Origin of the sequence: Methylobacterium sp. 1030 (genome assembly GCF_040544715.1) — a bacterium.
Taxonomy (GTDB): Bacteria; Pseudomonadota; Alphaproteobacteria; order Rhizobiales; family Beijerinckiaceae; genus Methylobacterium.
Map to the genome: position 1 here is coordinate 1 of NZ_JBEPKM010000026.1, position 56581 is coordinate 56581.

A 56581-nucleotide genomic window follows, 5' to 3' on the forward strand; every position below is an offset into this window, starting at 1 on the left:
CTGCCGGACGCCTACCAGGACCACGACAGCCCGGAGAAGATGTACGCCGAGGCGGGCCTCGACGCCACGACCATCGTCAGGACCGCCCTCGACACCCTGCCGGCGGAGACCGGCAAGGCCGAGCCGGCGAGCAACGTGGTGAGCGTGCGCCGCCGCCCCCGCTGACGCCACGGAGAGCGCGGTCTCCCGCGCTCATTCCGTTCGCTGTCGATGTGTTCGGACCTCCGCCCGTGATGACGGCGAGGGCATCTCAACCACAGCCTTGAGACGGAAACGGAATCCCACCTCATCCTGATGGGCGGAGCGCAGCGTAGCCCTCGAAGGAGCCCTCCAGCGGTCTCACGATCCCTGGAGGGCTCCTTCGAGGCCCGCTGACGCGGGCACCCCTCAGGATGAGGGCGTGGAAGGGAGGCTCGGGGTGATTGCCCTACCCCAGCGCCTGCTCCACCGCCTTGCCGCAGGTCTGCGTGTCGGCATTCCCGCCGAGGTCGCGGGTGCGCAGCGTCCGCTCGGACAGCACCCGCTCGATCCCGCCGACGATCTCGGCCGCCGCCGCGTGCTCGCCGAGATGCTCCAGCATCATCGCCCCCGACCAGATCTGGCCGATCGGGTTGGCGATCCCCTGGCCGGCGATGTCCGGCGCCGAGCCGTGGACCGGCTCGAACACCGACGGGTGCACCCGTTCCGGGTTGATGTTGCCGGACGGCGCGATGCCGATCGTGCCCGTGCAGGCGGGCCCGAGATCCGACAGGATGTCGCCGAACAGGTTGGAGGCCACCACCACGTCGAACCGATCCGGGTTCAGGACGAAATGCGCGGTCAGGATGTCGATGTGGTACTGGTCCCACCGGACGTCCGGGTAGGCCTCGGCCACCGCCTTCACCCGCTCGTCCCAGTACGGCATGGTGATCGAGATGCCGTTCGACTTCGTGGCCGAGGTCAGGTGCTTCTTCGGGCGCTTCTGAGCCAGTTCGAACGCGAACCTGAGGATCCGGTCCGTCCCGTGCCGGGTCATGATCGTCTCCTGCAGGGCGAACTCCCGGTCGGTGCCGGCGAACATGCGGCCGCCCGCGTTCGAGTACTCGCCCTCGGTGTTCTCCCGGACCACCCAGAAGTCGATGTCGCCGGGCTTGCGGTCGGCGAGCGGGCACTTCACCCCCGGCATCAGCCGCACCGGGCGCAGGTTCGCGTACTGGTCGAATTCCCGCCGGAACAGGATCAACGAGCCCCAGAGCGAGATGTGGTCGGGCACGCGCTCGGGCATGCCGACGGCACCGAAATAGATCGCGTCGTGGGTCTCGATCCGCGCCTTCCAGTCCTCCGGCATCATCCGGCCGTGCTGCTCGTAATAGTCGCAGCTGGCGAAATCGAACCAGTCGAGCTGGAGGCCGAAGCCGTGCCGCTTGGCCGCCTGCTCCAGCACGCGCACGCCCTCGGGCACGACCTCCTTGCCGATGCCGTCGCCGGGGATCACCGCGATGCGGTAGCGACGCTGCTGGCTGTTTTCTGGGGCGGCCATGAATCCTCCACGCGTTCCGAAGTGCGGGCCTCCGCGGGGCCCGGGTCGTTGGCGTCAGGTGATTGGTCCGCGCCGGTGTCGGGTCAACACCCCGGCCTGACAATCAGTCGGTTTCGCCCGCCATCGCCCGGCGCTGGCGGTCGAGCGCCTCGCTGTAGCGCTTGAGGGTGTGGCTCTCGGTGAGCAGGCCCAGCACCTTCCGGCTCTCGGCGCTCTCGACGACCGCGAGCGCCTCGCTCTCGGTCCGGTCGAAGGCGGCCGCGGCGTCCTTGGCGTTCATGCCCGGCGTCAGGAAATCGTCCGCGTGCAGGAGCAGGTCGGCGAGGACCGGCTGCGCGTCGGCGCCGGAATCCCGGGCGGCCGCGTGCGTCTCGGGCACGTTCAGGATGCCGGCGTAGCGCCCCGCCCCGTCCACGGCGATCACCCGGGAGGGCGAGCCGAGGGGATGGGCGCGCAGGAAGGTGGGCAGCGGCGTGTCCAGGGCCACGGTGCCGGGATTGCGGCGCATCAGCCGGCCGACGGTGAGCGAGCGGATCCAGCCGACGTCGTGGGGGCTGCGGATGCTCTCGCCGCGCAGGTGGAAGCGCCACGTGGCGAAGGAGTAGCCGAAGGTCTTGCGCACGGTGAGGGAGGACGCAATCACCGCCGCCAGCACGACGCCGGTGATCGGCAGGCTGCCGGTGACCTCCAGGGCCAGGAACGTCATGGTGAGCGGGCCGCCGATGACCGCCACCGCCAGCGCGCTCATGCCGATCACCGCGTAGGCGAGCGGCGTCAGGCCGAAATCCGCCAGCGGCGGCACCAGCACGGGGGCGAGGGCGGCGAACAGCTTGCCGGCGATGGCCCCGAGGAACAGCGACGCGAAGAACAGGCCGCCGCGGAAGCCCGAGCCGATCGAGATCGCCGAGGCCGTGGCCTTAGCGGCGAACAGCCAGGCCAGGACCGCGATCCCGTGCCCCTGCCCCTCGGCGGCAAAGTGCATGTGCAGGGCGCCGTGGCCGCCCGAGAGCACCTGCGGCGTCGCGAGCAGCGCCAGCGCGCCGACGCACAGCCCCCCGAAGGCGGGCGCCGCCACCCGCGGCACGCCGGAGGCCTGGACGAGGCGCTCGACCAGCGTGACCCCGCGCATGATCAGGATCCCGAGGCCCGCGCAGAACAGCCCGAGGGCGAGGCTCGGCAGGATCTCGAGGCTGGTGACGTGCGAGGTCGTGACCGCCTGCATGTCGCCGAGATCGACGAGCGGCTGCGCCTCGATCAGGGCGCGCGAGATCAGGTTGCCGCACAGCGCCGCGACGACCACGGGCGTCAGCGTGGCGATCGAGTAGGTGCCGATGATCAACTCGAAGGCGTAGAACGCGCCGGCGAGCGGCGCCCCGAAGCCGGCCGCGATCGCCCCGGCCGCGCCGCAGCCGACCAGGGTGCGCAGGTCGCTGCGCCGCACTTCGAAGGCGATGCCCAGGCGCGAGGCGAGGCCTGAGGCGATCTGTGTGTAGCCGGCTTCCAGACCCACCGAGGCGCCGGACCCGTTCGAGATGACGTTCTGGAGCGCGAGGTAGAGGCTGTCGCGCAGGGACATGCGGCCGCCGTGCAGGGCGTTGGCCTCAATCGGGTCGATGGCCGGGCGCTTGCGCGGGCCGCGGACGTAGTTGGCGGCGACGATCAACAGGCCGAGGACGGCGCCCCCGAGGCACGGGCCCACGAGCAGGAGCGCCGGCGGCACGGCGTCGACGGCGCTGAGGCGCGCGCCCGCGGGCAGCTGGTAGAGATGCTCGCGCAGGGTCTGGGTGATCCAGGTCATGGCGGACACCGCCACGCCGGCGACGCAGCCCACCAGGGTCGCGAGGGCGACGAGGCCGCCCTCGCTCCGTCGGACGAGGCTGCGGAGCCGCCCGGGGGCCTGGACGAGCCCGATCCCGGTCCAGCGCCGACGGGGCCTCCGCGCCGGCCTGACGGGCCGCCGGGCCGGGACGTCGGCCGATCCGTCGCCGGGCGCCCTGCCCCCGCCGGCGGCGCCCGATGGCTGTCGCGCGCTCACGGTCCGCCCCCTCGCCTCCGGTCCGCCCGATCGGCGGGGCCGACGCGTCGGCCCCGCCGCCGCAGTTACAGCCGGGGCCGAGCCCGTTGCAAACGGGCGGTGCTGCGGGAGCGCGGCCGGCCCCGGCGCGGGGGGCTCGGACGGCGCTGTCCACGAAGTCCAAATCCCGTGCACGCATCGCCTTGAAAACTGCCGCGGCCCACGATACACCCCGCGCCAGTGCCGCCGTAGCTCAGTTGGTTAGAGCACCAGATTGTGGATCTGGGGGTCCCCCGTTCGAGCCGGGGCGGTGGTACCATCCATTCAGCTCGACAGCGCGAGGGGTTGGCGGATCGCCAGCCCCTTTTGCTTGTGCGCGGATGGCGCCGCGCCGGATCAGGGCCGCCCCGAACCCCCACCCGATCGGAGTCGACGGGACCGGTCCTCGCGCCGGAGCCGGCCTCTACACAGGCGGCAGCTCCAATGCTCACGCACGTTATAGAATCGCCAAATTTGGTCGCATAGCGTCCCGGCTGGGAGAAGACTATCTTCGTTAGCGTGAAGACTGCCATGAAGAGCACGACACAGCAGGATCAGCTCGAGATCGTGAGCGACCTCGCGGCCTCGCTCGCCGACCGGATGCTGATGGAGCGCCTGACACAAGGGAAGCTGCCCCTCGCGAACGCGAGTCGCCTCTGGACAGCCTCGCTGCTCCTGGAAGAGCACGCGCGGCCCATCCCGCGCATCGTGACGGACGTCCTCGAGCAGGTCCGGCACGTGGAGCCGGACGACGAGGATGCGGTCGACGGGGACGACGCCGACGGGATCGGTGCGGGGCCGGAACCGGACTTGGCCGCGGCGCGGCGTGCGGCCCGGCCGGCGCGCCGGCGCGGGCTCACCCGCTTGCTCCGACCGTTCCGGCAGGCGGCCGAAGGCTGACCCGCGTCGACGGCGCCGGACCATCTGGCGGATCCGGAGTTCCCCGCGCGCGCCCGGGACGCTAAGACCGTTCCCGAGCGTGGCGGCGGGCGCCGCCGCGCCAACGGGCTTCGGGACACGAGAGATGAGCATCCCTGAACGGCGCGTCCGCACCCTGTTCGACGAGGCGGCCATCGCCAAGCGCAACGACGAGCTCGCCCGCGAGATCCTCGCCGCGCGGCCCGAGAACCTCCTCGTCGTGGCGGTGCTCAAGGGCAGCTTCATGTTCGCGGCCGACCTGCTCCGGTCGCTGCACCGGGTGGGTCTCGCCCCGCAGGTCGAGTTCGTGCACCTGTCGAGCTACCGCACCGGGACGGTCTCCAGCGGACAGGTCGAGATCCTGCGCGACGTACAGAGCGAGGTGCGCGGGCGGGACGTGCTGCTCGTGGACGACATCCTGGAATCCGGCCGGACCGTCGTCTTCGCCAAGGACCTGCTGATGGCCCGCGGCGCCCGGCGCGTCCTCACCGCGGTGCTGCTGGAGAAGCCCGGCAAGCGCGCCGTGACGATCGACGCGGATTTCGTCGGCTTCACCTGCCCCGACGTGTTCGTCGTCGGCTACGGGATGGACGCCGCCCACGCCTTCCGCCAGTTGCCCTTCGTGGGCGTGGTCGATTACGGGGACGGCGCCCCGGATCTGTTCGACGCCTGACCGTGCCCGCGGCGCGGCATTTTCGCCGCGCGCCGCGACCCGCGGGACAATTCAGCCTGCGACGACTTGACAGACGGAGAATTCGTCTGCGTCTGTCGACATTTGAGCGTGCGCGGCGTCGCGACGCGGCGCGTGCGGATTTCGGGGACGGTTACGGGACCACATGGCGCGCATCCTCCTGGTGGATGACGAAGAGACCGTCCGGGGCTTCCTGAAGCGGGGGCTCGAGATCGACGGGCACGCGGTCGTCACGGCCAACGACGGCAGCGACGGGCTGGACCGCCTCAACGAGGCCGATGGCGGCTTCGATCTGATGCTCACCGACATCCGCATGCCGCTCATGGACGGCATCGCGCTGGCCCTCGCCGCCAAGCGCGACTTCCCCGACCTGACCATCCTGCTGATGACCGGCTTCGCCGATCAGCGCGAGCGCGCGCGCGGGCTCGACGCCATCGTCACCGACGTGCTGACCAAGCCCTTCTCCCTGGCAGATCTGCGCGCCACGGTGAGGCGGGCGCTCGCCGCCTGAGCCGGGCGAGACCGGTTCAGAAGAACTTAAACATTGCTCTTAGGTTGAGCTTCACGAAAGCGTGGCATCTTCGGTCCGACTGATCAGACCGAGCACGGAACGCCATGTATCGCCGGGACCGGGACATCGACGCGGCGGCGTACCAGGCGGACCGCTACGGCTGGGAGCCGGACGACAGGGACTGGGACGACGACCGCGACGCGCGGCGGCCGCGCAGAGGCGTCGTCGGCCGGCTTTTCTCGCCGACGAAGCTCGCCCTCCTCGCGGTGCCGGCCGGGCTGTTCCTGTACGGCAGCTTCGCGGATTGCAGCGCCCGCCCGGCGGCGGGCTGGCTCGGTCTTGTCGGGGCCGGGGCCTGCGCCCGTACCGAGATGCTCGGCAACGTCCTGTCGATCCAGGACAACCTCGCGCTCCTGAAGCGGCTCATCGACTGAGCGCCCGCTCAAGGCCCTTCCGCGCTCCGCCGATCCGCTCCGAACCGACCTCCGCGAGGCCGCCATGTCCACCCGCCCGCTCCTCCCGGCCTCGTCCGGCCGCGCCTCCGACGCCCTCGAGGAGGCCCAGTTCCGCGCTCGCATGGCGCGGGTCGGCCCGGACGGCGCGCACCGCACCCCGCGCCGGAACCGGGCGCCCGAGCGGCGGCGCGGCTTCCGGCTCGGCTGGAAGGGCTGGCTCGTCGTCGACTGCCTGGTCGTGCTGCTGGTCGTGGCAGGGGTGGTGGCGTGGCCGCCGGTCCAGTCCTGCCGCAACCAGGACCAGACGGTCGGGTTCTACGCCGGCGATTCCGTCGGCAAATGCATCCGGCGCGGCATCGCTGACCGCCTCGACACCGCCGACCAGCGCCTCAAGAGCCTGATCCGCCGCTCGGGCCATTGAGGGCCGGCCGCGCAGATCCTGGCGCGGCTCGGATTGAGCGGCGCTTGTACGCCGTTTCTGCGAACCGAGTATCTGTCTCGCGCGCCCCGCCACCTTCCGTTCTCAACGCCCCCCACGCGGTGGCGGCGGGTCTGAACCGGTACGCCTGTGCCGACCAACGAAACTATTGATAATATTTCACATCCAACGCTCGAAATGTTCCAGGGCGCCCATACATTGGTGCCGTATTACACCAATGGACGAGTGCTCATGCCCGGATATCGAAATCCGGGCCTAGCTTCCCTCTCGACGGCGACTACGTTGTCAAAACTGAGTTGAATCGAACGCCATATTCCTGGCTGCGCGAACGCATGGAGCGCAAGAGCCGGCACTTCAGAACGTTCGCCGACGACATGAAGCAATTCGCCGATTTCTCGGACGTCGCTGACCGCGACCTCGACGGCCGGACACCGCTCCTGCCGAACGGCTACTTCAGCTACGGCGACGCATTGGCCCTGACGACTGTCCTCGCCACACGCAGGCCAGCCCAGTATGTCGAGGTCGGAAGCGGCAACAGTACGAAATTCGCTCGCCGCGCAATCGGCAAGTACAAGCTCGACACCAAGATCGAGTGCATCAACCCAATCCGCGCTCAAGCGTCCGCGACATTGCGGATAAGTGGATTTCTAACGGCCTCCTCGATGTTGACCCGTCCTACTTTCAATCGCTGAAGGGTGGCGATGTGCTGATGCTGGATGGCAGCCATCTCCTGTTCCATGGCAGCGACACGACGCATTTCTTCCTGCGAATCTACCCGCTTCTCCGACCGAGCGTGATCGTGCATGTGCACGACATCCATCTGCCATATGAGTATCCTGAGATTGCGACAGGCTTTTTTTGGAACGAGCAATACATTCTCGCCATGATGTTTTACTATAAGCCTGCGTCCGACATTATCGCTCCGATCAAGTACAGGCATCGTGAGGGCATGTGCGACGAGGGTGCCGGCTTCTGGTTCGAGGTCTAGCGGGATCCGCACCGGAAATCGCCATCGCTTCTGACACATTGGCAACCGCTCGGCATACGCATGGCGGTGAACGGAATGACGGGCAGGGAATATGTGAGCGATACGGCATTTCGCGCGCATCCAACGGCGAACGGGCTTCGCGTTGATGCGATCATCGGAGGCCTTCTACGCTTCTATACGAACGAGCGGAGTACCGGACGATGCCTGGGCTGACCTAGCGGCCTGCCGGTCCGGGCGAGCCCTCCCTCGGAGGCCAGGCCACCCCGACCGGATCGGCGGCGGCCGCGCCGTGGCGCTGATCCACGGCAACAGCCCCTGTTGCTCGCGCGAGCGGCGCCCTCGACGAACTTCACCCTCGACAGGGATACGTTGGGTCGGACCAACCCTGCCCGCGCAGATAGGGATCGACCCGGTCGACGAGAGCTTCCCGACCTGTCGGACGCGGCACCGGGCTCAAGGGTCGAACTCGCGCGGGACCTGCGCGCCACGGTGCGGGCCTGGACAGAGGTCCCGACCTCCATCGGTCTCGGCCCGACCAAGCCCTGCTTAAGGGGTGCCGGTGCGCGGGGCGGGTCAGTCGGCACGACTGGAACACCAAGTTGTCGATTCGTACGCAGCGGGACACGACGCAGGTGAGCAATCTGCCGGTGACTGACGCGTGAGCGGTCGTATCACCGACCACGTGCCGCCGACTCCAGCTCAGGCGCGCATTGCCGATTGTTAGCCATAGGCCTCCGACCGAGCCAGCGCGTGCAGCGAGCGAGGCGCGCGCACGGCAGTGGATCCCGGCACGCTCTGCAATATCGAAGGCCGTCGACGAATCTGGGCATCAAGCCTTCTCGAAGCCCACACATGTTAGCCATTCGGATATGGTGATACGTTCAATAGCGTAATCTTCTTTATAATTTCAAAATTTCCCATTCAGAGGTACGATCCGGATTAAGATATTAATCCCGGCTTCCGGGAGGGACGGAAACGATGACTCTGAGTGAACGCCTCTTTCTGACGAAAGGGCGGCCATCCGGCTTCGATTATATGCGAATTGGTCTCGCCGCAATGATAGTTTTGTGGCACACTGTGATAGTTTCTTATGGCATAGAAGCTCAAAGATGGCTCATTTTGGGACCGTCGCGGCCAATATGGGCCATGATACTTCCCATGTTTTTCGCACTGAGCGGATTCCTCGTTTCCGGAAGTCTAGAACGCTCTCGAACGATCGTCGGGTTCTTGGGACTTCGACTAATTCGCATCTTCCCTGCGCTGGCAGTGGAATCGACAATAGCAATGATGATCATTGGAGCGCTGTTCACGTATTACCCGCTCCCAAAGTATTTTACGGATCCGGGCTTTTGGTCCTATACTTTGAACATGATAGGCGTCGTTCGGTATTATCTCCCCGGCGTCTTTACTGATAATCCAACTACGCAGGTGAACGCGCAATTATGGACACTTCCTTACGAATTGTATTGCTACATATTGATATCTGTATTTTATATAATCGGTTTCTACAGATCGGAAAAACTGATTTTGTTCGGCTGCCTGGTGATGCAAGTCTTAGTCATGATCGCCATTTATACGCGAACGCAGGTTGACGAAGGGACTGTTCGCGGCCCTGTGCTTGTCTTATCCTTTCTGTACGGCGCGTACCTCTATCGGGTCAGAGATCGAGTTCCATATAGCGCCCCGATTTTCTTCGCATGCGCCATTGCCATGGTTGGGTTTCTTTATCTTCCAATCTTCAATGCCCTCTCCGCACTTCCTGCCGCCTACGTGACTATCTATTTGGGGATGCGGAATCCGACACGGTCCGCAATTGTGTCAAGCGGAGATTATTCATATGGCATTTTCTTGTATGGATTTCCGATACAACAGGCAGTGTCTGCAGTTTTTCCGGATCTTCGGCAGTGGTGGATTAATTTTCTAATTTCGACCCCGATAATAATTTCGGTTGCCTATTTTTCATGGCATTGCATTGAGAAAAGAGCACTCTCCCTTCGGGGTCCGTTGATGAAATTCGAAAGCTGGTGCATGTCTTATTGCGGAAAACTATTTCATACATGTAAAAACAGTATCGCATACGACCTGAAGAGCAGATAGGTATCTCGTCAATTTAGATGTATGCTGCACACGGGAAGCAACAGGAATATCAAAAACTGAATTCAGTATCGACCGCACATTCTAGATATCTGGATCCTGTCCTCTCAGGACGATCCCTCCCAGCGAAGCCGCTACAAGTCGCGAGCGGTTTCGTCGTCGACCCCGCTACCCGGGTGCGATCAGGATGCACGTGCACGCCTTGCCAACAGGTCTCCGCCTGCGGCGATCGGTTGGGGAGGCGATCACCCATTCGATGATCTGGCAGGCGACCCTACCACTGACGCCGCTTCCCTGCGCGAAGCCGCTCAACCGCTCCATTACGCGTTCGACAGTCGCCGCTCGGGCGGCACCGGGATCTATCACGCTCACCCCTATATCGAGTGCCCCAGCAGGATCGCGGTCCGAACCATGTTGCGCTTTCGAGCCGGCTTGTGGGCGGCGCGCGCAACGGCCGCACGAGTGTTCTGTTGAATGGTCGCGTTGATGTCACGGCGCCGATCCTTCGGAAGCGGGTAGGTCCTGCCGGCGCGGTCGGCCAGCACCGCGACGACCACGGCGCGGATCGCCCGATCGGTAACCTCGCGGTCTCGCGCAGCTCGGCGAGTCGAGGGTTCCTTGGCCATTCACTCCCAAACCGTGGACTTTGCCATGAACTGTGCCGCCTCCCGCATCGCTCGGGCGCCGGCCTTCTTCGGCCCACTCCAAAGGGTCGCGCGCATGCACGATGAACGGAACGTGCCGAGATGTGTGCCTTGACGAAGCGCCCCCAAACGTAGTCAAAAGCGCCTCTGACGCACCGAAACCGCCAATTTTCTCAATGGTTTCAGAGCGCGAGCCGGTGTAGCACAGCGGTAGTGCAGCGGTTTTGTAAACCGAAGGTCGGGGGTTCGATCCCCTCCGCCGGCACCACGACATTCGATCGCCGAGGCCGGGCCTCGCGCCCGTGGGGCGTGACCGTCGTCCGGCACAGCGCGTCGGCTGAGGCCGCGCCACCGCGCCGATCCCGATGTCGCGACGGGCCGGTCTCGGGTGGGAGTTCCGGCCCGATTCCGTCGGCACCGCCGCCGCGACACATCCGGCGCCGGCCTGTCTCACCGCTCCCGGATCCGGTCGCGGACCGCTGCTTGACGCTGGGATGCCAGCATGCCCTCCTGGCCGAAAGACAGAAACTGCCGCGGAGGACGGTCTGCCATGGCGTCGATCCGGAGTTGCGTGCTCTCGGTCGCGATCGGCTTCGCCGCGCTCGCCGGGCCGGCCGTTGCCGAGCCGATCCGCGTCAAGGTCGGCGTCCTCAACGACATGTCGGGCGTCTACGCCGATACCGGCGGCAAGGGCTCCGTCGTCGCCGCGCAGATGGCGGTCGAGGATTTCGCCAAGACCGAGCCGGGCGTGCAGGTCGAGATCGTCTCGGCCGACCACCAGAACAAACCCGATATCGGCGCCGCCGTCGCCCGCCAGTGGTACGACCGCGACGGCGTGGACGCGATCCTCGACGTGCCGACCTCCTCGGTTGCGCTGGCGGTGAGTCAGGTCACCCGCGAGAAGAACAAGGTCTTCATCGACTCGGGGGCCGGCACCACGGAGCTGACCGGCAAGCAGTGCTCGCCGAACACGATCCAGTGGACCTACGACACCTACGCCCTGGCGCACGGCACGGCCGGCGCCATGCTCAAGCGCGGCGGCGACACGTGGTACTTCCTCACCGCCGACTACGCCTTCGGGCTCTCCCTTCAGAACGAGGCGAAGGCCGTGATCGATACGGGCGGCGGGCGGGTACTGGGCGCCGCGCGGGTCCCGTTCCCCGCCACGGACTTCTCCTCGTTCCTGCTGCAGGCGCAGGCCTCGGGCGCGAAGGTGGTGGGTCTGGCCAACGCGGGCGGCGACACGGTCAACGCGGTCAAGCAGGCGCACGAGTTCGGGCTGACCGACGGCGGCCAGAAGCTCGCCGCCCTGCTGATCTACGCCGTCGACGTCCACGCGATCGGCCTGCAGACCGCGCAGGGCCTCGTGCTGACCGAGTCGTTCTACTGGGATCTCAACCCGGAGACCCGGGCCTTCTCGGAGCGCTTCTACCCGCGCAACGGCAACAGCATGCCGACGATGAACCACGCGGGCGTCTATGCCGGGCTCCTGCACTACCTGAAGGCCGTGGCGGCGACGAAGTCGACGGACCCGCAGAAGACCATGGCCTGGATGAAGGCCAACCCGACCGACGACCCGCTGTTCGGCAAGGGTGTGGTCCGGGCGGACGGGCGCAAGATCCACCCGATGTACCTGTTCGAGGTGAAGGCGCCGTCCGAGTCGAAGGGCCCGTGGGACCTCTACAAGGTGCTGGAGACGATCCCCGCCGAGCAGGCCTTCCGCCCCCTCGCCGAGGGCGGCTGCCCGCTCGTCGCCAAGCCGTAGGGAGGGAGCCGAACGCCATGATGCGCGCGCTCGAAGGGCAGGCCGCCTGGGTGACGGGGGCCGGATCCGGGATCGGGCAGGCGGCCGCCGTGGCGCTGGCGCGGGCCGGCATGCGGGTCGCGCTCACCGGACGGGGTCAGGAGGCCCTCGCGCGCACCGCGGAGATGGTCCGCGCGGCGGGCGGCGAGGCGCTGGTCGCCCCGGCCGACATGGGCGTGGCCGACGACGTGCAGCGCGCCTGGGAGGCGGTTCACGCCGCGTGGCGGCGCTGCGACCTGCTGGTGAACTCGGCGGGCCTCAACGTGCCGCGGCGCGGCTGGAGCGAGATCACGCCGGCCGGCATCGACGCCGTGGTCGGCGTCAATCTCAACGGCCCCTTCTACGCGGCGCGGGCGGTGCTGCCGACCATGCGGGCGCAGCGGAGCGGCCTGATCATCCACGTCTCCTCCTGGGCCGGCCGCTACGTCTCCAAGCTGACGGGACCGGCCTATTCCGCCGCCAAGCACGGGCTCGTGGCGCTCTCGGAGAGCCTGAACCAAGAGGAGTGCGGGCACGGCATCCGGTCCTGCTGCATCTGCCCCGGCGAGGTCGCGACGCCCCTCCTCGACAAGCGGCCAGTCCCGGTCACCGCGGAGGATCGCGGGCGCATGCTCCAGCCGGAGGATCTCGCCGAGACGATCCTGTTCGTCGCCCGCCTGCCGGCCTCCGTCTGCGTCAACGAGATCCTGATCAGCCCGACCTGGAACCGCGGCTATCTCGAGGGCGTGAAGCTCTGAGCGGGGCCGTCGCGGCGCGCTTGGCCGGGGGCGCGGTGCGCTCATCCCGCGTTCAGGCACGGAGGACGAGTGTCGCCACGGCCAAGCTGAACACAAGTATTTCTGAATTGTATCTGAGACTTTATGGACTAAATTCGGCGCAAGCTGGGCTATTTCAAGATTAAAATTGGATGAATGCGGGGTTCAGAACCGATTAAATCCGTCGCGCCTACCAGCGCTGCCGGAAGGCGATGAGACGCGTCTTCGCCGAACCGATGGGGACAACGGTCCGGCGGACCGCCGGGCCCCTCGGGGCCCCATCGCGCACGACCGGGGGGCGCGACCATGTCAGGGACCGAGGACGATCCAGGGATTCCGGGCTCCGCCGGCGCGGCGGACCCGGCCGGACCGGGCGCCGCGGCCGCATCACGCCCGGTGCCGGTCGGCGGACCCGGCCGGCCGATCGACGACGGCGCGCGGGACCGGATCGGGCGCGGCCTGCGCCTGCACTACGCGGGCGTCCTGGCCCTGCCGATCCCGGACCGGCTCCGGACGCTGCTCGACGAGCTCGCCGCACACTCCGACACGGAGGCCTCGCGATGACCCTGATGCTGCAAGCCGCCCCCGCGGGGAGCGGATCCGGTCCGGCCCCCCGGGGCGCCGACGCGGAGATGCGCGACCTCCTGCTGGGGGCGATCCCGGCGCTGCGGGCCTTCGCGTTCTCGCTGACCTACGACCTCGACCGCTCGGACGACCTCGTGCAGGACACGCTCGTGCGCGCCTGGGTCAACGCCGCAAGCTTCCGCCGCGGGACCAACCTGACCGCGTGGCTGTTCACGATCCTGCGGAACCTGTTCTACTCGGAGCAGCGCAAGCGCAAGCGCGAGGTGGAGGACGCCGACGGCCTCCATGCCGGGCGCCTGACCGCCCTCCCCGAGCAGGAGATCCGGATGGAGATGGCGCAGTTCCAGAGCGCGCTGAACCGGCTGCCGCCGGCCCAGCGCGAGGCGCTGGTCCTGGTCGGCGCCCAGAGCTTCACCTACGAGGAGGCCGCGGCCATCTGCGGCGTCGCGGTGGGCACGATCAAGAGCCGGGTCAGCCGCGCCCGGACCCGCCTGATCGAGGTGCTGGGCATGACCGGCACCGACGACATCGGACCCGATCCGCAGACCCGCGCGGCCCTCGACGGCTCCTGAGGCGCGCGCCGCGGCGAGGACCGCCGCGGCGCCTACTTGATGAGCCTGACGACGTCGCGGAACCGCCTGTGCCGCGCCGTGCCGAGCCACTCGAACGCCACCATCTCGGTCGTTACGATCTCGGTGCCGTGGGCCGCCATCCGGGCGAGCGCCGCCTCCCGGTTCTCGATCCGCCGCGAGCCCACGGCGTCGGCCACCACGGCGACGCGGCGGCCGGACTCGCGCAGCCCGAGAACCGTCTGCAGCACGCAGACATGCGCCTCGCAGCCGCTGACCACGAGGTCGCGGTCCGCGGGCAGGCGCTCGAGGAAGCCGGGCGTCCGGGTCGCGCCGAAGCTCATCTTCGCGAAAGCCGTCCCGGGCTCGGGCGCCAGGGCCGGCACGGTCGGCCCGAGGCCGCCGGCATTCTGCTCGGTGACCAGGACCGGGACGTCGAGCAGCTGCGCGGCGGCGAGGAGGCGGCCCGCATTGGCGACGACCCCGTCCCCTTCCGCGATCGTCGGCATCAGCCGGGCCTGAACGTCGATGACGAGGAGGAGCGAGCGGGCGGGGTCGATCAGCGGCATCGATGTCTGGTCCCTGCGGACGGGTCGCGTCGGAGACGGAGGGGGCCCATCCTGGCCCCATCCGAGCCGTATCCTCGCCCCATCCGGTCCGGTGGGGACCGCGCCCGCAGGCATGACACGTGCGCGCCCCGACCGCGACCCCGCCCTAGAGCCGCTCCCGATCGTTTTGCGACGGTTGGGAAGGGCGGCGACTCCGGTCCCGGCAGCCGCGCCAGGCTCCCTCTCCCTCGCGGAAGAGGGCACCGGTGCCTCGTTCGGCACAACCCCGGCGGTCGCCTCCGTCCCGAACCGACAGGGAACGGCTCTAGCGGAGCGCGATGTCGCCGGGGATGTTCGCCGCCGCGGCGCCGCCGGCGGCCTTCTCGAACCACCGCCGGGCGGCTTCGAAATCCTGCTTCACCCCGCGACCGTTGACGTAGAGGAAACCGAGATTGTTCATCGCGTCCACGTTGCCGCCGGCGACCGCCCGCTCGAACCAGCGGCGGGCCGCGGCGGCGTCCCGCTTCACGCCCTGACCGTTGAGGTGCAGGCTGCCGAGGGCGTTCATCGCGTCAACGTTGCCGGCGGCGGCGGCCTTCCCGAACCAGGACGCGGCCGCGCCGTAATCCTGCCCGACGCCCTGACCGTTGGCGTAGAGTAGGCCGAGATTGTACAGGGCCGACGCGGCGCCGGCGGCCGCCGCCTTCTCGTACCAACTGCGCGCGGTGGCGTAGTCCTGCGTCACGCCCTGGCCGGCATCGTAGAGGCTGCCGAGGTTGTTCATGGCCTCGGCGTTGCCCGCCAGGGCGGCCTTCTCGAACCACGCCGCCGCGGCGGCGTAGTCCTGCTTCACGCCCTGGCCGTTGTAGTACAGGCTGCCGAGGTTGAGCATGGCGTCGACGTCACCGCCGGCGGCCGACTTCTCGAACCAGCGTCCGGCCGTACCGAAATCCTGCTTCACGCCCTGGCCGTTGATGTAGAGGATTCCGAGATTGTACATCGCGGCGGCGCTGCCGCTGACGGCCGTCGTCGTGGAGAGGCTCCCGGCGGTCTCCGCCTGTGCGCCCAGCCCGGACAGGACCGAGAGCGCCAGAGACATGGAGACGATGGATGTCGCGCGCATGGCCGTGAATCCCTGTGCGGGCACGCGAACGGTCATGCCCTGCGCGGAAGCCGATCCCGAGCATCTTCCGCAATGCTGAAGGCGTGTTCCCGAACCTTCTTCGTCCGCTGACAGTCTTACGGGCGAAAAACCCTTCGGCTGGACTGCACCGGACTGATCCTTGACCTATCCGGGCCCGGCAGGACTTTCTGGACCAAATCGCACATGCGGCCCGCATGGTCGGCCGACATCGCCGGCGCGCGCCACGGGCCGCGACAGGGTTCGCGCGCGGCGGGGACCGTGCGGGACCGGCCGGAAGGAGGCGTTGAGGGCTCGGCGGGGCGGGCGACCGGTCCCGGGACGCGTCGCTAGTAGGTCGCGAACAGCCGCGCCACCGCCTCGGGCTCCGCCGTGACGGTCAGCGCCAGGGCGAGCAGGATCCGGGCCTTCTGCGGGGTGAGGTTGTCGGCGCTGAGGATGCCGCGGCTGCGCAGCCGGGTGGTGAGCGGGACCACGCCGCTGCCGGCCCGGGTCGACATCACCACCACGATCCCGGCGGCGGCCGCCGCCTCCAGGGCCTCGGCCTCGGCGGGTGGGGTCATGCCCGGCGCGAGACCGGCCGCGACGAGGCCGCGCGCGCCCGCGGCCAGGAAGGCCCGGACCGCGGTGCCGTCGGCGTCGGCGTACCCGTAGGCGACGTCGACCCGCGGCAGCGCCGGCAGGGTCCGGATGTCGAAGGGCGTGCCCGGCGCGTGCGCCCGCTCGGAGCGGCGGTAGTAGCGGACGGACTCGCCGTCGACGTGGCCGAGCACGCCGAAATCCGGGGTCCGGAAGGTCTGGAGCCGGGCCACCGAGGTCTTGGTCACCTCGCGGGCCGCCTGGATCTCGTCGTTGAGCACCACCAGCACGCCGCGCCCGCGGGAGGCGGGCGCCGCGGCCGTGCGCACGGCCGCCACGAGGTTCAGCTTGGCGTCGGTGGAGAGGGCGCTCATCGGCCGCTGCGAGCCGACCAGCACCACCGGCAGATCCACCGTCAGGGTGAGGCTGAGGGCGTAGGCGGTCTCCTCCAGCGTGGCGGTCCCGTGCCCGATGACGATGCCGGCGAGGTCCGGGTGCTCGGACGCGAGGCGCTCGCACAGCCGGACGAGGTCGCGCCACTCCGCGAACCCGATCGCCGGGCTCGGGACCGCCCGGAACGGCACCGGCACCACCGCGGCGACTGTCGCGAGTTCCGGAACTGCGTCCAGGATCGCGCCGGCCTCGAGACGCCGGTCGGTGGCGGTGTAGTCGAGGATGTCGAGGGCATCGCGGCCGAGGGACGAGATCGTCCCGCCTGTGCCGATGAACGCGACCTTGGGCAATCCGGTCCCCGCTCCTGCCGCCATGCCGTCTCTCCCGTGCCTGTCCGGCGCTGTGATGCCGCGTCGCGCGGCCGGGGTCGACCCCGGCCGCGCGCAGGCGGGCGATGCACCGGGCGGGAGGCCCGCCGGGCGCGTCCCCGGCCTCAGCTGCGGAAGTCGAGGAGGAGCGCCGAGACGGCGCCGCTGTTGGCGGTGCCGCTCGCCCCGTAGCCGACGCGGCCCGACTGGCCGCTCTGGAGCTGCTGGATGAAGGTGGATAGCAGGTCGTTCGTCGTGCGCGCCGCGTCGGTGGTCGAGGTCGAAGTCGAGGTCGAGGTCGAGGCCGACGCGGAGACCGACGCCCCGCTCCCGGCGCTGCCCGCAGCGTCCGTCGGCGCCGGGCCGGGCGGGGGCCCCGGCGGCGGACCGTCCGGGCCGGCGACGTCGCCAGTCCCGTCGCCAGTGGCGTCCGCGCTCTGGGTGCTCCGGCCGTGGCTGGCGAACAGGTTCTTCAGCTCCGTGGCCTGGTCGGCGGTGAGGCTGCCGCTGCTGACCTGATCGGCGATCAGGCCGTCGATCCGGTCCTTCATCGAGGACGGGTCGAGCCCGGACCGGCTCGTCGCGCTGGTCGAGGCAGCGCTGGTCGACGACAGGCTCCTATCGATGCTGCTCAAGGCGCCCGCGAGGGCCGTCGCGTCGGTGCTGCTGATCGTGCCGGCCGACAGCGCGCTGCTGATCGTGTCGGACATCCGGGTCTGGGGCGACGCAGGCGGCGACCATCGCTGCGCGGCGAGCTGTGCTGTCGCGGTGGACGAGACGGTACTCATGGGGGGCTCGGGTCACGGATGAGCCGGATTCGCCCGGCGGCGGGTCCGTGTGCAAATTACCCACGCGGTTCTTAAGGCCGCGTTTCCGGGATCGCCCGGATTCCCGTCGCGCTGGCGGACTCGGGGACGGCCCGGAGCCGGGGCGCGACCGGGGATACCGGTCGCGCCGCTCAGAGGCTCGCGGCCATGCGCAGCGGCGGCGCCTCGGCCGGGCGCGCCGCGGCCTCGGCGTGGCCGTAGAGGCCGCGGTGCTTCGGGTTCGGCGAGAGCCGGTCGGTCAGGCCGATCACCGTCTCGGCGGCGCCGAGCAGCAGCGCGCCCTCCGGGGCGAGCTGCGCCGCGAGCCGCGCCAAGACGTCGGACTTGGTCGGCGCGTCGAAGTAGATCAGCACGTTGCGGCAGTAGATCACGTCGAACTGGCCCAGCGAGGCGAAGCTGTGCAGCAGGTTGAGCTGACGGTAATCCACCATGCTGCGCAGGCTCTGGGCGATCTGCCACTGCTCGCCGACCTGGGTGAAGTACTTGATCAGCCACTGCACCGGCAGGCCGCGCTGGACCTCGAAATGGCTGTACAGCCCGAGCTTGGCCTTCTCGATCACCTCGGTGGACAGGTCGGTGGCGACGATCTCCACCTGCCAGCCGGCGAGCCGCGGCGCCGCCTCCTGAAGGAGCATGGCCAGCGAGTACGGCTCCTGCCCGGTCGAGGCCGCCGCGCACCAGATCCGCAGCCGGCGGCGGCCGGCATTGCGCGCCAGCACGTCCGGCAGGAGCGTGTCGCGGAACAGGTCGAAGGGGATCCGGTCGCGGAAGAAGAAGGTCTCGTTCGTGGTCATGGCCTCGACCACGGCCCGCTCGATCGTGCTGTTCTGGGCGAGCTTGAGGGCGCCGATCAGGTCGCCGAGGCTGGCGAGGCCGAAGCGGCGGCAGACCGGGGTCAGCCGGCTCTCCACGAGGTAGCGTTTCTCCGGCGTCAGCGCGAGGCCGGAGCGCTGCTTCAGGAAGGTGCGCAGGAATTCGAACTCGAGCTCGGTCATGCCGGCTGCCCCGTGATCAGGGCGCGCAGCGCCGTCGCGAGTTCGGGCAACGGCAGCACGGCCTCGGCGAGCCCGGCCCGCGCGACGCTGCCCGGCATGCCCCAGACCGTGCTGGTGGCCTCGTCCTGAGCGAGGACCGGGCCGCCGGCCTCGGTGAGCGCCCGGGCGCCGTTGGTCCCGTCCGAGCCCATGCCGGTGAGGATCACGGTCGCGGTGGCGGCGCCGAACACCACCGCCGCGTCCTTGAACAGGACGTCGACCGCGGGGCGGCAGAAATTCACCGGGGGGCCGTCGGTGAGCTTGATGATCGGGCCGCCGGCCCCGCCGGCCAGCCCCATGTGGCGGCCGCCCGGGGCGACGTAGATGCGGCCCGGCTCGACCCGCTCCTCGGCCTTGCCCTCCGCCGCCGGGAGCCCGGTGCGGGTGGCCAGATGCTCGGCGAAGACCGCCGTGAAGATCGGCGGCATGTGCTGGACGATCAGGACCGGCAGGCGCCGCAGGGCGGCGGCGCCGATGCCCTCCAGCATCTCGCCCACGGCCCGCGGGCCGCCCGTGGAGGAGCCGATCAGCAGGGCGCGGGGCTGGGTCCGGTTGCGGACCTTGGGCCGGAGCGTGAAGGGAGTCGCGGGGCGCGCCGCGGCGGCCGGCGCCGGATGCGCCGCGGCCGGCACGGCCGCCGGCGCGGGCGCGGCGTGGTAGCCCGGCGCGTGGCCGGCGGGCGCGGCGGACGGGCGCCGGTTCCGCGCGCGGGCGGAGCCGAACACGCGGACGCGCTCGATCAGCTCGACCCGGAACGTGTCCGAGGTGGTGACGCCGCGGCTGCTCTCCGGCTTGGCGATGTAGTCCACCGCGCCGAGGGCGAGGCATTTCAGCGAGATATCGGCGTTGCGCGTCGTCAGGGTCGACATCATCACGACCTGCACGCTCGGGCTCATGGCGAGCATGCGCGGCAGCGCGGTCGTGCCGTCGAGTTCCGGCATCTCGATGTCGAGCAGGACCACGTCCGGGTCGTGCTTGGCCATCAGCTCCAGGGCGATCCGGCCGTTGGAAGCCGTGCCGACGAGCTCGAATCCGGCCTCGCCGATCCAGCGGGCCACGAGGCCGCGCACCACGGCCGAGTCGTCGGCCACGAGCACACGGATCGCCGTGGCCGATGAGGTCGTGCTCTGGGTTGGCGGCGTGCGCAGCGGGGCGACCGCGGGACTCAGGGCCATGATGATTGCCTCGGGTGCAGGGTCGCGGGGCTCGGGCCGCGGGTCAGGGAGCGGGCGATCAGGCCGCGTCGGCGACGAGACCGACCTGTTCGAGCTTGGCCGTCAGGATGTCGCGGTCGAAGGGCTTCATGATGTACTCGTCGGCCCCCGCCCGGAGGGCGCGGGCGATCGCCCCGACGTCGTTCTCGGTGGTGCAGAACAGGACCTTCGGCGCGCCCCCGCCCTCGCTCTGGCGCAGTGCCTGGAGGAACGCGTAGCCGTCCATGTTCGGCATGTTCCAGTCGAGCAGGATGGCGTCGGGCATGCTGGCCGCGCAGGCCTCGAGGGCGGCGCTGCCGTCCTCGGCCTCGCTGACATTCATGCCGAGATCCTCGATGATCCGCCGGGCGACCTTCCGGATCACCGCGGAATCGTCCACCACCAGGCAGGTGGTCTCGTGGGGCGCCTTCATCGACCTCTCCCTCAAGCCGCCTTGGCGCCGGCGGGCGTGAAGCCGAGGAGCGCGTCCACGTCGAGGATCACCAGGAGCCGGCCGTCGAGGCGGTGGACGCAGGTGGCGAGGTCGCGGAAGCGCGGATCCAGGTTGATCGGCACCGCCTCGCGGCTGTCGGCGCCGAGCTTGAGCACCTCGCCGACGCCGTCGACCACCAGCGCGAAGGTCTCGCCGGCCTGCTCCAGGCCGATCGCCATCTTCGGGCTGGCCTTGCTGCCGTCCGCCTCGGCCTCCGCGTCCGGCAGGCCCAGGCGCCGGCGCAGGCTCATGGCCGTCACGACCCGGCCGCGCAGGTTCAGCAGGCCGACGATCTCGGCCGGCGCCAGGGGAACCGGCGTCACGCCCGACGGGACGAAGACGTCGTGGACCCGCTCGATCGCCAGGCCGAACAGCGTCTCGCCGACGAAGACCGTGACGAAGTCGTCGGTGGCGCCGGTCTCGGCGCCGTTGGTGGTGGCGCCGCTGGTGTTGGCGTTGGCAGCCTGCATCGGAACTCTCCGGATTCGTTCGTCGCGATCGTCGCGATCGGCCTGGGTCGATCGGCTTGGGTCGATCGGCCTGGGTCGATCGGCTTGGAGCGATCGGCCGGGGTCGATCGCCCGGGGCGGGCGGCGCGGCGGCTCAGGCGGCTTTCGACACCGTGGCGGCGCCGATCTCGGCCAGCGCCGAGATCAGGCCGCTGCGGTCGAACTTCGCCACGAGGTCGCTGATCGCTAGCGCCCGCGCCTTCTCCACCGCGTCGGCGCCGATCGCGCCGGTGAGGCCGATCACCGGGAGCCCGGCGAGGCGCGGCTCGGCCCGCCGCATCGCGGCGACGAGGTCGAAGCCGCTGCGACCCGGCATCTCCAGGTCGGTGACCACCACCTCGATCTGCGGATCGGACTGGAGGGTCGACAGGGCCGTCTCGGCGCTCGACGCCGTGACCACCTGGTAGCCCGCGGCCTTCAGCACCGGGCTCAGCATGTCGCGGAAGAAGGCCGAGTCGTCGACCAGGAGGACCGTGGAGATCTGCTCGGGCCGCTTGAGACCGCGCGCCCAGTCGTCGTAGGCCAGCGGCAGGAAGTGGGCGATGTTGATGATGTCGGTCGCCCGGCCCCGCAGCACCGCCGAGCCGATCAGGTCCGACCGGTCCGCCGCGATCTCGATGTCGAGGCGCTCCTCGACGATGTCGACGATCTCGTCGACCACGAGACCCATGGCGCGCTCGCCGTCGGAGAACACCACCAGGGCCTGCGTCCCCTCCGACTTGATGGTGATCGCCGCGTCGGCCGGGACCAGGGGCATCAGGCGCCCGCGGTACTGGATCAGCGCGCGGCCGCCAAGCCACTCGACCTTGGCGCACTCGATCTCCTCGAGACGGGTGACCAGCGACAGCGGCACCGCCTTGAAGCTGCCCTGGCCGCCCTTGAACACCAGGAGCGTGGTCTTAGTGTCGGTCATCTCGACCGCCTCGTCGGCGTCGGCGTCGATGTGGCCGCCGCTGCCCTGGACGCCCTGCGCCACCTGACGGGCCACGCCGTTCGGATCGACGATCAGCACCACGGCGCCGTCGCCGAGGATCGTGTTGCCGGCAAACATCGGGATGTGCCGCAGCTTCACCGACATCGGCTTCACGACGATCTCCTCCGTGTGGAAGACCTCGTCGACGAGGATGCCGAAGCGCTCGCGCCCGACCTGGGCGACCACCACGAAGCCGGCCTGGTCCGTCTCCGCGCCCGGGCTCGTCTGGCCGAGCAGGCCGGTGAGCGAGACGATCGGCAGCAGCCGCTCGCGCAGGCGCAGCACCGGCGCGCCGTTGATGTGCTCGACCCGCTGCGCCCCGGCATCGACCCGGACCAGCTCCAGCACCGCCACCTGCGGCAGGGCGAAGCGGTGCTCGCCGGCCCGGACGATCAGGGCGGCCACGATCGCCAGCGTCAGCGGGATCTTGATGGTGAAGGTGGTGCCGCGACCCGCGGTGGTGGCGATGTCTATCAGGCCGCCGATGGTCTCGATGTTGGTCTTGACCACGTCCATGCCGACGCCGCGGCCCGAGACCGAGGTCACCGCCGCCGCCGTCGAGAAGCCGGCGTGGAAGATGAACTTGGCGACCTGGGCGTCGGTCATCCGCTCGATATCGGCCTGGGAGGCGAGGCCGCGCTCCGCCGCCTTCTTGCGGATGGCCGCGAGGTTCAGGCCCTTGCCATCGTCGGCGATCTCGATCGTGATCGTGCCGCCCTCGTGGTAGGCGGCGAGGCGGATCGTTCCGCGGGCGGGCTTGCCCGCCGCCACGCGCTCGGCGGTCGATTCGAGGCCGTGATCCGCCGAGTTGCGGACCATGTGGGTCAGCGGGTCCTTGATGACCTCGAGGACCTGGCGGTCGAGCTCGGTCTCGTTGCCGACCATCACGAGGTCGATCTGCTTGCCGAGTTCGGCCGAGAGGTCGCGCACCACGCGCGGCAGCTTCTGCCACGCGTTGCCGATCGGCTGCATGCGCGTCTTCATGACGCCTTCCTGCAGCTCGGCGGTGACGTGCGACAGGCGCTGCAGCGGAACCTTGTAGCTCGAATCCTCGTGCCGGCGGGCGATCTCGAGGAGCTGGTTGCGGGTCAGCACCAGCTCGGAGACCATCGTCATCAGGTGTTCGAGCGTGTCGACGTTCACCCGGATGGTCTGGTTCTTGGCGGCGGCGGTCGTCTCGCCCTCGGCGCCCTCGACCTTCTCGGCGCGCGCCGGCTCGGCCTTCTCGGTCTTCTCGGCCTCGACGGGCTCGGGCTTCTTCTCGGCCTTGGGCGCCGCGCTGACGGCGGGCGCGGGCGCCGGGGCGACGGCGGCCGCGGGGGCGGGCATCGCGGCCACGGGGGCCGGCGGCGGGAGGAAGTCCGATTCGTCCGGACCAGGAGCGGCCAGGAAGGCGGCCTCTAGGTCGTCCAGGGAGACCTCGCCGGGCTTCAGCTCGCGGACCACCGGATCGGGCAGGACCGGCTCGGGCGGCGGCGGCGGGGCGGCGGCCTCCGGCTCCGGCGAGCCCTCGGCCATGCGCTCCAGGGCGGAGATGAGGTCGTCGTCCGAGCCCGCGGGCTCCGTGCCGGTGGCCTCCAGATCGGCCAGGATCGCCTTCAGCCGGTCCAGCGTCAGCAGGATCAGGGTGACGGAATCCGACGTGGCGGGCAGCCCGTCACGGAAGCGACCCATCAAGGTCTCGGCGGCGTGCGCCAGAGCTTCCAGCCGCGGGAGTCCGAGGAACCCGCAGGTTCCCTTGATCGTGTGCACGAGTCGGAAAATGTTCCGCAGAATAGTCTCGTTGTTCGGATCCTGTTCGAATCGAACCAATTCTGCATCGACCGTGTCGAGATGCTCCCCGCTCTCGGTCAGAAACTCGCGAAGCAGGTCGTCCATAGGCGCTACTCGTTACGCGGAGAAGGTCTCGCGCAACCTACTTACTCGCGCGGGGTTAGGGAAGCGTTTCCATCCCGGCCCCGCGCGGCACCTTTTTCAGAGTTTCACGCCAGCGCCGTGTCCGAAGCTTCTCCATCGGAGTCTTCGGACGCGTCGATCACTGCGGGCGTGGCGGTGATAGTCACTTCATCGCCCTCGATGGCGAAGCGGACATCCATGGCGGCGGCCCGGGCCACGAGGCCCGCGTAGAACGGCAGGATGCCGTGGGCGTCGACGGTGCCGCTCTCGGGGCTGCCGGCCATCAGCTCCTCGACGTGGGGCGGGATGCGGGCATGCGAGCCCTTGGCCTTCAGCACCAGCGTGGGCGCCTCGCCGTCGCCGGAGACGACGACGTCGATCAGGCCGCCCCGGGGAATCGCCGAGGTGGCGACCATCACGAGATTGAGCAGGAGCTTGACCTTGTTCTTCGGGAACAGCGCCTGCGGGGCGCTCCAGGTCAGCTTGGTCTTCTCGTCGGAGAACATGCCCTTGGCCACGCTCTCGGCGTCGGCGAGGTCGATCGAGGCGCCGGCCGAGCCGGCGGCCCCGAAGGCGATGCGGGCGAATTTCAGCCGCGCCGAGGCCTGACGGGCGCTCTTCCCGATCAGCTCCAGGGCGAAGGTCCGCATCGATTCGTCCTGGTCGTCCTCCAGGACCTCGAGCCCGTTCACGATCGCGCCGACGGGGCTGATCACGTCGTGGCAGACGCGGGAGCAGAGCAAGGCGGCGAGGTCGAGGCCGTCGAGAGTCAGGGTGGGCGAGGTCGGGGAGGACATGGTGCGCTCCGGGCGGGCGGATCGGAAATGCGGACGTCTGCGGGCCGGGGCCCCGGTCGGGGCTGCCGGTTCCCGGCCGCCCGGTTCTCGGCCGCCCAGTCCTCGGCCGCCCCTGCGGCGATCGAGTCGCCCGAAGGGATCCCGCGCGGCCCGCGGGCCGGACCGGGGGCGACGACCGGTCCGCACGGATAGACGCCACGGTCGGCTTTGAAAAGCGTTACCGGATCGGACGGAAGGCCGGGACGGCCCCCGATTCCGGGCCCGCGCGGCCGCGAACGCGTCGCCGCTGCCCGGTCCTGGCCGCATCGTGAACGCGCGGCGGGCGCCGCAAGCCGTGCGCGCCGGACCGGACACGGGCGGCCCGGTCGGCTACGATGCCGGCCCCGTCGCGCCAGGGAGGATGCGGCATGAGAGATGAGACCGGTCTCCCGAACGGATCGGCAAAGAGAGCGGCCGCCGAGCCAGCCGAGACGCTGCGCGCGCGCCTGCGCCCCCGGCTCGGGCTCGCCGACCCGGACGCCGCGGGGGCCCGGCTCGCCGAGCTCGCGCCGGCGCTGCCGGCCGGCTTCCTGACACCGCCCTGCCGGGAGCTGCTCCTGGGCCTGGCGGATCATTCCCCCTTCCTGTGGCGGGCGGCCACCCGGTCGCCCGAGCGGCTCGTCGCCCTGCTGGATCAGCCGCCGGACGCGGCGAGCCGGGACATCATCGCGCGGCAGCGCGCCGTCAGCGCCGCCTGTGGGGCGAATCCCGACCTTGCCGAGGTCGGCCGGCAATTGCGCGCCAACCGGGAGGCCCACGCCCTCCTGGTCGCCCTGGCGGATCTCGGCGGCCGCTGGGACCTCGACGCGGTGACCGGCGCCCTGTCGGCCTTCGCCGACGCATCGGTGAGCGGGGCGGTCGAGGCGCTCCTCCGGCAGGGGATGGCGGCCGGGCGGTACCGGCCCAAAGATCCGGAGGCGCCGCAGGACGGGTCGGGCCTGATCGTCCTGGGCCTGGGCAAGCTCGGCGGCTGCGAGCTGAACTACTCCAGCGACATCGACCTCGTCGTCTTCTACGAGGCCGAGCCCGCCGCCGCGGCGACCGGCGGCGATCCGAAGCCCTTCCTCGTCAAGCTGGCGCAGGGGCTGGTGAAGCTCCTAGCCGACCGGACCGCCGACGGCTACGTCCACCGCATCGACTACCGGTTGCGGCCGGACCCGGGCTCGACCGCGGTGGCGCTCTCCACCGGCTTCGCCTTCGACTACTACCAGACGCTCGGCCAGAACTGGGAGCGCGCGGCCTTCATCAAGGCCCGGCCGATCGCCGGCGACATCCCGGCCGGCGAGGCCTTCCTGGCGGAACTCGCGCCGTTCATCTGGCGCCGGCACTTCGACTTCCCGGCCATCGCCGAGATCCACGCCCTGAAGCGGCAGATCCACATGGTCCGCGGCCACGAGACCATCGCGGTCGGCGGCCACGACATCAAGATCGGCCGCGGCGGCATCCGGGAGATCGAGTTCTTCGTCCAGACTCAGCAGCTCGTCTTCGGCGGCCGCAAGCCGGCCCTGCGGGGCCGCCGGACCGTGGCGATGCTCGGCGAGCTCGTCGCGGAGGGCTGGATCGACGGGCGGGCCCGGGACGAGCTCTCCGCGGCCTACGCGTTCCTGCGCACCCTCGAGCACCGGATCCAGATGATCCGGGACGAGCAGACCCAGCGCCTGCCCACCGGGACCGAGGCGCTGACCGCGCTCGCCCTGTTCGCGGGCTTCCCCGACCTGCCGGCCTTCGAGGCGGCCCTGCTCCACCATGCCGGCCGGGTCCAGGCGCACTACGCCCTGCTGTTCGAGGCGGAGCCGGAGGCCGGCGCCGACGGCACCGCCTTGGTCTTCGGCGAGAGCGAGCCGGATCCCGAGACCCTGGCGCGGCTCGGCGCCTTCGGGTTCCGGGATCCGCCCCTGGCCTGGGAGACCGTGCAGGGCTGGCATCTTGGGCGCCGCCCGGCCCTGCGGACCGGCCGGGCCCGGGAGATCCTCGCCGAGATGCTCCCGGCGCTGCTGCGCGCGCTCGGCGGCACCGCCGACCCCGACGCGGCGCTCCTCGCCCTCGACCGGGCCTTCGCGCGGATGCCCGCGGTGGCCGAACTCCTCGCCATCCTGCGCTCGCACGAGCGCCTGCGCCTGCTGTTCGCCGACATCCTGGGGACGGCGCCGCGCCTCGCCGACACGGTCGGCCTGAGCCCGCACGTCCTCGACACCGTGCTCGACGCCGATTTCGTGACGCCGACCACGGATCCCGACGAGGTCCGCGCGCAGTACCGGTCGCTCCTGGGCCAGCCGGCGAGCCACGAGGAGAGCCTCGACCGCTGCCGGGACGCCACCCGGCAGATGGCCTTCGTTACGGGCGCCCGCCTGCTGTCGGGCATCCTCACCCCGCGCCAGGCCGGGGAGGCCTACGCGGCGATCGCCGAGGCCACGGTGGCGCTGAGCCTGGAGGCGGAGGAGCGCCGGTTCGCCCTGGACCACGGCGCGGTGCCGGCGGGCCGCTGCTGCATCCTGGCGCTCGGCCGCCTCGGATCCCGCCAGCTCAGCGCGGAGTCCGACCTCGACCTCCTGTTCCTGTACGATTTCGACCCGGAGAACCGCACCAGCGACGGCAGGCGCCCCCTCGACGCCGTGGTGGCCTACAACCGGCTGGCGCAGCGCGTGTTCGCGGCGCTCACCACGGCCACGCGGCGCGGCCGGCTGTACGCGGTCGACCTGCGGCTGCGGCCCTACGGCAGCCACAGCCCGCCCGCCGTGCAGCTCAGCGGCTTCGCGGCCTATCACGGCGGCGAGGCGGAGCTCTGGGAGCACATGGCCCTCGCCCGTGCCCGGGTCGTCGCCGGCGACGCCACCCTGGCGGCCGACGTCACGGCCGCGATCGCCGGGATCCTCCGGCAGCCGCGCGAGACCGCCGCCGTCTGCGCCGAGGCGGGCGCGATGCGGGCCCTGGTCGCGCGGGAGCGGGGCCATGCCGGCCCCTACGACCTGAAGCTCGCCCCCGGCGCGCTGTTCGACCTCGACTTCCTCGCCCAGGCCATCGTGCTGAGCCAGGCACGCGACTGGCCCGGCTGCATCGGCCTCGGCGCGGAGTCGCTCTTCCGCGAGGCGGCGGCGCGCGGCCTCCTGCCCGCGGCGGCGGGCGAGGCCCTCGCCGAGACCTACGGCTTCCTCGACGCCGTCTACCAGTGGCAGCGGCTCGTGATGACCGATCCCGCCGCGGAACCGTCCGAGACCGCGTCCCAGCAGATCGCCAAGGCGGTGGGCCTCCCGGACGCGCGCGGCCTCGCGGCGGAGCTGCGCCGCCACCGCCGCCGGAGCCAGGCCCTGCTGGCGCGGATCCGGCGGACGGTTCGGATGCCGGCCGCCGCGCGGGAGCTGCCGGAGCGCCGATGAGGCGGCGCTCCGGCCAGTGGCCGTCGACATTCCCCCCCCGCTCGGGCATTCAGGGCGGTGTCGGGAGGCATCATGACGGGCGCGGTGACGATCTCGGGACCGGAGCGTGAGCGGATCGCCGCGGCGCTCGCCGAGATCGCCTGCGCGGCGGGGGAGATCCTGCGCCGCTACCACCGGGGCCCCTGCCCGCACGCCCTGAAGCCGGACGGCTCACCCTCCAGCGCTGCCGACGTCGAGGCCGAGGACCTGATCGTCGAGGCCCTCGCCGGGCGCTTCCCCGGGATCGCGGTCGTGGCCGAGGAGCGCGCCCAGAGCGACGCGACCCGCCCCGCCGATCTCTTCTTCCTCGTCGATCCCCTGGACGGCACGCGCGACTTCCTCGCCGGGACGCCGGACTACTCGGTCAACATCGCGCTGGTGTCTGGCGCCCGCCCGGTGGCGGCCGCGCTGGCCGCCCCCGGCCTCGGCCGCGTCTGGTGGGCCGGCCCTACGACCTTGGAGGGCCCCGTGATCGCGGGCCGGCCGGGGTCCGGGCGGCCGGTCCGCGCGCGGGCGGCGCCGGGGACGGGCCTCGTCGCCCTGGGCAGCCGGCGGCACGGCGATCCCGAGACCGCCACCTGCCTGGCGGCGCTGCCGGTGGTGGAGACGCGCCAGGTCGGGTCCGCCCTGAAGTTTGGGCTGATCGCCGCAGGCGAGGCCGACATCTACGTCCGCTGCGGCCCGACCATGGAATGGGACACGGCCGCGGGCGACCACATCGTCGCGGCGGCGGGCGGCTGCGTGGTGGTGCCGGGCGGCGGCCCGATCCGCTACGGCCAGCACGGACCCGATCACCGCAACGGTCCCTTCGCGGCCCTCGGGGACCCCGCCCTGGCCCCGCGGCTCGCCCTGCCGGCCCGCGCGAGCGACCGGCCGGCGGCGGCGCTCAGCGCGGCGCATCCGTAGGCGGCACCTTGGGCGAGGCGTCGGGCGAGGCGTCGGGCGGGACATCCTGCAGGCGGCGCACGGCCGGCCAGGCCGCCTCCGCCTGCCGGGCCAGGCCGGGCTCCGCCAGGAACCGGGCGCGGCGCCCGGCATCCCGGAACAGGTAGAGGCGCTCGTCGATCACCGCGAAGACCAGGGGATCGGCGTCCACCAGCCGGCCATCCAGGATCCCGGCGGCGTCGTAGCCCCCGAGACGCGGCGCGTAGGCGGGCGGGTCGTCCCGGAAGGCGGCGCGGTTGGCGCCGCTGGAGAAGCGCCAGACCTGGCCGCCCCAGGACAGCTCGAACCGGGCCAGACCGGCCTGCGGCCCGCCCTCCAGGAAGTAGCTGACCGGGTCGAAGCCGTTGAGCGTCAGCAGCTCGATCCGCGTCCGGGCCGTCAGGCCCTCCTCCGCGGCGGCGCGGCCGGGGGCCACCGCCGGCAGGGCCGCCAGCGCGGCTGACAGCGCGGCTGACAGCCCCACCGCCCGCGCGAGCGTGAGCGCCGCACGCGGGACGCCCGCGCCCGACCGCCCGGCCATGCGGACTGCGGGGTCAGGACGCGTTAACCACATCTTGCGGATTCCCTCAGAAGCTGGTCCGACTCATCCGCCCGGCGCGGCCTCTGCCGGCCCGGCGGGACAGAGCGGCACAGGTCCATCGCACGAACCGTTAATCGAACCGGGCGAGGAGGCAACGATGACGGCACGAGACGATCGCGGCACCGATCGCGGCACCGACCGCCGCACCCTCCTGCGCGCGGGCCTCGGCCTGGCGCTGGGTGCGCCCCTCAGCGGCTCCCTCCTCGGCGCGGCCCGCGCGGCCGGCGAGGATCTCGACACGCCCGAGACCTTCCGTCCCGGCGAGATCGTGGAATCCGGCCATCGGTTCTTCGGTACGGTGTCGCGCGGCCTCGCGCTCACCGTCGAGGAGGCGGGCCGGCGCTGGGGCGAGCCCAACGGCTACATCCTCGGCCAGGAGGGCGGCGGCGCCGTGGTGGCGGGCGTCCGCTACGGCGAGGGCACGCTCTACACCCGCAACGCCGGCAAGCGGCGCATCTACTGGCAGGGCCCGTCCCTCGGCTTCGATGTCGGCGGCGACGGCGCCCGCACCATGATGCTGGTCTACAACCTGCCCAACGTGCGCGACCTGTACCGCCGCTTCGCCGGCGTCGACGGCTCCGCCTACTTGGTGGGCGGCTTCGGGATGACCGCGGTGGTCAACGACCGGGTCATCGTCGTGCCGATCCGCAGTGGCGTCGGCGCGCGGCTCGGGATCAATGTCGGCTATCTGAAGTTCACCCGTGAGCCGACTTGGAACCCGTTCTGATCCGATCGGATCCGCGAGGGCGTCGGAACGCGTTCTGATTGACCGGCCCCGCGGGATTTCACCCTCGCGGCCAACCTGGGCTAGAGTGGAGTTGGGTCGGGTTTTCCGGCCGGATGCGCGGGCTGCACCCTCGTGATCGAAACGGTGATGATCTTCGCGCTGGGCTTCCTGGCGGCGAGCCTGTGCGGCTTGCTGCTGCTGCCGGCCCTCAATGCCCGCGCCGCGCGCCTGGAGCGTCGGCGGGCCGAGGCGCGCCTGCCCCTGTCGCCGGCCGAGATCGCCGCCGAGCGGGACTTCCTGCGCGCCCAGTTCGCCGTGCAGCAGCGCCGCCTGGAGCGCCGGGTCGAGACCGTCGAGGCGCGGCGGCAGTCCGACATGGCGGCGATCGGGGCCGGGACGATGCGGGTCGCCGCCCTGGCGCGCGACGTCGCTGCCCGCGACGCCGAGATCGCCCAGGCCCAGGCCAAGACCCGGGAGTTGGAGACCGAGCTGACGCTGGCGCGGGAGGACGGGAGCGCGAGCCTCGCCACGCTCCAGGCTCTCGAGGACGCCCATGCCGACCTGCTCGACAGTCTCCTGGCGCTCCGGCAGGGCGCGGCGCCGGCACCGGACGCCGCCGCGCTGGCGGCCGAGCGCGACGACCTGCGCGCGAGCCTGAAGGCGGCCGAGGAAGCTCTGGCCCTGACCGTGGCCGACCGCCAGAACGAACGCCACGACCGGGCCGGAAACCTGTCGCCGGACCGGCAGGCCGGCATCGAGCGCGAGAACGCCGATCTCCGCCGGCGAATCGTCGAGGTCGCCGAAGCCCTCACGGCCCCGGGCCGGATGCCGCGGACCGCGGCGGCGATGCCGGAACCCGAGCGGGTCTGAGCCGATCCACCTCCGAAACGGGGTTTGGCGACCGGAACGCAACCGAAAACCTGCGATGACTGCCTTGTTTCGACCACGCAAAGGCATCATCGCATCGCCGACGCGTCCTGCATTCACAAGTTCGACAGATGGTACGGATACCCATGCGCCTGAAGCCGATCGTCCTCGCCGTCGCGGCGGCCGTTGCCCTGACGCTGCCGGCAGCCGCGCAGCAGACGAAGCGCGGCAACGAGACCCTGAAGAAGTACTGCACCGGGGACTACCTGACCTATTGCGGCAACCTGGCCCCCGACGATCCGGCCACCGATGCCTGCTTCCAGAAGAACTGGAAGAAGCTCAGCGAGAACTGCCGCCGGGCGATCGACGCCTACGAGGCCGAGCAGCAGCAGAACGCCCCCGCCAAGAACCGGCAGGGCTCGCAGGGCGGCAAGGAGCGGCGGGGCTGACGCCTCCCGGCTGTCGAGGCCGGGCCGGGAACCGCGGGAACGGGCCCCAACCGTGCGCCGCGGCCGGCCTGTGGCGGACGGGCGCTCGCGCCGGGACGCGGCAACGGCTAAGGTAGCGCTCCCGCCGGCCCTCGCGTGCCGGTGCCGAGCCCGCCGGACCCTCGCGCGATGTTGTCGAAACCCGCCCTGAAACTCCTCGCCGTGTCCGGCCTCGTGGCCCTGGCGGCTTCCGCCTGCGGGCGGCGGGGTGCGCTGGAGCCGCCCCAGACGGCGGCCCCGCGGGCGGGTGCGCAGGCCGGTGCGGACGCGCCGACCGGGCGGCGGACGCTGCCGGTCTCGGTCGGCCTCGGCGGCGGCGCCCCGGAGCCGGACCCGGCCTCGGTGCGCGCCGGCGACGAGCTCTCCGCGGCGGCGGTCCCGCCGGGCGGCACCGAGGCGCCGGTCGAGACCAGCCGCGGCGCGCGGCGCGGCTACCGGGTGCCGAAGCAGCCTTTCATTCTGGATCCGCTGCTGTAGAGGGCGGAGGCCGGCACGCCGTCGCGGTGCCGCGCCCGGTGGCCCCGCTCGGACTCGGTCGGACCCCGCCACCGGCGCGCGCCCGCCGCGGCCGGCGGCGGAGTGTTTCACGGGAAACAGCCCGCGCTCCGGCGGGACGAGATACGGCGACGAGACACGGCCGAGATGCACCATTTTCACTATCGCGACGGCCGCCTGCACGCCGAGGATGTCGACCTGACCGGCCTCGCCGCGGAGGTCGGCACACCGTTCTACTGTTACAGCACCGCCACGCTGGAGCGGCACTTCCGCGTCTTCGCGGAGGCGTTCGCGGCCGACGACGCGCTGGTCTGCTTCGCCATGAAGGCGAACTCGAACCAGGCCGTCCTGCGGACCCTCGCGGCCCGGGGCGCCGGGATGGACATCGTCTCCGGCGGCGAGCTGCAGCGGGCCCTGGCGGCCGGCGTGGACCCCGGCAAGATCGTGTTCTCGGGAGTCGGCAAGACCCGCGCCGAGATGGAGGCCGCGCTGAGGGCCGGCATCTTCTGCTTCAACGTGGAGAGTGAGCCGGAACTCGCGGTCCTGTCCGAGGTGGCGGTGGGCCTCGGCCTCCGCGCGCCGGTCTCGGTCCGGGTGAACCCCGACGTGGACGCCGGCACGCACGCCAAGATCTCCACCGGCAAGTACGAGAACAAGTTCGGCATCCCGATCACCCGGGCGCCGGCTGTCTACGCCGCTGCGGCCGCCCTGCCGGGGATCGCGGTGCACGGCGTCGACATGCATATCGGCAGCCAGATCACCGATCTGGCGCCCTTCGCCGACGCGGCCCGGCTGCTCGCCGGCCTCGCCCGGGAGTTGCTGGCGGCCGGCCATCCCCTGCGCCACATCGATTTCGGCGGCGGCCTCGGCATCCCCTACCGCGACGACAACGCGCCGCCGCCGGACCCGGCCGCGCTGGCGGCGACCCTGCGGCCGCATTTCGCCCCGCTCGGCCTGCGGCCGGTCTTCGAGATCGGCCGGATGATCGTCGGCAATGCCGGGATCCTGCTGACGCGGGTGCTCTACGTGAAGCACAGCGAGGGGCGGACCTTCGTGATCGTCGACGCGGCGATGAACGACCTGATCCGCCCGACCCTGTACGAGGCCTATCACGGCCTGCGGCCGGTCATCGAGCCGGGTCCCGAGACGCCGCGCCTCGTCGCCGACGTGGTCGGCCCGGTCTGCGAGAGCGGCGACTACCTCGCCCTCAACCGCGAGATGCCGGAGGTGAGGCCCGGCGACCTGATCGCCGTGATGAGCGCCGGCGCCTATGGGGCGGTGCAGTCCTGCACCTACAACACCCGGCCGCTGGTGCCGGAGGTTCTGGTGCGGGGCGACCGCGCGGCGGTGGTCCGCCCGCGCCTCGACGTCGACGCCCTGATCGCCCTCGACCGGGTGCCGGACTGGCTGGCGTGAGCCGCGCTCCGGAGGGCGCCGCCGCCCCCAGGCCGCTCCCGGGACCCGACGGGCCCCTGCCGCTGTCGGTCTTCATCATCGCCCACAACGAGGTGGACCGGATCGGCGCGACGCTTCGGGCGGTCCGCGGCCTGACCGACGACCTCGTCGTGGTCGATTCCGGGTCCACCGACGGCACGCAGGCCCTGGCGGAGTCGCTGGGCGCGCGGGTGCTGCACCATCCCTGGCCGGGCTACGGCCCGCAGAAGCGCTTCGCAGAGGAGCAGTGCCGGCACGTCTGGCTCCTGAACCTCGACGCCGACGAGGTGGTGCCGCCGGAGCTGGCCCGGGAGATCCGGGGCCTCTGGGCCGCGGGCGAGCCGCGCCGGCCGGCGTGGCGGATCGGCATCGCCGAGATCTTCCCCGGCGAGGGCCGGCCGCACCCGCTCGCCTACACGCTGACGCCGGTCCGGCTCTACCGGAAGGATCGGGGCCGCTACGCCGCCTCGCCGGTCCACGACCGGGTGGCGCTGGAACCGGGGGTGAAGCCGGGCCGGCTCCGGGGCGTGATCCATCATTTCTCGGTGCGCTCGCTCGGCGACCAGCTCGACAAGCTGAACCGCTACTCCGACCAGCAGGCGGACGACTTGGAGTCGCGGGGCGTGGTGATCCCGACCTGGCGGGTGTTCGTCGAGCTGCCGGGCAATTTCCTGAAGGCCTATCTCGGCCGCCGCCACTTCGTGCGGGGCACCTACGGCTTCCTGACGGCGATGAACTACGCGATCTCGCGGCATCTGCGCGTCGCCAAGCACGTCGAGCGCCGCCGCGTGGCCGCCGCCCGCCAGGATCGGGTTGACCCGCCGGATCCGACCTTCTAGAGCCAGAGCGCCGGAGACGTGGCCGAGCGGCTGAAGGCACTCGTTTGCTAAATGAGCATACCCAGAAATGGGTATCGAGGGTTCGAATCCCTCCGTCTCCGCCATTTAAGTCATTGATTTTACTCGCCTTTTTTGACCCTGAAAGCGTCGTCCACGTCACAGCGCCCCGTCACAGTCTGGGCCTGCGCCCAGGCTCCGATTCGGGGTGGGCATGTACGTCGTCAGACGCGGCGACCGTTGGTGGTTTCGAAAGGCCGTTCCCGTAGACCTCGTTGACGTGCTCGGCATCGCCGAGGTTCGTCGGTCGCTGCATACCGGCAGCGCCCGGGAAGCGCGTCGCAGGGGACTTGAGGTGCTGGTCAGGGTCGAGGACGTCTACGCGGTCCTCAGGTCCGAGCGGCCGATCCGTCCGGCCAGGGACGTCGCGTTGGCGATGCTCGAACGCGCTCTCGACCTCACTACGGGGTCGCCGGCGATGGGCACCATCAAGGTCGACCTCATAAAGGATGCGCACGGCATCCTTCGCCGAACCGGGGACGGCGATGCTTCGGTCGGCAAGCGAGACCTCGAACCGCGCCAACCCGGCGTCGACGAGATCGAACCCGGCATGGCCCTGGACCTGCTCCGGGCCGGGAACCCGGCTGGCGTCGAGAACGGCATCGCCGTGGCCATCCTTGAAGCCGTGGCAAGGATTGGCCAACGAGATATTCGAGAAGTCACGGCCGGGGTGCGGGCGCTGGACGAGGCCCTGACGTTGTTGGGCCAACATCGTGCCGCTTCGGCCGAAACGACCCCCATGCTGATCCAGATTGAGTCCCTGCGAGCGTTGCTAGCCTCAGCAATGGAGCGCATGCAGGCTCCCCCGGTGCCAACGCCGTCGACGGCAGTCGACCCGCAGGCGCTATACGAGATGGCTGCCGAGGGCGTGCGCACCGGCCTCGCCCGGGTTGAGACCGAGCGCTGGTCCGACATGCCGCTCTCCCAGGCCATCGAGCGCTACGTGACTGAGGAAGTCGTGAAGCTACCGGGGATCAAGCACAGGGAGGACGTGCCTCGCCGGCTCCAGACATTCCTGCGCGCGGTCGGTGACAAGCCGATCCGCGAGATCACGCCCGGTGACCTCAAGACGTACCGCAACCAGTTGGACCTGATGCCCGACCGGTACGCGGCCCGGTTCAAGACCGATGACCTTGCAAAGGCCATTGAGCTCAACGCCAGGCGCGAGAAGCCCTACCCCCATAACGGTCCTAAGACGGTCGACCTGAAGTACCTCGGCCCGGTTCGGCGGCTCTTCGATTTCTTGATCGGTGAGGACCTCCTCGGCGCGAACCCCGCCGCCAAGGTCCATTCGGCCCAGAAGGAGGTCGAAAGCGCGAAGGCGAAGCGCCATCCGCTGAAGGTCTCCCAATTCAACGCGTTCCTCGCGAGCACGGCAGATTACCCGCTGCCCTCGTCCTCGCGATGGGTACCGCTGATGATGCTCTTCTCCGGCGCGCGTCCCAACGAGCTCGCGCAGCTCCAGGTCGACGACCTGCGGCTCGACTTCAATGGCAGGCCCCACCTCAACCTCCTCACCGTGGAGGACGATGATGGGGATACTGGGCCGGATGTGCAGAAGGCGAAGAAGCGGAAGGAGGACAAGCGCTCGATCAAGACCGCAGCCGGGCGACGCATGATCCCGATCCACCCCGCTCTCATCGAGATGGGCTTGCTCGACCTGTTCGAACGGCGTCGCATGACGACGGGGAAGGCTGACAGCCTCCTGTTCGACGACGTGAAGTGCGACGCTTACGGCCACTACGGCCGGGAGGTCTCCCGCCGCCTGAACCGCCGGCTGCGCGCGGTCGGCATCACGAACAAGCGTATCTCACTCTACAGCCTGAGGCACACCTTCCGCGATGCCTCCGTCGAGGCGGGCATGCCTGACCAAGCGCGTCGCAAAATGATGGGGCACGCTCTTGAAGGCATGGACGGCATCTACGGCGGTGCGCTGCTCAGCCCATCTGAGAGCAATTGGATCGATAAGGTCGCCTACGACGGCCTGGACCTCGGTCCCTACCGCGTCCTGCGGGAGGCGGTCTCAGGACGGAGGAGGTCCTTCATGGCGCGCGCCTTCGAGCGAAAGGCGCGCCGAGGGACCGGCAAGTAGCCGGACTTACGGCACCATGGGATCACGGCCTGACCTTACGCGGGACCCTTCGAGTTCGTGACGAAGTTGCGGCTCTGCAGGGCCGATTGATAATAGTCCTCGTCCAGGAAGCGAAGGATCTTCTTAAGGTCGGCCTTGCCCGCCGGCATCGCGATGGCATCCTGCCCGCCGACGCTGACCGTTTGCACATTGATGCCGAAGGTGCGTGCCACCCTCTGGATGGTGGCGGGGTCGACGTTGTCGAGGATCTGGCTCTGGCTGATTAGCGTGACCTTCCGCCTGATCCAGGAGTCCGCGCCGTCCACGAACGCCTGCGCGTTCGCGAAGTGCACCGTGTTGATCTGAGCGAAGGCCTGCAAGTCGGTCGTGGTCGCCTCGACGTAGTACGCGCTGAGGTCAAAGATCTGCCGCAGGAGGTGGAAGCTGAGGAACTTCAGGCTGCTGCCGATGATAGCCGCCCCAAAGATCCGATTTAAGCCCTCAATGTTCCGGACTGGATCAACCTAGAGTGGGCGAGGAGCCGCTGGTCAATCAGGGGCTCCTCGCGTTCGTCCATCAGAGATTTCAGAGGCGACAGCGACGTCAGGCCGCGGCCAATAGGGACGGTCGTCGACTATGGCTTGCCGCTCGGCGCCACGAACGGGTTCCTCTCGGTTGCCGAGCCGTTCTTGGCGTAGCATGCTTCCAGCCGGTCGAGTGCGGCGGCGCTCTTATCCAGCGCCACCTTGATGGTCGCGCCCTCACCCTTCACGTCCAGGCCGTCGGCGAGCTTCAACGACTTGAGGAACCGCTCGTCCTTGACCGGCAACGACACCACGTTGCCGGAGGCGGCGACGTCCGCCTGCAGCGTGGAGGATCCGGCCACCAACTCGACCGGATAGCTCTTCCCGCGCCCGAGCTTCCATTTCGCCGAACTCATCGTCAGGTCGAGCCCCGCCGCGTCGCGGGTGAACCGGACCTCGACGCCGTCGTCCGTCGTCCGGGTCATCGTGCAACGGTCGAACTTCTGGCCTTTCAAGACGGCGTCGACCTTCCAGGGACCGATGGCGACGGCATCCGCCGGAGTCTCGGCACGGGCTGCGATGGATACAGCCGACAGGGCGAGGGCGGCGATGGCAAGGCGCATGTGGGTCTCCCGGTTCCGTGGACGGGACCATCTCATGAGAAGGCCGGGGGTTCCCGGACGCCAAGCCGCCCTCGGCCGAGGTCACGAACAACAAAGAGACAAGTCTCCCGGTTGAACGCGTCGGCGCGCCGAACCCGCCGCAGCCTACCTTCTGCGCTCGCTCTGCGAGCGGCCAGTCACTCTCCCTCGCCCGGTCCTTTGACATCGGATGACGGGTCACGCTCGTCCGGAGCCGGCGGTAGGTGAGCCGGCGGCAATCGCCCCGGACTGGGCGGCGTCGGCAGGCCGGCATCCTCGTCCGCCGGCGGCAGTTCGTCGGGTCCGGGCCTGTCACTCATCGTGATGTCTCCCATGGTCGCGCCGACGCGACGGGCGTCACGCGTTTCCCCTGAAGCTGGAGCCGCCCCTGCCTCCGCGCCATTGCGTTTCGGCACCTCAGGTCTTCGGGACCTCCATGCCGCGCCTCACCGCCGGCCGTTCGCCTACCCGCCCCAGCCAAGCGTGCACGTTCGCGATGTCGGCCAGGGTCCCCTCTAGCGGTTCCTTCAGGAACGACGTGGCCGCCAGCGTCCAGGCGTAGCAGGCCATATCGGCGATGGAGTAGTCCGTTCCCGCAAGGTACGGCCCATCGCCAAGGCGCCGGTCCATGACGTGCAGCAGGCGGTCGGCCTCTTCGGTGAACCGCTTGATGGCCAGCGGCGCCTTCTCGTCGGAACGTACCGCGAAGAAGCCGAGCTGGCCCAGCATCGGCCCGAGGCCGCCCATTTGCCAGTGCAGCCATTCCAGCGCCTTGTAACGGGCAGGCCCCGAGGGGGCGAGGAAGCGTCCCGTCTTCTCGGCGAGGTAGGTGAGGATCGCGCCGCTCTCGAACACCGACAGGGGGCCGCCCTCCGCCTCGTCGTCGACGATGGCCGGGATCTTGTTGTTGGGCGACACCTTCAGGAAGTCGGGGGCGAACTGCTCGTCCTCGCCGATGTTCACCGGCACCACCGTGTAGGGCAGCCCGCACTCCTCCAGCATGATCGGGATCTTGCGACCGTTCGGTGTCGACCAAGTGTAGAGCGTGATCATGCGCGTCCCTTCGCATTGCGGCATCCAGCGATGCCGGTCCCTATCGAAGGGTCGCGGATTCGCCGGGCTTCAGGTGGGGGTCGCCACCATCGGGGCCTCCGAGGGACACGTGATCGTTGAGGCGTCCCAGGTGCTCGAAGACGTGCTCAAAGGCATCGGTCACGGCGCGCTCGAAGGAGTTGTCGCCCTTGCCCTGCGCGTCCTTGAGGGCCGCCAAGAGCGCGCGGTGCTTCTCGGTATCAGCCGACATCGTCTTCTTCCTCCCTACTGGTTGCAGGCCCGGTTCTGGGAGCCAATTTGCCTGGGGCAAGGCGGTTCCCGGCGGTCATGTTGGCCACGGTCTTCAGATCCCGGAAGACTTGCCTGCCTGCACGGCTTGGCGGCCCGGGCACGCTCCGGTGACGTGCATCTCGTCTAGGGGTATGCGGGACCGCCCTCATTCCAAGCCCATCGTAAAGGAGACCCGCGCGTGGAGCGTGCCGCGAACCTAACCACGGACGATTTCCGCGCCCTCGCCGACGCGCTGCCCCAGATGGCCTGGGTCGCCGAGCCGAACGGCGACATCATCTGGTACAACCGTCGCTGGTACGACTACACTGGCACCACCCTCGAACAAATGCGAGGCTGGGGCTGGCGCGACGTCCACCACCCCGACCACGTCGAGCGCGTCGTGGAACGCATCAGCGAGGCGTTCCGGACCGGAGAACCGTGGAAGGATACCTTCCCGCTCCGCGGCGCCGACGGCGAGTACCGATGGTTCCTATCGCTTGCGCAGCCCCATCGCGGGCCGGACGGCGCCATCCTGCGCTGGTTCGGGACCAACACCGACATCACCGAGCGCAAAGCCCTGGAACGCCGGCTCGCCCGTCACGCCATCGACCTGCGCCGGTCGAACGAAGAGTTGGAGCAGTTCGCCTACGTCGCCTCTCACGACCTGAAGGCGCCCTTGCGCGGCATCGAGAACCTCGTCGGGTGGATCGAGGAGGATCTCGAAGGCTCGCTGACCGGCGATGTCCGGACCAACATGGAGCTGCTCAAGAGCCGGGTGCGACGGCTCGACAGCCTGCTCGACGACCTGCTTGCCTACTCCAGGGCGGGACGGACCGACGCGACGATGGACACGGTGGACACGAAGGCGCTCGTCGAGGAGCTCGCCGTCCTGGTCAGCCCGCCCGAGGGGTTCAGCATCGAGGCGGCATCGTCCTTGCCGACGTTGCACGCATCCCGGGCGCCGCTCACGCAGGCCTTGCAGAACCTGATCGGCAACGCCATCAAGCACCACGACCGGCCGGCCGAGGGGCATATCAGGATCGAGGCCAAGCCGGCGGGGCCCGCGGTCGAGTTCGTGGTGACCGACGACGGGCCGGGTATCCCCGAGCAGTTCCGCGAGCGCGTGTTCGGCATGTTCCAGACGCTCAAGCCCCGCGACGAGGTCGAGGGCAGCGGCATGGGGCTGGCCATCGTGCGCAAGCTCGTCGACCGGCTGGGCGGCAAGGTCTGGCTTTCCGACGGGCCGGACGGGCGCGGTCTGGCGGTGCATTTCACGTGGCCGCGCGACGGCCAGAAGGGACAGGCGGATGGGCTCGACGGTTAACATCCTGCTGGTCGACGACGACGAGGTCGACGTCCAGGGGCTCAAGCGCGCCTTCAAGAAGAGCAAGATCGGCAACCCGATCACCGTCGCCCGCGACGGCGTCGAGGCGCTGGAGATCCTGCGCGGCGAGAACGGGCATGCCAAGCTGCCAAGGCCTCACCTGATCCTGCTCGACCTGAATATGCCGCGCATGAACGGCATCGAGTTCCTGGAGGCGGTCCGCGCCGACGAGGACCTGCGTTCGGCGGTGGTGTTCATGATCACCACCTCGAAGGCCGACGAGGACCGGATGCGCGCCTACGGGCACAACGTCGCCGGCTACATCGTCAAGCGCGACCCGGCCAACACCTTCATGGAAGCGGTGGCGTTGCTGGAGCACTACTGGAAGGTCGTCGAGTTCCCGGCATAGTCGACCCAGTGACGAACCCAACCCGCATCCTCCTGATCGACGACGACGCGGTCGACCGGGCCGCGGTGCGGCGTGCGTTGGCCAAGTCCGGCCTTGCCCACATTCTGACTGAGGCCGCTGGCGGCGAGGAGGGCCAACGTCTCGCCTCAGAAGCGACCTTCGACTGCGTGCTGCTCGACTTCCGGCTGCCGGGCATCGACACGTTCGCGCTGCTCAGGACGCTGCTGGCGGCCGAGAGCGAGGCGCGGGCCGTGCTGATGCTGACCGGCGAGGCCGATCCGGATCTGGCGACGCGGCTGATGCGGGCCGGCGCGCTGGACTACATCGACAAGGCCGAGGTTACGCCGTCCGGCCTTGCCCGGGCGATCCGCTTCGCCGAGGCACGGCGGGCCTTTCAGTCGGAACTCGCCGCCGCACGGCGCGAGGCGGAGGCGAAGTCTCTCGAACTCGACACACTGAACAGACAGAAGTCCCTGCTGTTCTCGATCATCGCCCACGACCTGCGCAACCCGTTTCAGGCTCTCCTTGGCCTGTCGGAGGTGCTGGGCAAGGCCGTGGCGGCGCGCGACCCCGCCTCCATCGAGCGCCGCGCCAAAGGCATCCACGAGGCGGCGACGCAGGCCTACGCCCTGCTGGAGAGCCTGTTCTCCTGGGCGAGCCTTCAGATGGACACCATGACGGTCACCCTCACCGATGTCGACCTTGACGCCCTGGCCGCCGGGGTGATGCAGGGTGCCGCCGAGGCGGCCGCCGACAAGGGCCTCACCCTGGTTTCGTCCTGCGACCATCTGGTGGTCCGGGCTCAGCGCGACATGCTCGCCACGGTGCTGCGCAACCTCGTGAGCAACGCGGTCAAGTTCACGCTCCCGGGGGGGACCATCACGGTCGCCGCCCGCCGCGCGGGCGACGATGTCGAGATCTCGGTCGCCGACACCGGGGTCGGCATGCCGCCGGGCAAGGTCGACGACCTGTTCCGGCTGGACCGGCGGACGACCACGAACGGGACGGCGGGCGAGCGCGGGAGCGGCCTGGGCCTGCTGCTGTGCAGGGACCTCGTCGAGCGACAAGGCGGGGTGCTGGGCGTGAGGAGCGCTGTCGACCGCGGCACGACGTTCAGCTTCGCGCTGCCCGGGGTGGCCGACCGCACCGACGCTAAGAGGGAGGCGTCCCCGGCGGACAGGTCGCGGACCGGTCCGTCCATGGCGATGGGCGCTAGCGGCGTTTTGAGGCGCCACCCTGGCCGCAACCGCGGGACCGGCGGCGAGTTGTGACAACGGTACGCAATCAAAGGCCCTCTCCGTCCCGGGCTCAGGATCCCGCTGCCTGAACCCAGGACGGGAGGAAGCCCCGGTGTCATGTCGAGAGAAGAACGACCCCATCGGGGTCGACCTGCGGCTCCTCCTGGCCGCCGTCGAGGCCGCCGGCGAGGCCATCCTCATCACCACGGCGGACCTCGACGAACCGGGACCGACGATCCTCTACGCGAATCCGGCTTTCACCCGTCTCTCCGGCTATGAGGCCGACGAGGTCCTCGGACGCTCCCCGCGGTTCCTGCAGGGTGCCCGGGCCGAGCGCGGCCCCCTTGCCACCGCCCGCCGCTCCCTCGTGTCGGGCGAAGCCTTCCGGGGCGAGGCGCTCAACTATCGCAAGGACGGCTCGACCTACTGGGTCGAGTGGCTGATCACCCCTATCCGTGACGCCGACGACCGGATCACCCACTGGGTCTCGTCACAGCGCGATGTCACCGAACGCCGCGCTTCCGAGGACCGGCAGGCGCTGATGGTGCGCGAACTCCATCACCGGGTGAAGAACACCTTGGCGACGGTCCAGGCTGTGCTGAACGCCACCCTGCGGTCGGCGATGTCGCCGGTCGAGTTCTTCGACGCCTTCACCGGACGGATCCTTTCGCTCGCCCGGACACACGCGCTGATCACAGAGGACGAGGCCCAGGCCGCCTCGTTCGAGGGGTTGCTCCGGGCCGAACTCGACCCGTACGCGGAGGGCGGACGCGTCTCGCTCGCGGGCCCGGACGTGCGGCTCGCCTCCGGGCTGGCGGTTCCGGTCGGCATGGCCCTGCACGAGTTGACGACGAACGCGCTCCGGCACGGGGCCCTGGGTCATCCGGGAGGTAGGGTTGTCGTGACTTGGCGGGTCGAGGACCAGGCGGATATTCCGACGCTCGCGTGGACCTGGGACGAGCACGACGGGGCGCCGCCGGCGCTGCCGACACGCGAGGGGTTCGGTTCACGGCTCCTGAACAAGATCCTCACGGTGCAGACGGCGGCAGAGGTCGATGTCGCATTCGATGCCGACGGGCTCCGGATCTGCGTCCGCATGCCCCTGGTCACAGCGTGAACGCAAGCGAGTGCCGCCAGGTCCCGTTCCGTGACGATGGACCGTCGGCGATGGACGAAAGGGCGGTCCCGGCCGCAGTGCGTTCGTTCGACGCATGGTCTTGGGAACCCAGGTTTAATTCGGCACGGCCGCACATCGCGGCCGTCCGTGTGCAGGCGGTACCGGTACGTCGACCGGCTGCCTTTTCCCGCCTCGTCGAGGCTGGCTCGCCTCACCGCCATCTGCCAAGAAGACTCCCCCGGGTGAGAAGGGCCCCTGCGACCGCCTCCATGAATGCTTCGACACCGCAGCGGGATGTCACCGACCCCGGGCGCCTCGCGGCGCTGGACGCGCTCGACATCCTGGATACGCCTGCCGAGCAGGGGTTCGAGGACGCTGTCCGTCTCGCCTCGCGCCTCTGCGCCGTCCCCGTCGCCCTGGTCAGCCTCGTCGGGGCGGACCGCCAGTGGTTCAAGGCCCGGCGGAATTTCCCGCCGTGCGAGACGGACCTGGAACGCTCCGTGTGCCGGTTCGCGCTGGGCGAGCACGACCTCCTGGTGATCCCGGACCTCACCCTCGACCCGCGCACCGCCGCGAACGCCCTCGTGACCGGAGAGCCTGGCATACGCTTCTACGCGGGGGCGCCCCTGAGGCTGTCGAACGGTCACGTCGTCGGTTCGCTGTGTGTCATCGACACGTTGCCGCGGCCGGAGGGGCTCACGGTCGAGCAGGCCGAGGATCTGCGTGCCCTGGGAAGGCAGGTCGTGGGACTGCTGGAGGCCCGGCGCGCGGCCACCGAAGCCGAGGCGGGGACGGTGCGCGAGCGGGCCGCGCAGGTCTCGGCGCTGGCTCATGCCGAGGAGAGTGAGGCACAGAACGTGGCGTTACGTGCCAGCGACGAACGCGGGCGCCTCGCGCAGGAAGCCGGGGGCGTCGGCTTGTTCGAAGTGGACGTCGTGACCGGCACGATGCAGGTCACCCCCGAGTTCTGTCGGCTCTTCGGCGTCCCGGTCGCCCCGTCCTATCCGGCCTCCGCCCTCGAAGCCCTGGTTTTGCCCGAGGACGCCGCCGTGCGTTCCGATGACCGAAGAAGGCGGGAGGGCAGCGCCTCTCTGGACGTCGAGTATCGTATCCGTCGCGCGGACGATGGGGTCGTTAGATGGATCGCCCGCCGCGCCAATTTCAGGCGCGATGACTCGGGGCAGGTCATCGCAATGTCGGGCACCGCGCGCGACGTGACGGAGCGGCGGGCCATGCAGGATGCCTTGCGGGCGGAGGAGGCGCTGGCCCGGGAGAACGCCGACCGGATGCAGTTGGCGCTCGCGGCCGGTGCGATCATCGGAACGTGGGTCTGGGACATCCCCGGCGACCGGTTCACCGTCGACGAGGCCTTCGCACGCTCCTTCGGGCTCGACCCGGCGCTCGGGCGCGAGGGCATCCCGCTGGCGCAGATCGTCGCGACGGTGCACCCCGACGACCAAGAGGGTCTAGCCGCGGCCATCGCCGAGGCCATAGCGCGTGGCGGCGCATACGCCCACGAGTACCGGGTTCGCCGGGCGGACGGACGGTACTACTGGATCGAGGCGAACGGTCGCGTGGACCGTGCCTCGGACGGGACGCCGACGCGCTTCCCCGGAGTCCTGCTCGACATCGAGGAGCGGCATGCCGCTCAGGAGGCACAGCGCGCGAGCGAGGCGCGCTGGCGGGCCCTGGCCGAGCTCGGCGACCGGCTGCGCGACCTCGCCGACGTGCCGTCGCTCGTCCAGGCCGCCGCGGAGGTCCTCGCGCGGATCACGGGCGCGACGCGGGCCGGCTACGGCGTCGTGGATGCCGTGCGCGAGACCGTCGAGGTGCTCACCGACTGGTGCGCGCCCGGCCACGTCTCAGTCGCCGGCTTGCATCACTTCCGCTCGTACGGTTCGTACATCGAGGACCTGCGGCGCGGCGAGGTCGTCACCGTGGCGGACGTCTCGGTCGACCCGCGGACCCGGGATGAGGCGGAGGCGCTGCTGGCCATCGGCGTCCGGGTGCTCCTCAACGTACCCATCGTGGAGCGGGGCCGCCTCGTCGGCATCGGGTTCGTCAACTACGCCGCGCCTCACGAGTTCTCCGAGGACGACCTCACGTTTGTGCGGGCGGTTGTCGACAGGGTCCAGACCGCGGTGGCGCGGGTCCGCGCCGAGGAGGATCAGCGCCTGCTCAACGAGGAGATCTCGCATCGCCTCAAGAACTCCTTCGCAATGGTGCTGTCCATCGCCGGACAGACCCTGCGCGGCGTCCCGGACCGCGCGCCGGTCGAGGCGTTCGAGCAACGTATCCACGCGTTGTCCTCCGCCCACGACGTGCTGCTGCGCAAGAGCTGGGCGGCGGCGCCGGCGAAGGACGTGGTCAGGGCCGTCCTCGCGGGTGCCGGCCATGGCGACCGCATCGACGTCTCCGGCCCGGAGATCGACATCGGCCCCCGCGCGACCCTTTCCCTGTCGTTGCTGTTGCACGAGCTCGCGACGAACGCCGCCAAGTACGGCGCCCTGTCGGTGCCGGAGGGGCGGGTGGCCGTCGCCTGGCGCCTCGACGGCGAGGGAGAGGACCGGGAGGTCGAGTTCGACTGGTCGGAGCGCGGCGGTCCCCCGGTCGTCCCGCCCGCCCCGGGCGGCCGCAAGGGCTTCGGCTCACGCCTGATCGGCATCGGGCTCGCCGGTTCGGGCGGGGTCGACCTCCGGTACCCGCCCTCCGGTTTCCAGGCGACGATGCGCGCGCCGCTGGCACACCTGCAGAATTCCTGAGGAACCGATGGATCATCCCTTGCCGCCGGCCCGACCGGTGGTCCTCGTAGTCGAAGACGAGCCGCTGCAGCGCATGGACGCCGTCGACCTCGTCGAGGGGCTGGGTTTCGAGGCCGTCGAGGCAACGAGCGCAGCCGACGCTGTCCTCATCCTGACGAACCGTCCCGACATCCGCGTGGTCCTCACCGACATCGACATGCCGAACGGGTACGACGGGATGAAGCTGGCTGCGACCATCCGCGACCGCTGGCCGCCCATCGAGATCATCATCGTCTCGGGCCGCCGCATGCCGCGGCCCGAGGAGATGCCGAAGCGCGGCGTGTTCTTCGCCAAACCGTACAAGCGCCGGGAGGTCGAGGCGACGTTGCGACGTCTGACGCCCTGACGAAGCCTCGACCGCCCGACGCGTCCATCGTTTCCTCGACCGAAAGGGGACGCGGCGACGGATCACCGGGCGGAGGCCACCCGGGACGAGGTCGTTCCGGCCACGGGATGTCGACGGCGAGTCGGTGCAGGCCGAAGAGGGCCGCGGCCGTCAGCTCGCCCTCGTCGGCGACTTCAACGTCGCCCATACCGAGACGGACCTGGCCAATCCCCGCGCCAACCGCTGCAACGCCGGCTTCCTACCCGAGGAACGGGCCTGGGTTGATCGCCTGCTCGCATCCGGTTTCGTCAATGCCTTCGGGCAGTTCGAGCCCGCCGGCGGCCACTACACGTGGTATAGCATGCGCCCGACGGTCAGGGAGCGGAAAGTCGGGTGGCGGCTGGACTACGCCTTCGTCGACCCGACGCGGCAAGGTAGCCTCGCCGCCTGCCGGCACCTGACCGAACGGACGGGGTCGGACCACTGCCCGGTCGAGGTCGAGTTCAAGACTTCGTCAAAGGAGGCGGCGCCCTGAACGGCGTCACGCATCTTCTCGACCGTAGCCCCAATCGTCATTGCGGTCGTTTGTGAGAGCATCGGTCCGCCACGGCACGCGTTGACACGTCCTCCCGCCCGTAGGGCGGACGGATGGACGATGCCATGCAATCCGACACGCCACGCCCCGGGGACGAACCGTTGCTGCCCATCGGCGACCCACCTCCTGATCCCACGCCCCCCGAGGGCGACCCACCCAGTGATCCGCCGGCTCGCCAACCGCCCTGGCCCATCAACGCGGACGCCGAATAGGGTCTCGACACCGATCCTCGCTCACCTTGCGGACCGGGATGAGCGAGGATTGCACTTCTGCCGCTTCACCGGCCCGGCCGAGATCTCCGACGCTTAAGGCGGCTGACCTTGTTCAGGACCCGGGAGATCTGCTCGGCCGAATAGGGCTTGTGGAGGAGCTCGAAGCCGTGGGTGCCTTCCTCGGCTAGGACGTGGCTGTACCCCGAGGCCAGCACCACGGGCAGGTCGGGCAGGCGGCGGCGCAGCTCCTCGGCCAACGCGACGCCTCCCATGCCCGGCATGACCACGTCCGAAAAGACAGCGTCGAACCCGGCGCCGTCGGCGCCGAGCCGGTCCAGGGCCTCCTCTGCGTTCATGGCCAGCGCCGTCTCGTAGCCCAGGTCCTCCAGGATCTGCGTGGCGAAGCGCCCGACCTCGACGTTGTCCTCGACCACAAGCACGCGCCGTCCCTCGCCCCATGCGAGCTCTCCGGCATCCTCAGGCACCGGTTCGTCTACGGGGATCACCTGCGGTAGGTAGAGGGTGAAGGTCGTGCCCCTTCCGACCGTGCTGTCCACGTCGACGTCACCGCCGGACTGCTTCGCGAAACCGATGACTTGGGAAAGGCCTAGGCCCGTACCCTTGCCGACCTCTTTCGTGGTGAAGAACGGTTCGAAGATCCGCGCGAGGGTATCAGGCTCGATGCCGGTGCCGGTGTCGGCGACGCTGACCGCCGCGAACGGGTTTCGGGACGGGCCGTGGCCGCGGATGGCCGGCATCGCCTGGTCGCAGGCGAGGCGCAGGGTGAGCGTGCCTTCACCCTCCATCGCGTCGCGGGCGTTGATGGCCATGTTGACAAGCGCCGTCTCGAACTGGCTGGCGTCAGCGCAGATGAAGCAGGGGTGATCCGGCACCTCGGCGATGACGCTTATGCGGGCGCCGGTGACGGTGTCGACCATCTCGGCCACGGCCTGGAGCCGTGCGCCGACATCGAAGGTCTCGGGCTTGAGCGCCTGCCGCCGGGCGAAGGCGAGGAGCTGTCCGGTGAGTTTCGCCGCCCGATCCACGGTGTCGGACACCGCGTCCATGTACCGGGCTCGCCGTTCCTCCGGCAGGTCCGGTCGGCGCAGGAAATCGACCGACGAGCGGATGATGGTCAGCAAGTTGTTGAAGTCGTGGGCCACGCCTCCGGTGAGCTGCCCGACCGCCTCCATCTTCTGCGACTGCCGCAGCGCCTCCTCGGCCTGGGCGAGGCTGATCGCATGGGCCCGCTTGTCGGTCACGTCGCGGGCGACGCAGTACAGGCGCCCGTCCGCCGGCACCGCCGTCCAGGACAGCGTCCGGTAGCTGTCGTCACGGGCGCGGAAGCGGTTCTCGAAGGCCAGCGTGGTCGCTCCTCCGGCAAGCCGCCGAACCTCGGCGCGGGTTTTCTCTCGGTCGTCGGGATGCTCCAGCCATTCCGAGGTGCGCCCAACGACGTCCCGCGCCTGCCAACCCAGGATCTGGGACCAGGCCGGATTGACTGCCAGCCAGATGCCGTCGGCATCGGCGACGCCGAGCATATCGTGACTGACCTGCCAGATCCGGTCGCGCTCGGCCGTGCGGGCGGCGACTTCCCGCTCCAGGTCGTCGTTGACCCGGCGTAGGGCGTCCGCCGCCTCGCGCCGCACGCGGGCAAGCTGTAGGTTTGCGCCGACGCGCGCGATCAGTTCCCGGGCCGAGAATGGCTTCGTCAGGTAATCGTCGGCACCCGCATCGAGCCCCTCGACTTTAGCCTCGTCGCCGGCTCTCGCCGAGAGCATGATGACGGGCAGATCGCTCATGGCCGGGTCGGCCCGCACGGCAGCGAGCAGGCCGAAGCCGTCGAGGCGGGGCATCATCACGTCGGTGAGCAAGAGGTCGGGCCGACGCGCACGGGCGGCGACGAGCGCCATCTGACCGTCCGGCACGGCCTCGACGTCGTATCCCTGGGCCTTGAGCAGGCGGGCGACGTGCTCGCGCATATCGGCGTTGTCGTCGGCCAGCAGGACATGGCCCGTGGACGAGACACCATGGCTGACCGGCTCGACGTCGAGGATCAGGTCCTCCGCCCCGGCGCCGCCGTCGATCCAACGCTTGGCCTCGGCCACGAATGCCTCGACCCGTGCCGCGGTCAGGCTTGGCGTGAAGCCTTCCACTGCCGTGCCGACGCCGTCCTGCGCGAGGGGGAGCGAAACCCGGAACGTGCTGCCCCGGCCCGGCTCGCTCTCGACGTGGATGGAGCCGTTGTGGAGGCGGACCATCTCCTGCACCAGGGCTAGGCCGATGCCCGTCCCCTCGAATGTGCGCCCCTGGGCCCCCTCGACCCGGTGAAACCGGTCGAACAGGCGCGGAAGCTCCTCGGCGGGGATGCCCGTGCCGGTGTCGGCGACGGTGAGCACGGCGCACTCGCCTTCCCGCTCGATTCGCACGGTGATCCTTCCTTCGAGCGTGAACTTGAAGGCGTTGGAAAGGAGATTGAGCACCACCTTCTCCCACATCTCCGGATCGAGCGGCACGAGCGCGTCGAGGTGTGGGCAGTCGACGGTCAGCGTCAGGCCCGCCTGCTCGCACAGCGAGCGGAAGTTGCCGGCGAGTTCGGCAGTGAACCGAGGCAGGTCGGTGAGCCGGAAGGCGGCCCGGGCTCGGCCGGCCTCGACCCTGGAGAAGTCGAGCAGACCGTTGACGAGGCGCAGCAGCCTGAGGCCATTGCGGTGGGCGACGGTAGCCAGCGCCCTGTTGTCGGGCAGCACACCGGCCGGCGGCTTGGCGAGGATCTCCTCCAGCGGGCTGAGCATCAGCGTCAGCGGCGTGCGGAACTCGTGGCTGACGTTGGAGAAGAAGGCTGTCTTGGCCCGGTCGATCTCGGCCAGGCGCTCCGCGCGGGCCCGCTCCTCCTGGTAGGCGAGCGCGTTGGTGACGGCTGCGCTGAGGTTGGAGGCGACTTGCTCGCAGAAGACCTGGTAGCGCTCGTCGAACCGCAGGCGCGGGCTGATGCCGATGACCGCGATCCCGCTGGTGCGGCCGCCCGTTCCGGACGTGACGGGCATGACCCGCGCCTGGGTGACCGGCTCCGGCCATGGCCCGCCCGGCAGGCCGGGCATCCGCGAGTCGAGCCCTTCCAGCAGCAGAGGCGTCCCGGTGGCGGCCACTTTGCGCAAGGACCAGGGGTCGCCGTCCGCCTCGCTCGCCGGGGCTAGGTGGGTCATCGCGTCCGGCATGCCGACCTGGCCCGTCAGTATCAGGCCCTCGCCGTCGGCATCGAAGGTGTAGAGCAGCGCGAAGGGCACATCGTGCGGGTCGCCTGCGAGCACCTCGGCGGCGACGGCGTAGGCGTCCGCGGTCGTTTTCGCCTCGATGGACCGGGCGGCTAGGTCGCGCAGGAGACGCGTGCGGCGGTCGGCGACGACCCGGAGTGTCGTCTCGGCCACCGCCGTGAAGATGCCCTCGACGCGGCCCTGCTCGCCGCGGATCGGGCTGTACGAGTAGTAGAAGTAGCACTCCTCGACGTAGCCGAAGCGGTTCAGAGGCAGGAGCTGGTCGTCGGACCACGTCGCCTCGCCCGTTTCGAAGACCGTGTCGAACATCGGGCCGATGATGTCCCAGATCTCGGCCCAGACCTCGGTGCCGGCGCGGCCGAACGACCAGGGATGCTTGTCGCCGACGACCGGCCGCCATGCGTCGTTATAGATCAACGCCCGCTCGGGCCCGTAGTACAGCACGACTGGGAAACGGGTGGTCAGGCAGATGCTGACGGCCGAACGCAGGGACTGGGACCAGCCGGAGACCGGACCGAACGAGGTCTGCGACCAGTCCATGGACCGCATGAGCGCGCCCATCTCGCCGCCGCCCGCCATGAAGCCGGTGTCGACATGTGCCTCGGCCGCGTCAAACGGGATGCCGGCCTGCCGCAGCAGCTCCCAAGCCGGGCGTTCTCAACCAGGATTTTCTGATCGGCGCCTTCCGCGCGCACGAAGGGAAGCACGTTATCGGACACGGATCCCGGTCAAATCCATTGGTCGGCAAGGAAGCCGATATTGGTCAGTTGATGAACTAAACCAAGGCCGAGCCCGGGGCATCGGCCTTCATATGCCGGCGTACCAAGCGTAGCCCTGATCCTCCCAGTAGCCGCCCTTGCCCTCGCCGATGTCGGCGAAGCTCTCCAGCACCTCGATGCGCATCACGTACTTGGCCTGCTTGTAGCCGAGGTTGCGTTCGAGACGCAGCCGCAAGGGGGCGCCGTTCGCCACGGGCAGGGCTTTTCCGTTCAGCTCGTAGGCGAGGATAGTCTGGGGATGGAAGGCGTCCACGAGGTCGATGCTCTCGTAGTAGCGAACGGGCGCGTCGTCGCCGGTGGAGGTTCCCTCGGCGGCTTGCTGGCCCCCGGAATCACGCTTGTCCTCCCCCTCGCCCGATTGCTTCGTCATCGCAGGGTTGGCGTTGCCGCCGGACGAGACGTCCTCCGTCCCGTCCCCTTCGGCGCCCTCGTCCTCGCCCTGGTCCATCGTGTCGGCGCAGCGGAACACGACGTAGCGCGCCTGCGGTTTGAGCCGTGCCCGGTCCAGGATCTCGGACAGGGGCACGCCGGTCCACTTGCCGATGCAGCTCCACCCCTCGACGCAGTCATGCCGGGTGATCTGCGTCCGGGAAGGAAGCTTGCGCAGCTCGGCCAGGGAGAGCTTCAGCGGGGTCTCGACGAGGCCGCCCACCTCCAGCCGGTAGTCCGCGAACTTGCGCCGCTCCAGCGCCTTGTAGGCCTTGTCGGGCGGGTCCTCGGTGCCGTTCGGCTTGAACCATGGCGAGATGTCCGCCTCGGCGTACTCGGGCGCGAGCGTCCGCTTAGTGAGGAGCAGCCGTTGCACGAACTGGTTGGCGTCCTCGCCGGTCTTGAGCGTGCGCCGGAACCAGTCGGCCTCGCCGAGACGGTCGCAGCCCCCAAGCATCGCGGTACCGGCCGCTGCGGTGGCGCCGAGCAGGAGGGAGCGTCGGCTGGGAGGCTGGATCATGCGCGGTGCTCCCGGACATCATCCCCCGCCGCGGGCTCGATCCGGCGCTCGATCACAAACCAGCCGGTGAGCATGCCGCGCATGTTGTTCCAGAAGCCCGACAGTACGACGAGGGCGACGTGGACGACGACGAACAGGACCAGCAGGGCCGCGACGACAAAGTGGACGGTCCGCGCCGACTGCCGCCCGTCGAACAGCGTCAAGAGGAACGGGAACGCCGCGTCCATCGCGGGCGACATCGCCAGGCCGGCCAACACCTGCACCGGCAGCAGCACGAACAGGACGACGGCGTAGGTGAGCTTCTGGATGACGTTGTAGCGCTTGGCCTCGTCCCCTTTAGGGAAGCGCAGCGTCAGGTGCTCCCGAACCGAGGCGGGGAAATGCCGGACCTGGTCGCGCTGCGGGACGACGCGGAAGCGCAACTGCCCACTGAACAGGCCGTAGAGCAGGTAAAGGGCGCCGTTCAGGACGAAGGCCCAGGCGAAGAAGAAGTGCCAACTGCGGCCGCCGGTGAGGTCCTGGTCGCTCGGCAGCGTCAGCCACGACGGGAAGCCGCGGTCGGCCGCCTCGCCGTCCGCACCGGTCGATGAGCCGAGATAACCGGTGGTGTCGAACGTGCGGCCCAGGACCGTCGTCACGCCCTTGGGCGGGTCGTCATCGGTCTGGGACATCGCCAGCAGCGGCGTGTCGAAGGTCGAGACCTTGCCCCAATACAGGGCCGGGTGGGCGTTGAAGATCTGCAGGCCGCTCGTCAGCAGAACGAGGAGGCAGAGGGCGTTGACCCAGTGGGTGATCCGGATGACGGCGGGGTGCCGGAACATCCAGCGCCGATGCTCGACCTCGCCGGTGTCAGGGGCGGAGCGCGTCAGGTAGGTCCGTGGCACGTGGGCGACGTATCCTGGTGAACCGCGGGGCGCGGCGACCGGCCCGAAGGTCAAGCCGCCGCGTTCGGGATGGCCGCTTACATGCGGTTCATCATCATCTTCCGCTTCATCATCCGGCGCTTCATCATCTTCTTATGCATCATGCGCTTCTTCATCATCATGCGCTCGCTGTGCGTCATGCGGACCTGGGTGACGCCGGCGGGGGCCGCCTGAAGGCCGTTCGGGCCCATCGGGGCGGCCGAGGCGGCACCGGTGCCGAGCGCGAGGCCGCCGAGGACCGAGGCGGCGAGGGCGAGGGCGGTGATCTTCATTCGATGTCTCCTGTACGGGGAAGGAATCCCCTGTCGCACAGGGAGGCAAGGCGATGCACCCGCCGTAAGTTCCTGATTTTCTGAATAAATTGCCTGCGGACGATGGCCGTCAGGCACGGTTTTGGGGGCGCCGAAGCGAAGCCTCGCGCCGCGCCCTGGCCGGGCGTATGCCCGTCCGTACGAAGGCTTGTCCTGAAAGGTTTCAGGTTGGGCCGGGAAAGGCGTCCCTGCCGTCATGCCGACGGTGGCATGACGGTGGGATCAGGTCCCGACCCGCCATGCGCGGCGTCATGCCAGTTCGATGGGGGCCAGGACGCGCCAATCGGCGCGGATGCGACGTCCCGCCTCGATCCGCACCGTGAACCCCCGTCCATCGAAGAACTCCAGGAGCGGCATGGTCAGGTTGCGGCCGATGCCGGCCGTCTCGCGAAACCGCCCGACCGTCAGCAGGCCCTCGGGATGCTCCCGCGCCACCGCGTCCGCGATGCGCGCCAGTTCGGCGACTGCCTCCGGCAGCGCGTAGTAGCTATTCGAGACACGCACGAGCCAGCCGAGGCGGCCGACCTTATCGAGGAGGCGGCGGAGTTCGTCGGGCTGGCGGCCCAGGCGCTCGGCGAGCACGGTGAGGCGGGGCTGGTCCAAGCCCGCCTCCTCCAGCACGGCGCGAACGGTATCGTAGACGACGGCGTCGGCCGGACGCAGGCGCGCCACGTGGCCGGGCAGGTGTAGGAGCGCGCCGCGTCGTAGGACCCGTTCCGTCCGGACGAGGCCGTCGAGGGCGGCCGGGAGGGCCGGACGGTCCCCGGCCTCCACCGTCGATGCGATCTCGTCGTGAGCGAGTCCGGGGTTGTCGGGCTGCGCCATGTGCGTCCGGGCGAGTTCGGACACCACGCGCGCGGCCAGCACGGCGATCCGTGAACCCTGGAACGCGAGCCGCGGGCCATCCTCAGCGACGACCGCACCCTCCTCCGCGACGAGGGCGTCCAGCGTCGCCGCGGGCAAATTGCGCAGGCGGGCGAGGCGGGCGAGGTCGACCCCGGGTCCGGAGGTAGCGAGGAGGCCTCGGAGGGCGCGGCCGTCATCCACGGTGTCGAGCGCCGCGACGACCGCCCGGCGTTCCGGCGTCCAGGGGCCCCGGCGCGGTCCGTCCACGTCGAGCACCCGACCGCCCCCGAGCGTACGCACGGCCGAGACGTCGCGCAGGACGAAGCGGTCCCCGGCCAGGGCGCCGATCTCGCGGTCGAGCGTGATCACCGCCCGGGCGGTCGCGCCCGGTTCGACCGAGCCAGCCCCAGGGAGCAACAACCGTCCCGTCACCGCGGCCGCCCCGAGATGGAGATGCATCGGGGTACGGTGGCGCAGGGGCCGCCCCTCGTGCGGCAGCACGCGCACGGAGACGTCGAGGCGGGTCGCCGGGTTGTGCAGGTTCGGCGCCAGGACCCATGTGCCCCGACCCACGTCGTCGAGGGACAGCCGGGGACCGACCAGGTTCAGGGCGCAGCGCTCCCCGGCGCGCGCGGTCTCGGCCACCGCGTCGTGGACGCGCACGCCGCGCACCCGGACCTCGCGCGCGCCGGGCGAGACGAGCAGCCGGTCGCCCACGCGGACCGTGCCGGCATGCACCGCGCCGGTCACGACCAAGCCAGCACCGGGCACGGTGAAGTGCCGGTCGACGGCGAGCCGGAAGCCACGGTCAGCACCGGTCGGGACGCGGGAGCCTGCCGTGGCCTCCAGCAGGCGGGCGAGGTCGTCGATGCCTGACCCCGTCAGCGCCGAACAGGCGACGACCGGCGCTCCCGCGAGGCCGGTACCTGCGAGGAGGGCATGTATCTCCGCGGTCACCGCGGCGATGCGCTCCGGGTCGGCGCGGTCGGCCTTCGTCACGGCGACGATGCCGCGGTCGAGGCCGAGAAGGTCGAGGATGACGGCGTGCTCGCGGGTCTGCGGCATCACCCCGTCGTCGGCCGCGACCACCAGCAGCGCGCAGGACACACCGGTGGCGCCCGCCACCATGGTTCGTACCAGGCGTTCGTGCCCCGGCACGTCGACGAAGCCGAGCGGGACCCGCAGGCGACCGTCCCGCGGCGCGTAGGCGAAGCCGAGATCGAGGGTGATGCCCCGGGCCTTCTCCTCGGGCAGCCGGTCGGCGTCGATGCCGGTGAGCGCCTTCACCAACGCGGTCTTGCCGTGGTCGATGTGGCCGGCGGTGGCGACGATCATGCGGCCTTCTCGTCCGCGGAAGGTGGCGGCGCGGGAGCCCCCCGCGCCGCCTTCCGCCTCAACCCTTGATTCGGGTTTCGGCGAGTTCGGACATGCAGGTGTCGTAGGGCGTGAACGCCACCCGGTCCGACACCGCGAACAGGGTGAAGGGCGAGTACAGGAACAAGGCCTTGGCCTCGTCTTGCAGGTACCGCTCCACCTCGCGCACCACCTCCTCCGTCCCGGTCTCCGGCGTATGCAGGAGCTTGTCGTAGAGGGCGTCGAACCTCGGGTCCTCCGGACCCTGGCGCAGGGTCGCGTCCTTCCCGAAGAACTCACGGTGCACGCAGGCCACCGGATATTGCGGCGTCCAGTCGAAATACCATTCGAGCTTGACGTCGAACTCCTCCGGCAGGTCGCCCCGGTCGCTGACGAAGCGGCAGCCCAGGCCGACCTTGGCGAGGCACTGGCCGATGGCCTCCACCACGCCCTTCCAGGCGGGCGAGGCCACGAAGACCAACTCCCGCCCCCCGAGGCCCAGGCCGTCGAGCGTGCGCTTGGCACTCTCGGGGTCGTGTAGCATCGGCTTCATGTCCGGGTCCGCGCCGTAGCGGCCGGGCTGGATGAAGGCCGGGATCACCGTGCCGTAGCCATGCGCTCCGTGCTCCAGCACGAAGGCCTGGTCGATGGCGAGGTTGAGCGCCCGGCGGGCCTCCGGTTCGCGCCAGGGCGAGTCCGGACGGTTCTCATTGAAGACGCCCGTCAGGATCGTCTTCGCCTTCTTCGTCTGGATTTTGCCGTGCTCGCTTGCCGGGAAGGCGTGCGCCTCGTCCGGCGTCAGGTCGAACACCACGTCGACCCGGCCGTCACCGGACGCCACCGACTTGATGCCCTCGGCCTTGCCGATCACGTTGTCGTAGACGATCCGGACCGTCGGCCTGCGG

The 56581-nt window shown here is 70.1% G+C and carries 51 protein-coding genes, 3 tRNA genes and 1 pseudogene (1 of these 55 cut by a window edge); 31 read left to right on the top strand and 24 right to left on the bottom strand.

Features of this window, described 5'->3' with window-relative positions:
• Positions 1 to 427: 427 nt before the first annotated feature.
• Positions 428 to 1519 (bottom strand): tartrate dehydrogenase, encoded by a 1092-nt coding sequence (locus ABIC30_RS27740; RefSeq protein WP_020094395.1) that lies wholly within the window; start codon positions 1517 to 1519, stop codon positions 428 to 430.
• A gap of 103 nt (positions 1520 to 1622) precedes the next feature.
• Complete coding sequence (locus ABIC30_RS27745; RefSeq protein WP_354456418.1) at positions 1623 to 3554, bottom strand: chloride channel protein; 1932 nt, start codon at positions 3552 to 3554, stop codon at positions 1623 to 1625.
• Positions 3555 to 3775: 221 nt separating this feature from the next.
• Here ABIC30_RS27745 and ABIC30_RS27750 point away from each other — a divergent pair.
• The 9 genes from ABIC30_RS27750 to ABIC30_RS27790 all read left to right on the top strand — a co-directional run bounded on the left by ABIC30_RS27750 (position 3776) and on the right by ABIC30_RS27790 (position 9671).
• Positions 3776 to 3852: transfer RNA gene (locus tag ABIC30_RS27750), tRNA-His, on the top strand.
• A gap of 251 nt (positions 3853 to 4103) precedes the next feature.
• Positions 4104 to 4472 carry a hypothetical protein gene (locus ABIC30_RS27755; protein WP_020094393.1) on the top strand — a complete coding sequence of 123 codons (369 nt, stop codon included), beginning with the start codon at positions 4104 to 4106 and terminating at the stop codon, positions 4470 to 4472.
• Positions 4473 to 4596: 124 nt separating this feature from the next.
• Positions 4597 to 5163 (top strand): hypoxanthine phosphoribosyltransferase, encoded by a 567-nt coding sequence (hpt, locus tag ABIC30_RS27760; protein ID WP_020094392.1) that lies wholly within the window; start codon positions 4597 to 4599, stop codon positions 5161 to 5163.
• A 163-nt stretch (positions 5164 to 5326) separates the two neighbouring features.
• Positions 5327 to 5692, top strand: coding sequence for a response regulator (locus ABIC30_RS27765; RefSeq protein ID WP_007567202.1), 366 nt, complete (start codon positions 5327 to 5329; stop codon positions 5690 to 5692).
• 104 nt (positions 5693 to 5796) lie between these two features.
• Positions 5797 to 6126: a hypothetical protein gene (locus ABIC30_RS27770; protein ID WP_020094391.1), complete on the top strand. Its 330-nt coding sequence runs from the start codon at positions 5797 to 5799 to the stop codon at positions 6124 to 6126.
• Positions 6127 to 6190: 64 nt separating this feature from the next.
• Complete coding sequence (locus ABIC30_RS27775) at positions 6191 to 6568, top strand: hypothetical protein (RefSeq protein ID WP_020094390.1); 378 nt, start codon at positions 6191 to 6193, stop codon at positions 6566 to 6568.
• Between the two features lie 350 nt (positions 6569 to 6918).
• The gene (locus ABIC30_RS27780) at positions 6919 to 7278 is read left to right on the top strand and encodes a hypothetical protein (RefSeq protein WP_234081347.1); all 360 of its coding nucleotides are present in this window, start codon (positions 6919 to 6921) and stop codon (positions 7276 to 7278) included.
• Positions 7279 to 7295: 17 nt separating this feature from the next.
• Positions 7296 to 7574, top strand: a complete 279-nt coding sequence (locus ABIC30_RS27785) for a hypothetical protein (RefSeq protein ID WP_234081349.1) — start codon at positions 7296 to 7298, stop codon at positions 7572 to 7574.
• Positions 7575 to 8609: 1035 nt separating this feature from the next.
• Positions 8610 to 9671, top strand: coding sequence for an acyltransferase family protein (locus ABIC30_RS27790; protein ID WP_354456454.1), 1062 nt, complete (start codon positions 8610 to 8612; stop codon positions 9669 to 9671).
• 371 nt (positions 9672 to 10042) lie between these two features.
• On the opposite strand, the gene ABIC30_RS27795 is transcribed toward ABIC30_RS27790, so the two are convergent.
• Positions 10043 to 10294, bottom strand: coding sequence for a hypothetical protein (locus ABIC30_RS27795; RefSeq protein ID WP_103986162.1), 252 nt, complete (start codon positions 10292 to 10294; stop codon positions 10043 to 10045).
• 211 nt (positions 10295 to 10505) lie between these two features.
• On the opposite strand from ABIC30_RS27795, the gene ABIC30_RS27800 reads away from it, so the two are divergent.
• The 5 genes from ABIC30_RS27800 (at position 10506) to ABIC30_RS27820 (ending at position 14028) form a co-directional block, all read left to right on the top strand.
• A tRNA-Thr gene (locus ABIC30_RS27800) sits at positions 10506 to 10580 on the top strand.
• 282 nt (positions 10581 to 10862) lie between these two features.
• Positions 10863 to 12077, top strand: coding sequence for an ABC transporter substrate-binding protein (locus tag ABIC30_RS27805; protein ID WP_042671735.1), 1215 nt, complete (start codon positions 10863 to 10865; stop codon positions 12075 to 12077).
• 17 nt (positions 12078 to 12094) lie between these two features.
• Positions 12095 to 12853, top strand: coding sequence for an SDR family oxidoreductase (locus ABIC30_RS27810; protein ID WP_020094387.1), 759 nt, complete (start codon positions 12095 to 12097; stop codon positions 12851 to 12853).
• A gap of 324 nt (positions 12854 to 13177) precedes the next feature.
• Positions 13178 to 13435: a NepR family anti-sigma factor gene (locus ABIC30_RS27815; RefSeq protein WP_042671734.1), complete on the top strand. Its 258-nt coding sequence runs from the start codon at positions 13178 to 13180 to the stop codon at positions 13433 to 13435.
• Entirely contained in the window at positions 13432 to 14028 is a 597-nt protein-coding gene (locus ABIC30_RS27820) for a sigma-70 family RNA polymerase sigma factor (protein WP_020094385.1), read from the top strand. Before ABIC30_RS27815 ends, ABIC30_RS27820 begins: the two co-directional genes overlap by 4 nt.
• A gap of 32 nt (positions 14029 to 14060) precedes the next feature.
• Here ABIC30_RS27820 and ABIC30_RS27825 read toward each other — a convergent pair whose 3' ends face one another.
• The 10 genes from ABIC30_RS27825 to chpT form a co-directional block, all read right to left on the bottom strand.
• Positions 14061 to 14594, bottom strand: coding sequence for an isochorismatase family protein (locus tag ABIC30_RS27825; RefSeq protein WP_091928113.1), 534 nt, complete (start codon positions 14592 to 14594; stop codon positions 14061 to 14063).
• Positions 14595 to 14898: 304 nt separating this feature from the next.
• On the bottom strand, positions 14899 to 15696 hold the full coding sequence (locus ABIC30_RS27830) for a tetratricopeptide repeat protein (RefSeq protein WP_020094383.1): 798 nt from the start codon (positions 15694 to 15696) through the stop codon (positions 14899 to 14901).
• Positions 15697 to 16043: 347 nt separating this feature from the next.
• The gene (locus tag ABIC30_RS27835; RefSeq protein WP_091981130.1) at positions 16044 to 17060 is read right to left on the bottom strand and encodes an asparaginase; all 1017 of its coding nucleotides are present in this window, start codon (positions 17058 to 17060) and stop codon (positions 16044 to 16046) included.
• Between the two features lie 119 nt (positions 17061 to 17179).
• A complete protein-coding gene (locus ABIC30_RS27840; RefSeq protein WP_244603286.1) occupies positions 17180 to 17764 on the bottom strand; it encodes a hypothetical protein in 585 nt (194 codons plus the stop codon).
• 248 nt (positions 17765 to 18012) lie between these two features.
• Positions 18013 to 18876, bottom strand: a complete 864-nt coding sequence (locus tag ABIC30_RS27845) for a CheR family methyltransferase (protein ID WP_020094379.1) — start codon at positions 18874 to 18876, stop codon at positions 18013 to 18015.
• Complete coding sequence (gene cheB, locus ABIC30_RS27850; protein ID WP_103986160.1) at positions 18873 to 20090, bottom strand: chemotaxis-specific protein-glutamate methyltransferase CheB; 1218 nt, start codon at positions 20088 to 20090, stop codon at positions 18873 to 18875. Before cheB ends, ABIC30_RS27845 begins: the two co-directional genes overlap by 4 nt.
• 58 nt (positions 20091 to 20148) lie before the next feature.
• On the bottom strand, positions 20149 to 20541 hold the full coding sequence (locus ABIC30_RS27855; RefSeq protein ID WP_012320961.1) for a response regulator: 393 nt from the start codon (positions 20539 to 20541) through the stop codon (positions 20149 to 20151).
• Positions 20542 to 20552: 11 nt separating this feature from the next.
• Positions 20553 to 21071, bottom strand: a complete 519-nt coding sequence (locus ABIC30_RS27860; protein WP_020094377.1) for a chemotaxis protein CheW — start codon at positions 21069 to 21071, stop codon at positions 20553 to 20555.
• Positions 21072 to 21204: 133 nt separating this feature from the next.
• Positions 21205 to 23961 (bottom strand): hybrid sensor histidine kinase/response regulator, encoded by a 2757-nt coding sequence (locus ABIC30_RS27865; protein ID WP_234081377.1) that lies wholly within the window; start codon positions 23959 to 23961, stop codon positions 21205 to 21207.
• Positions 23962 to 24065: 104 nt separating this feature from the next.
• Positions 24066 to 24776, bottom strand: coding sequence for a histidine phosphotransferase ChpT (gene chpT / locus ABIC30_RS27870; RefSeq protein WP_020094375.1), 711 nt, complete (start codon positions 24774 to 24776; stop codon positions 24066 to 24068).
• A gap of 407 nt (positions 24777 to 25183) precedes the next feature.
• Between chpT and ABIC30_RS27875 the strand changes: the two genes are divergently transcribed.
• A complete protein-coding gene (locus ABIC30_RS27875) occupies positions 25184 to 28189 on the top strand; it encodes a bifunctional [glutamine synthetase] adenylyltransferase/[glutamine synthetase]-adenylyl-L-tyrosine phosphorylase (protein WP_020094374.1) in 3006 nt (1001 codons plus the stop codon).
• Between the two features lie 72 nt (positions 28190 to 28261).
• The gene (locus ABIC30_RS27880; RefSeq protein WP_020094373.1) at positions 28262 to 29134 is read left to right on the top strand and encodes a 3'(2'),5'-bisphosphate nucleotidase CysQ family protein; all 873 of its coding nucleotides are present in this window, start codon (positions 28262 to 28264) and stop codon (positions 29132 to 29134) included.
• On the opposite strand, the gene ABIC30_RS27885 is transcribed toward ABIC30_RS27880, so the two are convergent.
• Positions 29115 to 29693 (bottom strand): YHS domain-containing (seleno)protein, encoded by a 579-nt coding sequence (locus tag ABIC30_RS27885; RefSeq protein WP_234081378.1) that lies wholly within the window; start codon positions 29691 to 29693, stop codon positions 29115 to 29117. The two genes, ABIC30_RS27880 and ABIC30_RS27885, sit on opposite strands and share 20 nt — an antisense overlap.
• Before the next feature lie 157 nt (positions 29694 to 29850).
• On the opposite strand from ABIC30_RS27885, the gene ABIC30_RS27890 reads away from it, so the two are divergent.
• The 8 genes from ABIC30_RS27890 (at position 29851) to ABIC30_RS27925 (ending at position 36752) form a co-directional block, all read left to right on the top strand.
• The gene (locus ABIC30_RS27890) at positions 29851 to 30480 is read left to right on the top strand and encodes a DUF1134 domain-containing protein (protein WP_234081380.1); all 630 of its coding nucleotides are present in this window, start codon (positions 29851 to 29853) and stop codon (positions 30478 to 30480) included.
• A 147-nt stretch (positions 30481 to 30627) separates the two neighbouring features.
• Positions 30628 to 31350, top strand: coding sequence for a hypothetical protein (locus ABIC30_RS27895; RefSeq protein WP_234081382.1), 723 nt, complete (start codon positions 30628 to 30630; stop codon positions 31348 to 31350).
• 143 nt (positions 31351 to 31493) lie between these two features.
• Positions 31494 to 31796, top strand: a complete 303-nt coding sequence (locus tag ABIC30_RS27900; RefSeq protein ID WP_020094369.1) for a hypothetical protein — start codon at positions 31494 to 31496, stop codon at positions 31794 to 31796.
• Positions 31797 to 31964: 168 nt separating this feature from the next.
• A complete protein-coding gene (locus ABIC30_RS27905) occupies positions 31965 to 32312 on the top strand; it encodes a hypothetical protein (RefSeq protein WP_020094368.1) in 348 nt (115 codons plus the stop codon).
• Between the two features lie 165 nt (positions 32313 to 32477).
• Positions 32478 to 33746, top strand: a complete 1269-nt coding sequence (lysA, locus tag ABIC30_RS27910) for a diaminopimelate decarboxylase (RefSeq protein ID WP_020094367.1) — start codon at positions 32478 to 32480, stop codon at positions 33744 to 33746.
• On the top strand, positions 33743 to 34603 hold the full coding sequence (locus ABIC30_RS27915; RefSeq protein WP_020094366.1) for a glycosyltransferase family 2 protein: 861 nt from the start codon (positions 33743 to 33745) through the stop codon (positions 34601 to 34603). The genes lysA and ABIC30_RS27915 overlap by 4 nt, the downstream gene beginning before the upstream one ends.
• 12 nt (positions 34604 to 34615) lie before the next feature.
• Positions 34616 to 34707: transfer RNA gene (locus ABIC30_RS27920), tRNA-Ser, on the top strand.
• 107 nt (positions 34708 to 34814) lie between these two features.
• Entirely contained in the window at positions 34815 to 36752 is a 1938-nt protein-coding gene (locus tag ABIC30_RS27925; protein WP_354456455.1) for a DUF6538 domain-containing protein, read from the top strand.
• 35 nt (positions 36753 to 36787) lie between these two features.
• Here ABIC30_RS27925 and ABIC30_RS27930 read toward each other — a convergent pair whose 3' ends face one another.
• The 4 genes from ABIC30_RS27930 to ABIC30_RS27945 form a co-directional block, all read right to left on the bottom strand.
• Positions 36788 to 37237 carry a Kiwa anti-phage protein KwaB-like domain-containing protein gene (locus ABIC30_RS27930; protein WP_354456456.1) on the bottom strand — a complete coding sequence of 150 codons (450 nt, stop codon included), beginning with the start codon at positions 37235 to 37237 and terminating at the stop codon, positions 36788 to 36790.
• Between the two features lie 128 nt (positions 37238 to 37365).
• Positions 37366 to 37878, bottom strand: a complete 513-nt coding sequence (locus tag ABIC30_RS27935) for a hypothetical protein (protein WP_354456419.1) — start codon at positions 37876 to 37878, stop codon at positions 37366 to 37368.
• A gap of 435 nt (positions 37879 to 38313) precedes the next feature.
• A complete protein-coding gene (locus ABIC30_RS27940) occupies positions 38314 to 38949 on the bottom strand; it encodes a glutathione S-transferase family protein (RefSeq protein WP_354456420.1) in 636 nt (211 codons plus the stop codon).
• Positions 38950 to 38989: 40 nt separating this feature from the next.
• Positions 38990 to 39199, bottom strand: coding sequence for a hypothetical protein (locus ABIC30_RS27945; protein ID WP_354456421.1), 210 nt, complete (start codon positions 39197 to 39199; stop codon positions 38990 to 38992).
• A 219-nt stretch (positions 39200 to 39418) separates the two neighbouring features.
• Between ABIC30_RS27945 and ABIC30_RS27950 the strand changes: the two genes are divergently transcribed.
• From ABIC30_RS27950 to ABIC30_RS27980, 7 genes are all read left to right on the top strand, one after another.
• Positions 39419 to 40543 (top strand): sensor histidine kinase, encoded by a 1125-nt coding sequence (locus tag ABIC30_RS27950; RefSeq protein WP_354456422.1) that lies wholly within the window; start codon positions 39419 to 39421, stop codon positions 40541 to 40543.
• Entirely contained in the window at positions 40527 to 40952 is a 426-nt protein-coding gene (locus tag ABIC30_RS27955; protein WP_234741950.1) for a response regulator, read from the top strand. The genes ABIC30_RS27950 and ABIC30_RS27955 overlap by 17 nt, the downstream gene beginning before the upstream one ends.
• Before the next feature lie 8 nt (positions 40953 to 40960).
• Positions 40961 to 42223 (top strand): ATP-binding response regulator, encoded by a 1263-nt coding sequence (locus ABIC30_RS27960; RefSeq protein ID WP_354456423.1) that lies wholly within the window; start codon positions 40961 to 40963, stop codon positions 42221 to 42223.
• A gap of 79 nt (positions 42224 to 42302) precedes the next feature.
• Positions 42303 to 43307, top strand: coding sequence for an HWE histidine kinase domain-containing protein (locus tag ABIC30_RS27965; protein WP_354456424.1), 1005 nt, complete (start codon positions 42303 to 42305; stop codon positions 43305 to 43307).
• Between the two features lie 50 nt (positions 43308 to 43357).
• Positions 43358 to 46069, top strand: a complete 2712-nt coding sequence (locus ABIC30_RS27970) for a PAS domain-containing protein (protein ID WP_354456425.1) — start codon at positions 43358 to 43360, stop codon at positions 46067 to 46069.
• A gap of 7 nt (positions 46070 to 46076) precedes the next feature.
• The gene (locus tag ABIC30_RS27975) at positions 46077 to 46454 is read left to right on the top strand and encodes a response regulator (protein WP_354456426.1); all 378 of its coding nucleotides are present in this window, start codon (positions 46077 to 46079) and stop codon (positions 46452 to 46454) included.
• A 61-nt stretch (positions 46455 to 46515) separates the two neighbouring features.
• The gene (locus ABIC30_RS27980) at positions 46516 to 46968 is read left to right on the top strand and encodes an exodeoxyribonuclease III (RefSeq protein ID WP_354456457.1); all 453 of its coding nucleotides are present in this window, start codon (positions 46516 to 46518) and stop codon (positions 46966 to 46968) included.
• A 337-nt stretch (positions 46969 to 47305) separates the two neighbouring features.
• Here the strand turns inward: ABIC30_RS27980 and ABIC30_RS27985 are convergent, their stop codons facing one another.
• The 6 genes and pseudogenes from ABIC30_RS27985 to ABIC30_RS28010 all read right to left on the bottom strand — a co-directional run.
• Complete coding sequence (locus ABIC30_RS27985) at positions 47306 to 51094, bottom strand: ATP-binding protein (RefSeq protein ID WP_354456427.1); 3789 nt, start codon at positions 51092 to 51094, stop codon at positions 47306 to 47308.
• 228 nt (positions 51095 to 51322) lie between these two features.
• Positions 51323 to 52243 carry a molybdopterin-binding protein gene (locus tag ABIC30_RS27990; RefSeq protein ID WP_354456428.1) on the bottom strand — a complete coding sequence of 307 codons (921 nt, stop codon included), beginning with the start codon at positions 52241 to 52243 and terminating at the stop codon, positions 51323 to 51325.
• Entirely contained in the window at positions 52240 to 53127 is an 888-nt protein-coding gene (locus ABIC30_RS27995; RefSeq protein ID WP_354456429.1) for a cytochrome b/b6 domain-containing protein, read from the bottom strand. Before ABIC30_RS27995 ends, ABIC30_RS27990 begins: the two co-directional genes overlap by 4 nt.
• Positions 53128 to 53204: 77 nt before the next feature.
• Positions 53205 to 53438, bottom strand: a complete 234-nt coding sequence (locus ABIC30_RS28000; protein WP_042672433.1) for a hypothetical protein — start codon at positions 53436 to 53438, stop codon at positions 53205 to 53207.
• A 288-nt stretch (positions 53439 to 53726) separates the two neighbouring features.
• Complete coding sequence (selB, locus tag ABIC30_RS28005; protein WP_354456430.1) at positions 53727 to 55658, bottom strand: selenocysteine-specific translation elongation factor; 1932 nt, start codon at positions 55656 to 55658, stop codon at positions 53727 to 53729.
• A gap of 58 nt (positions 55659 to 55716) precedes the next feature.
• Positions 55717 to 56581 (bottom strand): annotated as a pseudogene (locus ABIC30_RS28010) (ABC transporter substrate-binding protein); it runs 812 nt beyond the window's last position.

Bases quoted from the DNA above. Each gene is read 5' to 3' on its own strand.
- ABIC30_RS27830 (WP_020094383.1), bottom strand. From the start codon at position 15,696: ATGCGCGCGACATCCATCGTCTCCATGTCTCTGGCGCTCTCGGTCCTG.
- ABIC30_RS27785 (WP_234081349.1), top strand. From the start codon at position 7,296: ATGCTGGATGGCAGCCATCTCCTGTTCCATGGCAGCGACACGACGCAT.
- ABIC30_RS27935 (WP_354456419.1), bottom strand. From the start codon at position 37,878: ATGCGCCTTGCCATCGCCGCCCTCGCCCTGTCGGCTGTATCCATCGCA.
- hpt (WP_020094392.1), top strand. From the start codon at position 4,597: ATGAGCATCCCTGAACGGCGCGTCCGCACCCTGTTCGACGAGGCGGCC.
- ABIC30_RS27860 (WP_020094377.1), bottom strand. From the start codon at position 21,071: ATGCAGGCTGCCAACGCCAACACCAGCGGCGCCACCACCAACGGCGCC.
- ABIC30_RS27865 (WP_234081377.1), bottom strand. From the start codon at position 23,961: ATGGACGACCTGCTTCGCGAGTTTCTGACCGAGAGCGGGGAGCATCTC.
- ABIC30_RS27895 (WP_234081382.1), top strand. From the start codon at position 30,628: ATGATCTTCGCGCTGGGCTTCCTGGCGGCGAGCCTGTGCGGCTTGCTG.
- ABIC30_RS28000 (WP_042672433.1), bottom strand. From the start codon at position 53,438: ATGAAGATCACCGCCCTCGCCCTCGCCGCCTCGGTCCTCGGCGGCCTC.
- cheB (WP_103986160.1), bottom strand. From the start codon at position 20,090: ATGGCCCTGAGTCCCGCGGTCGCCCCGCTGCGCACGCCGCCAACCCAG.
- chpT (WP_020094375.1), bottom strand. From the start codon at position 24,776: ATGTCCTCCCCGACCTCGCCCACCCTGACTCTCGACGGCCTCGACCTC.
- ABIC30_RS27890 (WP_234081380.1), top strand. From the start codon at position 29,851: ATGACGGCACGAGACGATCGCGGCACCGATCGCGGCACCGACCGCCGC.
- ABIC30_RS27975 (WP_354456426.1), top strand. From the start codon at position 46,077: ATGGATCATCCCTTGCCGCCGGCCCGACCGGTGGTCCTCGTAGTCGAA.
- ABIC30_RS27900 (WP_020094369.1), top strand. From the start codon at position 31,494: ATGCGCCTGAAGCCGATCGTCCTCGCCGTCGCGGCGGCCGTTGCCCTG.
- ABIC30_RS27845 (WP_020094379.1), bottom strand. From the start codon at position 18,876: ATGACCGAGCTCGAGTTCGAATTCCTGCGCACCTTCCTGAAGCAGCGC.
- ABIC30_RS27840 (WP_244603286.1), bottom strand. From the start codon at position 17,764: ATGTCCGACACGATCAGCAGCGCGCTGTCGGCCGGCACGATCAGCAGC.
- ABIC30_RS27825 (WP_091928113.1), bottom strand. From the start codon at position 14,594: ATGCCGCTGATCGACCCCGCCCGCTCGCTCCTCCTCGTCATCGACGTT.
- ABIC30_RS27810 (WP_020094387.1), top strand. From the start codon at position 12,095: ATGATGCGCGCGCTCGAAGGGCAGGCCGCCTGGGTGACGGGGGCCGGA.
- ABIC30_RS27880 (WP_020094373.1), top strand. From the start codon at position 28,262: ATGACGGGCGCGGTGACGATCTCGGGACCGGAGCGTGAGCGGATCGCC.
- ABIC30_RS27835 (WP_091981130.1), bottom strand. From the start codon at position 17,060: ATGGCGGCAGGAGCGGGGACCGGATTGCCCAAGGTCGCGTTCATCGGC.
- ABIC30_RS27775 (WP_020094390.1), top strand. From the start codon at position 6,191: ATGTCCACCCGCCCGCTCCTCCCGGCCTCGTCCGGCCGCGCCTCCGAC.
- ABIC30_RS27875 (WP_020094374.1), top strand. From the start codon at position 25,184: ATGAGAGATGAGACCGGTCTCCCGAACGGATCGGCAAAGAGAGCGGCC.
- ABIC30_RS27945 (WP_354456421.1), bottom strand. From the start codon at position 39,199: ATGTCGGCTGATACCGAGAAGCACCGCGCGCTCTTGGCGGCCCTCAAG.
- ABIC30_RS27985 (WP_354456427.1), bottom strand. From the start codon at position 51,094: ATGGCGGGCGGCGGCGAGATGGGCGCGCTCATGCGGTCCATGGACTGG.
- ABIC30_RS27755 (WP_020094393.1), top strand. From the start codon at position 4,104: ATGAAGAGCACGACACAGCAGGATCAGCTCGAGATCGTGAGCGACCTC.
- ABIC30_RS27790 (WP_354456454.1), top strand. From the start codon at position 8,610: ATGCGAATTGGTCTCGCCGCAATGATAGTTTTGTGGCACACTGTGATA.
- selB (WP_354456430.1), bottom strand. From the start codon at position 55,658: ATGATCGTCGCCACCGCCGGCCACATCGACCACGGCAAGACCGCGTTG.
- ABIC30_RS27905 (WP_020094368.1), top strand. From the start codon at position 31,965: ATGTTGTCGAAACCCGCCCTGAAACTCCTCGCCGTGTCCGGCCTCGTG.
- ABIC30_RS27780 (WP_234081347.1), top strand. From the start codon at position 6,919: ATGGAGCGCAAGAGCCGGCACTTCAGAACGTTCGCCGACGACATGAAG.
- ABIC30_RS27885 (WP_234081378.1), bottom strand. From the start codon at position 29,693: ATGGCCGGGCGGTCGGGCGCGGGCGTCCCGCGTGCGGCGCTCACGCTC.
- ABIC30_RS27990 (WP_354456428.1), bottom strand. From the start codon at position 52,243: ATGATCCAGCCTCCCAGCCGACGCTCCCTCCTGCTCGGCGCCACCGCA.
- ABIC30_RS27795 (WP_103986162.1), bottom strand. From the start codon at position 10,294: ATGGCCAAGGAACCCTCGACTCGCCGAGCTGCGCGAGACCGCGAGGTT.
- ABIC30_RS27820 (WP_020094385.1), top strand. From the start codon at position 13,432: ATGACCCTGATGCTGCAAGCCGCCCCCGCGGGGAGCGGATCCGGTCCG.
- lysA (WP_020094367.1), top strand. From the start codon at position 32,478: ATGCACCATTTTCACTATCGCGACGGCCGCCTGCACGCCGAGGATGTC.
- ABIC30_RS27770 (WP_020094391.1), top strand. From the start codon at position 5,797: ATGTATCGCCGGGACCGGGACATCGACGCGGCGGCGTACCAGGCGGAC.
- ABIC30_RS27970 (WP_354456425.1), top strand. From the start codon at position 43,358: ATGGACGAAAGGGCGGTCCCGGCCGCAGTGCGTTCGTTCGACGCATGG.
- ABIC30_RS27940 (WP_354456420.1), bottom strand. From the start codon at position 38,949: ATGATCACGCTCTACACTTGGTCGACACCGAACGGTCGCAAGATCCCG.
- ABIC30_RS27925 (WP_354456455.1), top strand. From the start codon at position 34,815: ATGTACGTCGTCAGACGCGGCGACCGTTGGTGGTTTCGAAAGGCCGTT.
- ABIC30_RS27740 (WP_020094395.1), bottom strand. From the start codon at position 1,519: ATGGCCGCCCCAGAAAACAGCCAGCAGCGTCGCTACCGCATCGCGGTG.
- ABIC30_RS27815 (WP_042671734.1), top strand. From the start codon at position 13,178: ATGTCAGGGACCGAGGACGATCCAGGGATTCCGGGCTCCGCCGGCGCG.
- ABIC30_RS27765 (WP_007567202.1), top strand. From the start codon at position 5,327: ATGGCGCGCATCCTCCTGGTGGATGACGAAGAGACCGTCCGGGGCTTC.
- ABIC30_RS27805 (WP_042671735.1), top strand. From the start codon at position 10,863: ATGGCGTCGATCCGGAGTTGCGTGCTCTCGGTCGCGATCGGCTTCGCC.
- ABIC30_RS27855 (WP_012320961.1), bottom strand. From the start codon at position 20,541: ATGAAGGCGCCCCACGAGACCACCTGCCTGGTGGTGGACGATTCCGCG.
- ABIC30_RS27955 (WP_234741950.1), top strand. From the start codon at position 40,527: ATGGGCTCGACGGTTAACATCCTGCTGGTCGACGACGACGAGGTCGAC.